At 66.5% G+C, this 43,895-nt stretch carries 41 protein-coding genes and 6 pseudogenes; 19 read left to right on the forward strand and 28 right to left on the reverse strand.

Annotated elements, in window-relative coordinates; translation table 11 throughout:
- Both PQI07_RS37280 and PQI07_RS37285 read right to left on the reverse strand, forming a co-directional pair.
- Positions 1-453 (reverse strand): MBL fold metallo-hydrolase (locus PQI07_RS37280; protein ID WP_446721025.1); only part of this gene is annotated, 453 nt, incomplete at its 3' end.
- A gap of 2 nt (positions 454-455) precedes the next feature.
- Positions 456-1,121, reverse strand: a complete 666-nt coding sequence (locus tag PQI07_RS37285) for a peroxiredoxin (RefSeq protein ID WP_043075144.1) — start codon at positions 1,119-1,121, stop codon at positions 456-458.
- Positions 1,122-1,271: 150 nt separating this feature from the next.
- Here PQI07_RS37285 and PQI07_RS37290 point away from each other — a divergent pair, with 150 nt between their 5' ends.
- Both PQI07_RS37290 and PQI07_RS37295 read left to right on the forward strand, forming a co-directional pair.
- Positions 1,272-2,945 carry a bifunctional protein tyrosine phosphatase family protein/NAD(P)/FAD-dependent oxidoreductase gene (locus PQI07_RS37290; RefSeq protein ID WP_007568984.1) on the forward strand — a complete coding sequence of 558 codons (1,674 nt, stop codon included), beginning with the start codon at positions 1,272-1,274 and terminating at the stop codon, positions 2,943-2,945.
- Positions 2,852-3,298 (forward strand): annotated as a pseudogene (locus tag PQI07_RS37295) (inorganic diphosphatase); the annotation flags it as partial. The gene PQI07_RS37290 and the pseudogene PQI07_RS37295, both read left to right, overlap by 94 nt.
- A gap of 89 nt (positions 3,299-3,387) precedes the next feature.
- On the opposite strand, the gene PQI07_RS37300 reads toward PQI07_RS37295, so the two are convergent.
- The gene (locus tag PQI07_RS37300) at positions 3,388-3,957 is read right to left on the reverse strand and encodes a recombinase family protein (protein ID WP_043075164.1); all 570 of its coding nucleotides are present in this window, start codon (positions 3,955-3,957) and stop codon (positions 3,388-3,390) included.
- A 143-nt stretch (positions 3,958-4,100) separates the two neighbouring features.
- Between PQI07_RS37300 and PQI07_RS37305 the strand changes: the two genes are divergently transcribed.
- A complete protein-coding gene (locus tag PQI07_RS37305; protein ID WP_053622085.1) occupies positions 4,101-7,058 on the forward strand; it encodes a Tn3 family transposase in 2,958 nt (985 codons plus the stop codon).
- 56 nt (positions 7,059-7,114) lie between these two features.
- Here the strand turns inward: PQI07_RS37305 and PQI07_RS37310 are convergent.
- The 5 genes and pseudogenes from PQI07_RS37310 to PQI07_RS37330 form a co-directional block, all read right to left on the reverse strand.
- Positions 7,115-7,465, reverse strand: a pseudogene (locus PQI07_RS37310) (GbsR/MarR family transcriptional regulator); the annotation flags it as partial.
- Between the two features lie 33 nt (positions 7,466-7,498).
- Positions 7,499-7,630 carry a DUF2474 domain-containing protein gene (locus PQI07_RS37315; protein ID WP_083461074.1) on the reverse strand — a complete coding sequence of 44 codons (132 nt, stop codon included), beginning with the start codon at positions 7,628-7,630 and terminating at the stop codon, positions 7,499-7,501.
- Complete coding sequence (gene cydB, locus PQI07_RS37320; RefSeq protein WP_043075350.1) at positions 7,630-8,637, reverse strand: cytochrome d ubiquinol oxidase subunit II; 1,008 nt, start codon at positions 8,635-8,637, stop codon at positions 7,630-7,632. Before cydB ends, PQI07_RS37315 begins: the two co-directional genes overlap by 1 nt.
- A 9-nt stretch (positions 8,638-8,646) precedes the next feature.
- The gene (locus PQI07_RS37325; RefSeq protein WP_043075351.1) at positions 8,647-10,083 is read right to left on the reverse strand and encodes a cytochrome ubiquinol oxidase subunit I; all 1,437 of its coding nucleotides are present in this window, start codon (positions 10,081-10,083) and stop codon (positions 8,647-8,649) included.
- 118 nt (positions 10,084-10,201) lie between these two features.
- Positions 10,202-11,065: pseudogene (locus tag PQI07_RS37330) on the reverse strand (IS3 family transposase); the annotation flags it as partial.
- Positions 11,066-11,140: 75 nt separating this feature from the next.
- On the opposite strand from PQI07_RS37330, the gene PQI07_RS37335 reads away from it, so the two are divergent.
- Positions 11,141-12,184 carry an IS110 family RNA-guided transposase gene (locus tag PQI07_RS37335; RefSeq protein ID WP_274926645.1) on the forward strand — a complete coding sequence of 348 codons (1,044 nt, stop codon included), beginning with the start codon at positions 11,141-11,143 and terminating at the stop codon, positions 12,182-12,184.
- Positions 12,185-12,450: 266 nt separating this feature from the next.
- On the opposite strand, the pseudogene PQI07_RS37340 reads toward PQI07_RS37335, so the two are convergent.
- Positions 12,451-12,729, reverse strand: a pseudogene (locus PQI07_RS37340) (transposase); the annotation flags it as partial.
- Between the two features lie 129 nt (positions 12,730-12,858).
- Here PQI07_RS37340 and PQI07_RS37345 point away from each other — a divergent pair.
- Both PQI07_RS37345 and PQI07_RS37350 read left to right on the forward strand, forming a co-directional pair.
- Complete coding sequence (locus PQI07_RS37345; protein WP_052516997.1) at positions 12,859-13,188, forward strand: hypothetical protein; 330 nt, start codon at positions 12,859-12,861, stop codon at positions 13,186-13,188.
- A 390-nt stretch (positions 13,189-13,578) separates the two neighbouring features.
- On the forward strand, positions 13,579-15,666 hold the full coding sequence (locus PQI07_RS37350) for a catalase (RefSeq protein WP_043075163.1): 2,088 nt from the start codon (positions 13,579-13,581) through the stop codon (positions 15,664-15,666).
- 635 nt (positions 15,667-16,301) lie between these two features.
- Here PQI07_RS37350 and PQI07_RS37355 read toward each other — a convergent pair.
- Positions 16,302-16,946, reverse strand: a complete 645-nt coding sequence (locus PQI07_RS37355; protein ID WP_043075162.1) for a ParA family protein — start codon at positions 16,944-16,946, stop codon at positions 16,302-16,304.
- Between the two features lie 686 nt (positions 16,947-17,632).
- Between PQI07_RS37355 and PQI07_RS37360 the strand changes: the two genes are divergently transcribed.
- The 3 genes from PQI07_RS37360 (at position 17,633) to PQI07_RS37370 (ending at position 20,271) form a co-directional block, all read left to right on the forward strand.
- Positions 17,633-18,439: a GntR family transcriptional regulator gene (locus tag PQI07_RS37360; protein WP_043075161.1), complete on the forward strand. Its 807-nt coding sequence runs from the start codon at positions 17,633-17,635 to the stop codon at positions 18,437-18,439.
- 457 nt (positions 18,440-18,896) lie between these two features.
- Positions 18,897-19,547 carry a SprT-like domain-containing protein gene (locus PQI07_RS37365; RefSeq protein WP_043075160.1) on the forward strand — a complete coding sequence of 217 codons (651 nt, stop codon included), beginning with the start codon at positions 18,897-18,899 and terminating at the stop codon, positions 19,545-19,547.
- Between the two features lie 250 nt (positions 19,548-19,797).
- A complete protein-coding gene (locus PQI07_RS37370; protein ID WP_043075159.1) occupies positions 19,798-20,271 on the forward strand; it encodes a hypothetical protein in 474 nt (157 codons plus the stop codon).
- A gap of 109 nt (positions 20,272-20,380) precedes the next feature.
- Here the strand turns inward: PQI07_RS37370 and PQI07_RS37375 are convergent, their stop codons facing one another.
- From PQI07_RS37375 to PQI07_RS37385, 3 genes are read right to left on the reverse strand one after another with little or no spacing between them, the layout of a single operon-like run.
- A complete protein-coding gene (locus tag PQI07_RS37375) occupies positions 20,381-21,184 on the reverse strand; it encodes a hypothetical protein (RefSeq protein WP_043075158.1) in 804 nt (267 codons plus the stop codon).
- Between the two features lie 20 nt (positions 21,185-21,204).
- Entirely contained in the window at positions 21,205-22,035 is an 831-nt protein-coding gene (locus PQI07_RS37380; RefSeq protein WP_043075157.1) for a nucleotide-binding protein, read from the reverse strand.
- 43 nt (positions 22,036-22,078) lie between these two features.
- On the reverse strand, positions 22,079-22,525 hold the full coding sequence (locus tag PQI07_RS37385) for a hypothetical protein (protein ID WP_043075156.1): 447 nt from the start codon (positions 22,523-22,525) through the stop codon (positions 22,079-22,081).
- Between the two features lie 282 nt (positions 22,526-22,807).
- Here PQI07_RS37385 and PQI07_RS37390 point away from each other — a divergent pair, with 282 nt between their 5' ends.
- The 4 genes from PQI07_RS37390 (at position 22,808) to PQI07_RS37405 (ending at position 28,367) form a co-directional block, all read left to right on the forward strand.
- The gene (locus PQI07_RS37390; protein ID WP_043075155.1) at positions 22,808-23,107 is read left to right on the forward strand and encodes a hypothetical protein; all 300 of its coding nucleotides are present in this window, start codon (positions 22,808-22,810) and stop codon (positions 23,105-23,107) included.
- Between the two features lie 21 nt (positions 23,108-23,128).
- Positions 23,129-26,986 carry a MobF family relaxase gene (gene mobF / locus PQI07_RS37395; RefSeq protein ID WP_274929376.1) on the forward strand — a complete coding sequence of 1,286 codons (3,858 nt, stop codon included), beginning with the start codon at positions 23,129-23,131 and terminating at the stop codon, positions 26,984-26,986.
- A gap of 125 nt (positions 26,987-27,111) precedes the next feature.
- The gene (locus tag PQI07_RS37400) at positions 27,112-27,360 is read left to right on the forward strand and encodes a hypothetical protein (RefSeq protein WP_274929377.1); all 249 of its coding nucleotides are present in this window, start codon (positions 27,112-27,114) and stop codon (positions 27,358-27,360) included.
- 428 nt (positions 27,361-27,788) lie between these two features.
- On the forward strand, positions 27,789-28,367 hold the full coding sequence (locus PQI07_RS37405) for a hypothetical protein (RefSeq protein WP_274929378.1): 579 nt from the start codon (positions 27,789-27,791) through the stop codon (positions 28,365-28,367).
- 107 nt (positions 28,368-28,474) lie between these two features.
- On the opposite strand, the gene PQI07_RS37410 is transcribed toward PQI07_RS37405, so the two are convergent.
- Positions 28,475-28,930, reverse strand: coding sequence for a hypothetical protein (locus PQI07_RS37410; protein WP_274929379.1), 456 nt, complete (start codon positions 28,928-28,930; stop codon positions 28,475-28,477).
- 273 nt (positions 28,931-29,203) lie between these two features.
- On the opposite strand from PQI07_RS37410, the gene PQI07_RS37415 reads away from it, so the two are divergent.
- Positions 29,204-29,710, forward strand: a complete 507-nt coding sequence (locus PQI07_RS37415; RefSeq protein WP_043075152.1) for a Ros/MucR family transcriptional regulator — start codon at positions 29,204-29,206, stop codon at positions 29,708-29,710.
- A 244-nt stretch (positions 29,711-29,954) separates the two neighbouring features.
- Here the strand turns inward: PQI07_RS37415 and PQI07_RS37420 are convergent, their stop codons facing one another.
- The 5 genes and pseudogenes from PQI07_RS37420 to PQI07_RS37440 all read right to left on the reverse strand — a co-directional run bounded on the left by PQI07_RS37420 (position 29,955) and on the right by PQI07_RS37440 (position 32,059).
- Positions 29,955-30,383 carry a type II toxin-antitoxin system VapC family toxin gene (locus tag PQI07_RS37420; RefSeq protein WP_043075151.1) on the reverse strand — a complete coding sequence of 143 codons (429 nt, stop codon included), beginning with the start codon at positions 30,381-30,383 and terminating at the stop codon, positions 29,955-29,957.
- Entirely contained in the window at positions 30,380-30,628 is a 249-nt protein-coding gene (locus tag PQI07_RS37425; RefSeq protein ID WP_274929380.1) for a FitA-like ribbon-helix-helix domain-containing protein, read from the reverse strand. The genes PQI07_RS37420 and PQI07_RS37425 overlap by 4 nt, the downstream gene beginning before the upstream one ends.
- 75 nt (positions 30,629-30,703) lie before the next feature.
- Positions 30,704-31,132 (reverse strand): hypothetical protein, encoded by a 429-nt coding sequence (locus PQI07_RS37430; RefSeq protein ID WP_043075150.1) that lies wholly within the window; start codon positions 31,130-31,132, stop codon positions 30,704-30,706.
- A gap of 4 nt (positions 31,133-31,136) precedes the next feature.
- Positions 31,137-31,369 (reverse strand): annotated as a pseudogene (locus tag PQI07_RS37435) (helix-turn-helix domain-containing protein); the annotation flags it as partial.
- Positions 31,370-31,453: 84 nt separating this feature from the next.
- The gene (locus PQI07_RS37440) at positions 31,454-32,059 is read right to left on the reverse strand and encodes a recombinase family protein (RefSeq protein ID WP_043075149.1); all 606 of its coding nucleotides are present in this window, start codon (positions 32,057-32,059) and stop codon (positions 31,454-31,456) included.
- A 295-nt stretch (positions 32,060-32,354) separates the two neighbouring features.
- On the opposite strand from PQI07_RS37440, the gene PQI07_RS37445 reads away from it, so the two are divergent.
- From PQI07_RS37445 to PQI07_RS37460, 4 genes are all read left to right on the forward strand, one after another.
- A complete protein-coding gene (locus PQI07_RS37445; RefSeq protein WP_274929381.1) occupies positions 32,355-32,567 on the forward strand; it encodes an AbrB/MazE/SpoVT family DNA-binding domain-containing protein in 213 nt (70 codons plus the stop codon).
- The gene (locus PQI07_RS37450) at positions 32,564-32,953 is read left to right on the forward strand and encodes a type II toxin-antitoxin system VapC family toxin (protein WP_007568961.1); all 390 of its coding nucleotides are present in this window, start codon (positions 32,564-32,566) and stop codon (positions 32,951-32,953) included. Before PQI07_RS37445 ends, PQI07_RS37450 begins: the two co-directional genes overlap by 4 nt.
- Positions 32,954-33,323: 370 nt before the next feature.
- Positions 33,324-33,620 (forward strand): hypothetical protein, encoded by a 297-nt coding sequence (locus tag PQI07_RS37455; protein WP_128755108.1) that lies wholly within the window; start codon positions 33,324-33,326, stop codon positions 33,618-33,620.
- A 266-nt stretch (positions 33,621-33,886) separates the two neighbouring features.
- A complete protein-coding gene (locus PQI07_RS37460; RefSeq protein ID WP_234742495.1) occupies positions 33,887-36,682 on the forward strand; it encodes an ABC transporter transmembrane domain-containing protein in 2,796 nt (931 codons plus the stop codon).
- 234 nt (positions 36,683-36,916) lie between these two features.
- On the opposite strand, the gene PQI07_RS37465 is transcribed toward PQI07_RS37460, so the two are convergent.
- Entirely contained in the window at positions 36,917-37,447 is a 531-nt protein-coding gene (locus PQI07_RS37465; protein WP_043075147.1) for a response regulator transcription factor, read from the reverse strand.
- A 220-nt stretch (positions 37,448-37,667) separates the two neighbouring features.
- On the reverse strand, positions 37,668-37,961 hold the full coding sequence (locus tag PQI07_RS37470; RefSeq protein WP_234742497.1) for a hypothetical protein: 294 nt from the start codon (positions 37,959-37,961) through the stop codon (positions 37,668-37,670).
- 491 nt (positions 37,962-38,452) lie between these two features.
- On the opposite strand from PQI07_RS37470, the gene PQI07_RS37475 reads away from it, so the two are divergent.
- Entirely contained in the window at positions 38,453-39,349 is an 897-nt protein-coding gene (locus PQI07_RS37475) for a LysR family transcriptional regulator (RefSeq protein WP_043075146.1), read from the forward strand.
- 3 nt (positions 39,350-39,352) lie between these two features.
- Here PQI07_RS37475 and PQI07_RS37480 read toward each other — a convergent pair whose 3' ends face one another.
- From PQI07_RS37480 to PQI07_RS37510, 7 genes and pseudogenes are all read right to left on the reverse strand, one after another.
- Positions 39,353-39,694: a hypothetical protein gene (locus PQI07_RS37480; protein ID WP_007568969.1), complete on the reverse strand. Its 342-nt coding sequence runs from the start codon at positions 39,692-39,694 to the stop codon at positions 39,353-39,355.
- Between the two features lie 15 nt (positions 39,695-39,709).
- Complete coding sequence (locus PQI07_RS37485) at positions 39,710-40,927, reverse strand: molybdopterin-dependent oxidoreductase (RefSeq protein ID WP_007568971.1); 1,218 nt, start codon at positions 40,925-40,927, stop codon at positions 39,710-39,712.
- 524 nt (positions 40,928-41,451) lie between these two features.
- Positions 41,452-42,222 carry a sulfite exporter TauE/SafE family protein gene (locus PQI07_RS37490; RefSeq protein ID WP_007568973.1) on the reverse strand — a complete coding sequence of 257 codons (771 nt, stop codon included), beginning with the start codon at positions 42,220-42,222 and terminating at the stop codon, positions 41,452-41,454.
- Entirely contained in the window at positions 42,219-42,668 is a 450-nt protein-coding gene (locus PQI07_RS37495) for a YeeE/YedE family protein (RefSeq protein WP_007568975.1), read from the reverse strand. Before PQI07_RS37495 ends, PQI07_RS37490 begins: the two co-directional genes overlap by 4 nt.
- Positions 42,665-43,084 carry a YeeE/YedE family protein gene (locus PQI07_RS37500; RefSeq protein WP_007568976.1) on the reverse strand — a complete coding sequence of 140 codons (420 nt, stop codon included), beginning with the start codon at positions 43,082-43,084 and terminating at the stop codon, positions 42,665-42,667. The genes PQI07_RS37495 and PQI07_RS37500 overlap by 4 nt, the downstream gene beginning before the upstream one ends.
- Positions 43,081-43,455 (reverse strand): ArsR/SmtB family transcription factor, encoded by a 375-nt coding sequence (locus tag PQI07_RS37505; protein WP_007568978.1) that lies wholly within the window; start codon positions 43,453-43,455, stop codon positions 43,081-43,083. Before PQI07_RS37505 ends, PQI07_RS37500 begins: the two co-directional genes overlap by 4 nt.
- A pseudogene (locus PQI07_RS37510) lies at positions 43,452-43,895 on the reverse strand (MBL fold metallo-hydrolase); the annotation flags it as partial. The pseudogene PQI07_RS37510 and the gene PQI07_RS37505, both read right to left, overlap by 4 nt.

Consider the following 43,895-nt stretch of genomic DNA (forward strand, 5'->3'; position numbering starts at 1 on the left):
CGTATGTCCCGGCGAATGCATCACGCGGGCGTCGAGTTCGCCGATCTGGAAGGTCTCTCCGTCGGCGAAAATCCTGTCCCACTGCGAGCCGTCCGTGGGGAAATCGGCGGGCAGATTGTAGATGCCCTTCCACAGCGCCTGGACGTCGACGACGTGCTCGCCCGTCGCCGTCGGGGCGTCGGTGGCCTCCTTCAGGTACCGTGCCGCCGAGAGGTGGTCGGCATGGGGGTGGGTGTCGACGATCCACTCGACCCGCAATCCCTCGCCATGGACATAGGCGAGGATCGCATCGGCCGATCGCGTCGAGGTGGTCCCCGCCTTCTCGTCGAAGTCCAGCACAGGATCGATGATGGCGCAGCGGCGCGTCACCGGGCACGACACGACGTACTGGACGCTGCCGCTGGTGGCCTCGTGGAAGCCCTGCACGACGGGTCTGGGATCGGGGCCGGCCATGGTCATGCGCTCCCCAGTCGGTAGTACCAGTCCGACGCCCCGGTCTCGGGCTGGGCCGTGATCTCGTCGAAGGTGAGGGGCGGTGCGACGATGACGGGGTCGCCCGGCATCCAGCCCTCGGGGGTCGAGACGTCGGCCGCGTCGGTCGCCTGGAGGGCCGCCACCAGGCGCAGGACCTCGTCGACGCTGCGGCCCACGGTCATCGGGTAGGACACCGTCGCCCGGACGACGCCCTGCGTATCGATCACGAAGGTCGTCCGCACCGTGGCGCTCGACGTCGCGTTCGCCGGGAGCATGCCGTAGGCCCTGGCGATGCCCATCGCCGGGTCCTCCACGATGGGGAACGGCACGCGCACGCCGAAGCGATGCTCGATGCTGTGCTTCCAAGCGAGGTGGGAGGACAGGCTGTCGACCGACAGGGCGAGCAGGTCGCACCCGAGCTCCCGGAAGCGGTCCGATGCCTTCGCGAAGGCCACGAACTCGCTGGTGCAGACCGGCGTGAAGTCGGCCGGATGCGAAAAGAACACCAGCCAGCGCCCTCGGTACATGTCGAGCGAGCGCTCGCCCATCGTCGTCCTCGCGCGGAAGGGAGGCGCCACGTCACACAGGACGGGCGGGCCCGCGGCATTGACCACGTCAGGTCGGACGATGTCGCTTTCTAAATTCATGAAATGACGTATCCACGGCACAGATCCATCGATGACATGACAGTGCAGGCCCTTGCGCGCCCTGTCAATATATGTTCGTCTTGTGACTTAGAAGTCGATATATATTAATATATATTGATCGGATCGATCACTGCCCGCCCGGAGGTATCCATGGACGCGAAACGGATCACGCAGGACCTCTCCGTCTCGGGGCAGCTTGCGCCGAGCGAGGTCGGTGCCATCGTCGAGGCCGGCTTCCGCTCGATCATCTGCAACCGTCCTGACGGCGAGGCCGCCGACCAGCCGGCCTATGAGGAGGTCGCCACTCAGGCTCGCAAGGCTGGGCTGGAAATGACCTACCTGCCTGCCGTGTCAGGCGGCATCACCGAGAACGATGTCGCCGCCTTCACCGAGGCGATGCGCACCTCGCCGAAGCCCGTGTTGGCCTACTGCCGGACCGGCACCCGTTCGGCGACGTTGTGGTCGCTCGCCGAAGGCCGGCGTGGTCGTCCGCTTCCGGACATCCTCGCGGCGACGAAGGCCGCTGGGTATGACATGGCCGGCTCCGCCCGGCGCATCGCGGCCGGGAGGCGCTCGCCGAGCGACGATGGCGGGACGAGCTATACCGTGGTCATCGTAGGGGCCGGGGCGGCCGGCATCGCTGTCGCCGCGAGCCTGAAGGTGCGCAAGCCCGACCTCACGGTCGCGATCATCGACCCGGCGGACGTGCACTACTACCAGCCTGGTTGGACCCTGGTCGGATGCGGCGTGTTCACGGCCGACGAGACCGCCCGCACGATGGGGTCGCTGATTCCCGAGGGAGTGCATTGGATCAAGGCCGGCGTGGCGGCCTTCGAGCCTGACCGTAAGGCGGTCGTCCTGGAGGACGGCCGCGTCGTCCGCTACGACCGGCTCGTCGCGGCCCCGGGCCTGAAGTTGAATTGGGATGGGATCAACGGGCTCGCGGGTACGCTTGGGCGGAATGGCGTCACGTCGAACTACCGCTACGACCTCGCGCCCTACACTTGGGAACTCGTGCAGGGCCTGCGGAAGGGGCGTGCCGTGTTCACGCAGCCGCCGATGCCGATCAAGTGCGCCGGTGCCCCCCAGAAGGCGATGTACCTCTCGGCCGACCATTGGCAGCGGGCCAGCCTGCTGGGCGACGTAACGATCGATTTCTTCACAGCCACGCCCACTCTGTTCGGGGTCAAGGAGTACGTGCCGCCCCTGATGGAATACATCGAACGCTACCGGGCCGGCCTGCACCTGAGGCACAACCTCACGCGAATTGATGGGCCCGGCCGTCGGGCCTGGTTCACCCGGACCGGCGTGGACGGCGCGACCTCCGAGGTCGAGACGGACTTCGATATGCTGCATGTCGTGCCGCCGCAGCAGGCCCCGGACTTCGTGCGGGCTTCGCCCTTGGCCGACGCCGCCGGGTGGATCGAGGTCGATCACGCCACCCTCCGTCACGCGCGCTTCCCTGATGTCTACGCCCTGGGGGACGCTTGCAGCGCCCCCAACGCCAAGACCGCCGCGGCCGCGCGCAAGCAGGCACCCATCGTGGCGCACAACCTCCTGCATGAGATGGGCTTCGTGAAGGAGCCCGAGGCCGTCTATGACGGCTACGGCTCATGTCCGTTGACGGTCGAGCGGGGCAAGATCCTGCTCGCCGAGTTCGGCTACGGCGGCAAGCTCCTCCCAAGCTTTCCGTCTTGGTTCATCGACGGCACGAAACCGAGTGCTATGGCTTGGTTCCTCAAGGAACGCATGCTTCCGCCCATCTACTGGAGCGGGATGCTCAAGGGCCGGGAATGGATGGCCAAGCCGAAAGCCGCCGCCTGATCCGCCACCGCACCACGAACATCGGAAGGAAGATGCCCATGAGACACCGGACGTTCACCGTGGCCCTGTCGCTGTTCGCCATGATGGCAGCTCCCACCCTGGCAGCTGGTGAGGTACCAGACGGCGACCCCTGCGAGGTGCTCGTGGCCAATACGCGCGCCATCGTGCCGGGCGCAGTGCTGCGCGCGCGGCCGGTCGGCGTCCTGCTGATGCAGGACGAGCACGGGACGGACGAGAAGATCGTCGCCGTGCCGGCCGCGCGCCTGACCCGCCGCTACGATGCCGTGCGCGACCACACCGACCTGCCGGAGATCACGCGCCAGCAGATCCAGCACTTCTTCGAGCACTACAAGAGGGCGTCGCGTTGATTGTTCGCTGAGTTACGGTCGAGACGAACGGGTCGTGAACGGTTGCCGCCTCGGAAGAGCTGCGAGGGTGGCGGCTACACCGCTCGTGTGATCCCGGCGAGGGCCATTTCGCGATAGACGGTGGCGCGGCCGAGCCCGACCTGGCGCCCCGCTTCCGTAGGCGATAGCCCGGCTTGGACGAGTTTCAGGGCGGCCACGACCTTGTCCGGATCGACCGGTTGCCGGCCCGGACGCTTGCCTTTGGCACGGGCCGCCGCGATCCCGTCCTTGGTGCGCTCGGCGATCAGCCGCCGCTCGAAGTGGGCGATCGCACCGAAGACGTGGAAGACCAGTTCGCCGGCGGCCGAGCCGGTGTCGATCTTCTCCTCCAGGCTCACGAGCGCAATGCCGCGTTCCTTGAGCAGGTTTACGCTCGACAACAGCTCGGCGAGAGAGCGCCCGAGTCGGTCGAGGCGAACCACCGCCAGGGTGTCGCCGCGACGCGCGTAGGCGAGGAGTTCGGTCAGGCCGGGCCGGTCCATGCTCTTGCCCGACCGCACGTCGGTGAAGACGCAGATGGCGCCCGCCCGCTCGAGCCGCAGCGTCTGCCCCGCGACGTCCTGGTCTCCGGTCGACACCCGTGCGTAACCCAGCACGTCGCCCATGATCTCGTCCCGCAAACGTCCGTTCTCGGGACGCCCGCCGAGCCGATCCGGCGCAGGCTTCGTTCCCGTCCACTTAATGCGTCCCGTTAAGCATCCGTGTCCACAATGATCCCCTGCCTTCTCTGGACGGTGGGAGGATCGGGATGGCACGTCGGAGCCTGCTGACGGATGCCGAGCGCGAGCGGCTGTTCGGCGTGCCGACGGGTCGCGACGAACTTGTCCGGCGCTACACCCTAGACCTAACCGACCTGGCGCTCGTCTCGGGGCATCGAGGCGACGCGAACCGGCTCGGCTTCGCGCTACAGCTCGCGCTCCTGCGCGACCCCGGCTTCGGTCTCTCTGTCGCTACCGGCGCTCCCGAGGCGCTCGTCGTCTTCCTCGCCGAGCAACTCGGGATCGAGCCGAGCGCCTTTGCCGCTTACGCAGCCCGAGTCGCGACCGCGACCGAGCACGCTCGCGAGCTCGAGCGCGCCCTGGGCCTGCGCCCGGCGACGCGGGTGGATCTGCCGCTGATGATCGAGTCCGCCGCGGCTGCGGCGTGGCCGACAGACAAGGGAGGGCCGATCGCTGAAGGAATCATCCACGCGTTGCGCGACGTCCGCATCGTCCTGCCGACACCCGACACGATCGAACGCGCCGGGCTGGCCGGACGCGCTCGTGCGAGGAAGCGCGCCGCCGACGCTTTGCTCGCCGGCCTCTCGCACGAGCAGATCACAAGGCTCGATGCAATGCTGGCCGTGGATCCTGCGACCGGCCGCACGCTGCTTGCCTGGACGAGGGACCTGCCGGTCGCGCCCAAGCCTGACCACGTTCGCGAACTTGTGGACCGGCTGGCGATGGTGCGCGCGGTCGGTCTCGACCCCACCCTCACCAACCGGATCCACCCCGACCGGCTGCGCGCACTCGTGCGGGAGGGACAACTGTCGTCGCCCCACGCGATCGAACGCTACACGCCGCACCGACGCCGCGCCATCCTGGTCGCGGCGCTGCTCGACCTGGAGAGGCGATTGACCGACGCCGTGCTCGGCATGGCCGATCGGCTGATCGGTGCCAGCTTCACACGGGGGAAGAATGCCCGCGAGCGCACCTACACGGCGACCTCGCGTGACGTTGGCCGGCTCATGCGCCTGCTCCACGGCACGATCGAAGCGGTCGAGGCCGCGGTGCGCGACGGCGGCGACGCGCTCAGCGCGATCGACGGGGCGGTCGGGCTGGACCGGCTTATCCACGCTAAGCCTGACGCGGCTGCGATCGCTGACCTCGCGGAGGAGGATCCGCTGGTGCGCGCCGCCGACCGGCATGGCACCCTCAGGAAGTTCGCGCCGCTCCTTCTAGAGGCGATCGACTTCAGGGCGAGCCGGAGCACGGACCCCACGATTGCTGCTCTCGCCACCCTGCGTCAGCTTAACCGCTCCGGAAAACGCGACGTGCCCCGCGACGCGCCGATGCCGTTCAAGAAGGATTGGCGCAGGCTCGTCGCCGGTGCTGACGGCAAGGTCGACCGCAGGCTCTACGAGACTGCGGTGTTCGCCCACCTGCGTAACAAGTGGCGCTCGGGCGACGTCTGGGTGGAGCGCTCGGGCGAGTATCGTCGCTTCGACAGCTATCTCCTTCCTGCGGCCGAAGCTGCGCCCATCGTCACCGATCTCGACTTGCCGGCGAGCGGCGACGCGTGGCTGTCGGAGCGGGGCCGTGAACTCGACTGGCGCCTCCAGCGCTTCGCAGGCCGCCTGACCCGAGGCCAAGTCGAGGGCGTGTCCATGAAGAACGGCCGGCTGTCTATCGCGCCGGTGCGTTCCGCGACCCCGCCGGACGCGGCGGCGCTGGCCGAGCGCATCGACGCACTGATGCCGCGCGTGCGCGTCACCGACCTTCTTCACGAGGTGGCGCGCGAGACCGGCTTCCTCTCCGCCTTCACCAATCTGCGCACGCACCGGCCGGTCGACAACGAGGCCGCACTCCTGGCCGTGATCCTCGCCGACGCCACCAATCTCGGCCTGTCTCGCATGGCCGAGGCGAGCCAGGGCGTGACCCGCGACCAGCTTCTCTGGACCCGCGAAGCCTATATCCGCGATGAGACATACCGGGCCGCGCTCGCGCGCATCATCGACGCGCACCACGCGCTGCCGATCGCCTGTGTGTGGGGGGATGGCACCACCTCGGCGTCCGACGGTCAGTTCTTCCGGTCGGGCAAGCGCGGCGACGCCGCCGGCGAGGTCAACGCCCGCTACGGTGTCGATCCAGGCTTTGCCTTCTACACCCACACCTCTGATCAGCACGATCCCTTCCATGCGACCGTGATCTCGGCCACCGAGCACGAGGCGCCCTTCGTCCTCGACGGGCTTCTCCATCACGGCAGCGGCCTGAGCATCGCCGAGCACTACACCGATACTGGCGGCAGCACCGACCACGTCCACGCCCTGTGCGCGCTGCTGGGTTTCCGCTTTTGCCCCCGCCTGCGCGACTTCCCCGACCGCCGGCTCGCCTCGATCGAGCCCGCCGCACGATACCCGGCGCTGAAGCCCATCATGGGAAAGAGGGTGCGCGTCGAACTCATTCGCGAGCACTGGGGGGACATCATCCGCCTCGTAGCCTCGCTGAAGGCCGGCGTCGTCGCGCCCTCCGCGATGCTGAAGAAGCTTGCCGCCTACGAACGGCAGAACCAGCTCGACCTCGCGCTCGCCGAGATGGGCCGCATCTGCCGTACGTTGTTCATGCTCGACTGGCTCGAGGCGCCCGCGCTGCGCCGACGCTGCCATGCGGGACTGAACAAGTCCGAGCAGCGCCACGTTCTGGCCGGTGCCATCTGCACCTACAAACAGGGACGCATCGCCGACCGCTCGCGCGAGGCGCAGGAGTATCGCGCTTCGGGGCTCAACCTCGTCATCGCCGCCATCGTATATTGGAACTCGACCTACATGGCCGACGCGGTGGCGCACTTGCGTACGACGGTCGAGCCCGCGCCCGACGACCTGCTGAGCCACACCTCGCCCGTCGGGTGGGAGCACATCGCGCTCTCCGGAGACTTCCTCTGGGACCACGTCGCCATGCCGAGGGGCCGGCGGCCGCTCAACCTGCCGCGCCAACGTCGCGTTGCATGACGTTCACGCAGCGTTCTTCCTTGGCGTAACTGGGCGAACAACCAACGCGACGTCCTCATCAGGATCTCGCGCAGGAGGGTCAGGGTCGGATCGATCTCACGCTTCTTGCGCTCCTCGACGAGCGTCCGGACGATCTGCCAGAGGTCCTCGGGGGTCGTGAAGTAGTCGCGGCGGTCGCCCGGCATGTGCTGCAACCGAACGAGGTTCCAGGCCTGCAACTCCTTCAGCCCCATGCTGACATTCGAGCGCGAGACGCCGAGGCGCTCGACGATCTCGTCGGCGTTGAGCGGACGGACGGAGACGAAGAGCACGGCGTAGATCTGCCCGACGGTGCGGCTGATGCCCCAGCGCGATCCCATCTCACCGAAGTGCAGGACGAAGGTTTGAACCAGCGGCGGCAGTTGCATGATGGCGTCCCAGCGAAATCTCGGCGTTCCGGATCACCCGGCCTTCAGCCAAGCCCGAAGAACGAAGGCGACGAGGCCGAGCGCCAGCACCGAGCTCGTCCAGATGATCACCAGCCAAGCGAGCCTCTGCCAGAGCGGCCCCGGTTCGGCGGGGAGGCGAGCCATCAGTGATAGCCCGCCGCATCGACCTTGCCGCGGAACACCCAGTAGGAATAGGCCGTGTAGATCAGGATGGTCGGGATCAGGACGGCCGCGCCGACGAGGACGAAGACCTGACTGGAGTGCGGCGCGGCCGCCTGCCAGATGCTGACGCGGCCGGGCACCACATCGGGGAAGATGCTGATCCCCAACCCGATGAACGACAGCAGGAACAACCCCAAGGCGATCAGGAAGGGCCAGCGGTCACTCCCGCCCTTGAGCGTGCGGAAGAATAGGTAGCCGGCCACCGCGACCAGCAGCGGCACCTGGGTGGTGAGCAACACGTTCGGCATGGCGAACCAGCGCTGCCAGTACTGACCCTCGAGGAACGGCGTGACCGCACTGACCGCCGCGATCGCCAGGACGGTGGCGGCGCCGAGCCAGAGCGACAGCGTGCGCGCGCGGTCATGCAGCGGGCCCTCGGTGCGCATCACCAGCCACGTCGCGCCGAGCAGCGCGTAGCCGCACAGAAGGCCGATCCCGACGAGGATGCTGAACGGCGAGAACCAGTCCCACCAGCCGCCCGCGTAGGCGCGCCCCTCCACCTTGATGCCCTGGAGCAGCGCCCCGAGGGCGATGCCCTGCGCCAGCGTCGCGACCACGGATCCGCCGGTGAACGCCACGTCCCAGAGCGCCCGATGGCGCGGGTCGCGCCAGCGGAACTCGAAGGCGACACCGCGGAAGACGAGCCCCAGCAGCATCGCGATGATCGGCGCGTAGAGCGCGGGCATGATGATGGCGTAGGCCAGCGGGAAAGCCGCGAATAGGCCGCCGCCGCCGAGCACCAGCCAGGTCTCGTTGCCGTCCCAGACCGGGGCGACCGAGTTCATCGCGGTGTCGCGCTCCGGTCCCGGCCGGAACGCCGGGAACAGGATGCCGATGCCGAGATCGAAGCCGTCCATGACGATGTAGGCAAACACCGCGAACGCGATGATGAACGCCCAGACGACGGTCAGATCGAAGCTGTAGGACATCGCGCTGCCTCACTCTGCCGGTTGGAGGGAGCGATCGGGGTCGACCGCGTGCGCTGGCGTGATGCCGGCCGTGCGGATCGGCGGTCCGACTTCCACCCCGTGCTCGCCCGGATGCGGCGGCTTTGCCATGAGACGCAGGATGTAGAGCACGCCCATCGAGAACACCGCGCCGTAGATGGCGATGAAGGCCAGAAGCGAAGCGCCCACCGCCGGGGCCGACAGCGGCGATGCGGAGTCCGTGGTGCGGAGCAGGCCATAGACGGTGAAGGGCTGGCGACCGACCTCGGTCGTGATCCAGCCGGCGACGACCGCCACGAAGCCGGCCGGCCCCATAGCAAGGGCGAAGCGGTGCAGCGGCCTCCACTCGCAGAGCCGGCCCTTGTAGCGGGCGACCAGGCTGATGAGGCCGAGCAGCAGCATCAGCATCCCGAGCCCGACCATGACGCGGAATGACCAGAACACCACCGGCACCGGCGGCCAGTTCTCGCGCGGCACGCTGTCGAGGCCCTTCATTGGCGCGTTCAGGTCGTGCTTGAGGATCAGCGACGACAGCTTCGGGACGGAGATCGCGTAGTCGACCCGCCCGGCCGCTTGGTTCGGCAGGCCGAACAGAACCAGGGGCGCGCCGTCCGGATGGCTCTCGTAATGGCCCTCCATCGCCATCACCTTGGCGGGCTGATGCTCCAGGGTGTTGAGGCCGTGTGCGTCCCCGGCCATGATCTGGATGGGTGCGACGATCGCCGCCATCCACATCGCCATCGAGAACATGGTCCGGATACCCTGGTTGTACGGGCTCAGCGTCGATCGGCGCTCACACAGCAGGTGCCAAGCGCCGACCGCGCCGACGACGAGGGATGTGGTCAGGTAGGCGGCCAGCACCATGTGGACGAGGCGGTAGGGGAAGGACGGGTTGAACACGATCGCCCACCAGTCCAACGGCACGAACTGGCCTTCGGCATTCGTGCCGTAGCCCTGAGGCGTCTGCATCCACGAGTTCACCGACAGGATCCAGAACGCCGAGAACAGGGTGCCGACGGCCACCATCAGGGTCGCGGCGAAGTGAAGGCGCGGTCCGACCTTGCGCATGCCGAACAGCATCACCCCGAGGAAGCCCGCCTCCAGGAAGAACGCCGACAGCACCTCGTAGGCCATCATCGGCCCGAGCACCGGACCGGTCTTGTCCGCGTAGACCGACCAGTTGGTGCCGAACTGGTAGGACATCACCAAGCCGGAGACGACGCCCATCGCGAAGGCGATGGCGAAGATTTTGATCCAGTACTTGAACAGGTCCATGAACACCGGCCGTCCGGTGACGAGCCACAGCCCCTCCAGCACGGCGAGGAAGCTCGCCAGCCCGATCGAGAACGCCGGGAACACGATGTGGAAGGCCACCGTGAACCCGAACTGCGCCCGGGCGAGGAGCAGGGCGTCGACGTTCGCAAACATAGGCAGCCTCCGATTGTCGATGAAGTCTGGTATTATCGTATTTTCAGAAATTATTGAAATAGCTAGGCGGGCGGTGGAGTTGACCTGACCGGTATTTTGGACCGGGCCAATTGAGAGGCTACTGCATGGTCGCACCCATGGGTAGCCGGAAGGCCAGATCCGGGTAGCTGACAGGCGCGGGTGGCCGATAGCCCAGCGACGAGTGCGGCCGGACGCGGTTGTAGGTAGTTTGCCAAAGACCGATCACGATCTGCGCCTCCTTCAGCGAGTAGAAGATCTCTTGTCTCAGGCACTCATCCCGAAGCTTGCCATTGAAGCTCTCGCAGTATCCGTTCTCCCACGGCGAGCCTGGCGCGATGTACTGGATCTGCGGCCCCGTCTTGGCGACCCACTTGCGCAGCGCCTTCGAGATCATCTCGGGGCCGTTATCGCAGCGGATGTGCTCCGGGATGCCGTGCAGGCACATGGCGTCGGCCAGCGCCTCGATCACACCTACGCTGTTGATGCGGCGCGCCACCTTCAGCGCCAGACATGTCCGGCTGTGCTCGTCGATCAGCGTCAGGATGCGCAGAGAGCGCCCATCGTGGGTCTGGGCCTGCACGAAGTCGAAGCTCCAGACGTGGTTGCGGTGGAGTGGCCGCAGGCGCACGCATGAGCCGTCGTTCAGCCAGAGATGGCTGCGCGGCCGGTGCTTTTGCGGGACCTTCAGCCCCTCGCGACGCCAGATGCGCTGAACCCGGTCCTTGCCCACCTGCCAGCCGTCTGCCTGCAGCAGCGCGGTCACGCGGCGGTAGCCGTAGCGCCCGTACTCGGACGCCAGGGCGATGATGGCCCGGGTCAGCGCATCCTCGTCGGCCAGCAGAGTCGGCACGTAGCGCTGCGTGCCGCGGTGCTGGCCGACGATCCGACAGGCATGGCGCTCCGAGAGACCATACTTCTCACGAATGCCGTCCACTGCCTGCCGACGTCGCTCCGGGGCTAGATGGGGTATTCGGGGTGCCTCGCGCGGCGGAAGCGGCGGCATGATGGCGCTTCGATCCAATCCCGGAGCCCCACCATGAGCGAGCAGCACCACGTCGGCCTCGATGTCTCCGTGAAGGAGACCGCAATCTGCATCGTCGATCCCCATGGTAAGGTCGTGCACCGGGCCACCGTCGAGAGCCATCCCGAGGTGATCGGCCGGCACCTGATCGACCTCGGCCACAGCTACGCGCGTGTCGGCCTGGAGGCGGGACCGCTCTCACCGTGGCTCTACGCCGGCCTGGTCGAAGCCGGACTGCCGGCGATCTGCGTCGAGACCCGCCACATGCATGCGGCCCTCTCGGCCCGCATCAACAAGACCGACCGCAACGACGCGATGGGCATAGCCCAGATGATGCGGGTCGGCCTGTTCAAGCCGGTCCACGTCAAAACGCCGGCCAGCCAGCAACGCCGCCTGCTCCTGACCTCGCGCAAGCTGCTTCAGCGCAAGGCTTACGACATCGAGAGCGACCTGCGCGGCCAACTGCGCAACTTCGGCCTCAAAGTCGGTGTCGTGGGGGCTGCCGGTTTCGAGCAGCGCGTACGCGACCTCGTGCTCGATCTGCCCTTCGTCGCGGCCGTGGTCCTGCCGCTGCTGGAGGCGCGCTCGGCGCTGCGGACCCAACTGGCCAAGCTGCACAAAATGCTGCTGGACCAGGTCCGCACCGACCCGGTCTGCCGGCGCTTGATGACCGCGCCCGGCGTCGGGCCGGTCGTGGCGTTGACCTACCGTACCTGCGTCGACAACCCAGCCCGCTTCGGACGATCGCAATGCGTCGGGGCGCATTATGGTCTGACGCCGCGGCTCTACCAGTCCGGCGAGACGAAGCGGGTCGGCCGAGTCTCGAAGTGCGGCGACACGATGATGCGCGCCGCACTGTATGAGGCCGCGCTCGTGCTGCTGACTGGCCCTCGGGTTCGATGGTCCTCGCTGAAGGTCTGGGGGCTGGCTGTGGCCAAGCGCAGAGGCATGCAGAAGGCCCTCGTGGCCGTCGCCCGCAAGCTGGCGATCGTGCTGCATCGGATGTGGCGCGACGAGAAGGATTTCCGCTGGTCGACCGAAGCCGCGACGGCGGCCTGAAGCTTACGGATCAGCATCACGTAACACCGAGCTCCTCCGGCGTGGAGGAGGTCCCTGTGGGGACGATGGGAGCGGGTGAGACCGAGGAAACTCGAGCGTCGGTTCTGCCGGGCGCGCGGCTTAGATGGATCCGCCCACTCCCTCTAACCCCATCATGAGGCGGCGCTCGCCGACCTCGGAGAGAAGCAAGAGCTCCACAGGGCCGATCACGCGTCGAACCAGGATGCGCACGAAAGGGCGTTGACCGATGAACCCCGAATAGAGAACAAGTTTCCCGCGGCGACGTCCGCCAGCACCTGCTTCTCCAAGGACAAGTCAGCCACGAGCCGGCGCAATCGCGCGTTCTCGCGCTCCAAGTCCTTCATCTTCCTGGCCTGGTCGACTTGGAGACCGCCGTACTCCTTGCGCCAGCGATAATAGCTCTGCTCGGAGATCTCCGCCTCCTTGCACGCTAGCGCCAAGCTCTTGCCTTGTGCCGTCTGCACCTCGATCTGGCGCAGCTTCAGCACGACCTGCTCCGCGCTCGTCTTCTGACCTCGCCGCATGTCCGACTCCTCCGGTCCTGGCTGATCCTCTCAATCAGCCCGGTCCAAAGCCAGCCGGTCAGGTCACCCCTTATCGAGAATGAATGGGTCACGCTCCCGCTCGAAGCGGCTCATCCATGGCTCCCCGATATGCTGCCGTCGGCCGATCCCCACGAACCCGGTCCTTTTGCCCTATCCGACCCGGATCGAACGTGCGCGATCCTCACCGAGGCAGGCTTCAAGAACGTAATTATCCACTCCTTCGAGGCTGGCATGCGGATCGGAACGGGCGCGACCGCACTTCAGGACGCTGCCGACTACCTGTTCCAGATCGGGCCGATCGCTCAACAATTGCGCGAGCAGCCTGACCCCACGCAGATCGAGATCCGGCGAGCCATCATGCGAGAACTGGCAAGCCGACATCGACCGGAAGGCGTGTTCCTGAACGCGGCTGTCTGGATCGTAACAGCGACCGCTTGAAAGGAGTGACGCTGTGCCGGCACGGCCCAGCTTTTCTAGCGGTTGCGAGGGGAGCCGATAGTTCGCATTGAGCCCTGCGCCTACGGCAGACCGAGCAGTCGTCGAAGGATCAAGGGCCTAACTCTCAGCAACCGAACGGCAGTGCGCGTGTTTTCTTCGGCATTGCGCAAGATCGCCTGAGTGTAGATGGACGTCAGGATCCTCAATCAGGATCATACAGATGCCGCTGGCTCAGGTTTTGACGACCAGAATATAGGAAAATAATCAGAAGGTATCGCCGTTTGTAGCTCGATTTCCCGTCTTTGTGAGCGGCCGTAGCCTGCAACCGCCTCACGGGCTGCAACCTGCCGGGATCACGATTGGTTGGTTCTCGATCCAATGGGGAATGCGATGACCGAACTAACCTCGCTCAACGCCGGCCATGGCGGCGAGACGCACCAGACCGCCGATGCCGACCATCCCGTGCTGACGACCAACCACGGCACGCCGATCTCCGATAACCAGAACCAGCTCAAAGCCGGGCCGCGAGGGCCGGTCCTGCTCGAGGACGAGGTCTATCGTGAGAAGATCAACCACTTCGACCACGAGCGCATCCCGGAGCGAATCGTCCACGCCCGCGGCTCCGCCGCGCACGGGTACTTCGAGTGCACCGAGAGCCTCGCGGACATCACCATCGCCGACCTGTTCCAGCGGAAAGGGCAGCGCACCGAAGTGTTCACCCGCTTCTCCACCGTAGCGGGCGGCGCCGGCTCGATCGACACGCCGCGCGACGTGCGCGGCTTCGCCGTCAAATTCTACACTCGTGAGGGCAACTGGGACCTCGTCGGCAACAACATCCCGGTTTTCTTCATCCAGGACGCGATCAAGTTCCCGGACCTGATCCACGCCGCCAAGATGGAAGCCGACCGTGGCTATCCGCAGGCGGCCACCGCCCACGACACGTTCTGGGACTTCATCAGCTTGATGCCGGAAGCGACCCACATGGCTATGTGGATCATGTCGGACCGGACGCTACCGCGCACCTTCGCCAACATGGAGGGCTTCGGCGTCCACACCTTCCGGTTCATCAACAAGGATGGGAAGAGCACCTTCGTCAAGTTTCACTGGAAGCCGAAGGCGGGCCTCGCCTCGACGATCTGGGACGAGACGGTGAAGGTTGCGGGTGCCGACCCGGACTTCCAGCGCCGCGACTTGTTCGAGCGCATTGGGCGCGGCGACTACCCGACTTGGGACCTCGGTGTGCAGCTGTTCGACGAAACCTTCGCCAACAGCCAGCCCTACGACGTCCTCGACGCGACCAAGATCATCCCGGAGGAGGTACTGCCGGTCAAGATCGTCGGGCGCATGGTGCTCGATCGCTACCCGGACAACTATTTCGCGGAGACCGAGCAGGCGGCCTTTGTGCCGAGCCACGTCGTGCCGGGCATCGGCTTTTCCAACGATCCGCTACTCCAGGGCCGGCTGTTCAGCTACACAGACACGCAGCTCTCGCGGCTCGGCTCGGTCAACTTCCATCAGCTTCCAATCAACGCCGCCAAGGGGCGTGCCGCAGCGGCCGGTTGCCCGTTCATGAACCAGCAGCGGGACGGCCACATGCAGATGGCGGTGCCGAAGGGACGCGCCAACTACGAGCCAAACAGCCTGTCCCGGGCCGGTGAGCCGGGCGGCGCCCGCGAGGACGCGGCCAAGGGCTACGTGACCTTCCCCTCGGAGGAGGAGGGGCACAAGCTGCGCGTCCGGCCGGAGAGCTTCGCCGACCACTACAGCCAGGCGCGGCTGTTCTTCCGGTCGATGGATCCGGCCGAACAGGCGCACATCGCATCCGCGTTCGTGTTCGAGCTGTCGAAGGTTAGCCTGGAGCACATCCGGGCGCAGATGCTCGCCAACCTGCGCAACGTCGACGAGGATCTGGCGATGCGCGTCGCCGACGGGCTGGCGATGGACCTGCCCCCTGCCTCGCCGACCGCGGCCCCAGTCCTGGACATGGCGCCGTCGCCAGCCCTACGCATCATCCGCGGTCCGCTGGAGCGGCACACGCTGGAAGGGCGAAACGTCGGCATCCTGATCGCCGACGGGACCGATGTTGGAGAGCTGAACGCCCTGAAGAAAGCGATTGAGGCGGCGGGCGGCCATGCGATGACGATCGCTCCGAAGGTCGGCAAGGTGCCGTTGTCGGATAGCTCGGCGATTGCCGCCGACGCGCAGCTGTTCGGTCAGCCTTCGGTGACTGTCGACGCTTGTGCGGTGATTCTGTCCGAGAAGGCCGTAGGCAAGCTCGTGAAGGAAGCGGCTGCGGTGCAGTGGGTCATGGACGCCTTCGGTCACCTGAAGGCGATCGGCCACAACGCGGCCGCCAAACCCCTGCTCGACAAAGCAGGTGTCGAGGCAGACGAGGGCGTGACCGATCTCGGCGGCTTCGTCGAGGCAGCCAAGAAACGCTACTGGGACCGCGAGCCGAACGTTCGTACGCTGGCTTAAATTCAGGACGAACTAATGGAAGTGTGAGGCGAAAGGGGGGGACCTTTCGCCTCACTAATTCCGCCGGAAAGCGCACCGATCAAAAACGGCCCTTTTTGTGCGGTTAGGCGCCCGTGACGGACGGGAGAGAGGGAGACCTTTTTCTGTAAGGGCCATTCCGAGTTTTTCAGTATGGCGCTTTGTTAGTATGGTAATTTGGCAGTGTGGCTTGCTGGTAGTATGGTGGTTTAACATTGCGGCCATCCTGTATCTTGCGGGTTGCCGGGTTGCCGTTATGACAGCTTGGCTGTTTGCGGGCAGACAGAGGGAATTAGACAATCCTACCCGCCGTACTTTTTCAGGATGATTTCTAACCCTTCGCGCATCAAGACCTGCTTCTCTTTGCGTGTTTCGAACGCGACGACCCTCAACCGTTCCCATATATCTTCAGGCACATGGCACCCAACGTAGTGCATGCCGTCACGGACTCGGGGTTTCCTGGGCACCGCCTGGGGCGCAGCCGAAGCGGCTAAAGCTGGGGATTGAACCGACGCGGCGGCCTCGGGCAGAGGCTCTACCTTAGCATCAAGGCGCCTGCTGAGACTGCGCCCAATATCACTTTCTTTAACTCGCCCCATGGATCAACCCGCGACTTATCAGTTGAGTGGTTTGTCAGTTTGCTGGTTTAGCAGTTGGGTGAGCCAGCCGTAAAGAGCGCGGATTTCGTCCGCGGCAACGCTCTTGGGGTCAACCTCAAGGGCGGTCTTGGACGCATCCTGGCTCTCCCCGTAGATGATCCTGGAGTGGATAACCTGAGGCGCAACCTCGATCCCACGCTGGGCGAGAACGGATCGGGTTTCTTCGGCGACCGTTTTCCGGCGGCTTGGGGCCTCGTCATTGAAGACAACGAACGTAGGCTTCTCCTGAGCCGACGCCTTATCGATCGAGCGCAGGACTGCTGCAATATCGCTCGTCTGGATGCGTGTTGGGACTAGCACGAGATCGGCGGCCCCGATTGCCATTCGGTCAGCCTCGCCGGTCGTGGGTGGAGTGTCGATTAGGACGAGGTCATAGGCTCCACGCATGGACTCCAAAAGCTTGCCAAGGCGCGCTGGTTGGCTGGAGATCACATCCGGCGGATCATCGCCGCGTTCGTCCGCCCATTCGGCGACGGTTGCCTGAGGGTCCAAGTCGACGATCGCGACGCGCTTACCGTCCTGGACCGCGGCTACTGCCAAGTGTGTGGTGAGGGTCGATTTTCCGCAACCTCCCTTACGCGCCGCCATCGCCACAATCTTCATCCCTGCCTCTTCCAAGTATGGCCACCAACCCGTTGATCAGGATGTCGGTAGGACGTCAAACAGATATCATACCAAACGCGTTTGTCAGTTTGGCGCTGGAGTGTCCACATGTCGTTGGGTTTTTGGCGCTATGAGTATCTCGCCGCCAAAATTCAAAGGCGCTGAAGCCCGGCAGCTTCACCCAGTGCCGCTCCACGAGGGCCTCGAAGATGCGGTCCAGGTTTGCTCACACCAGCAACTCGACCTCACGCTCGTAAGAGGGCTGGTTTTGCTGCGCGATGCGGATGACAAGCTCGGATCGGATCATGCTGGCATAGGACCGGCCCCTGCGGGCTGCAGCGAGATCGAGCGCTGACGGTTCCCTTGACGTTGACTTAACGGTGCCGCCCAGTCGACATGCAATGTCCGGCTGGCACGTGCTCTGTGCGAGTCGCCGGCAACATCAGGAGACCAAGCCGCCGCAAGTCGACCCCTGAAAAGCCAACGGCCCCCCAGTCGCCAAACTGGAGGGCCGTCGAAATCGAAGGGCCTGTGAGGCCGGAGAGCTCCCCTCACAAGCCATGAGACGCCCCCTGGCGTCAAGCGGGAACGCCAATTCCCGCGGCGATGAGGCTTTGCCTTGTGGACCGGACGCCCCTGCGGCGGCCCGGAACGACCTGTTGCGGCCCTTTCACAGGGCCGAAGACATGTTTGCCAACGAGTTGAGGCGCGCGATCGAGGCCGCCAGTCGAATCACCCTGCCGCAGGTGACAGCGCTGCTATGGCGGGCCTATGGGGACGGTCGGGTCACCGAGGCCGAGGCCGAGAGCCTATCCGGGCTGATCGAGGCGCGCACCCTGGCCGCCAGCGGATCGCGGACCAGACACAAGCCGAACCCAAGCGGAACCGCGGCCCCGGACGCCACATCGCCCCAGGAACGCCAAGGCAACCCGAGGAGATCGGTGGGCTCGCGCCCGCGCACAGATGCCTCGATGGAACGCCGCCGGCGCTGGGCCGCCTCGGGGCGGCTGCCACCGGGGTTAGCCGCCCGGTTCACGCTAGCCGAGCAGGCGGTCCTCGCCCTGGTGGCGGCCGAGACCGCACGCCGGAAGGACTGCCGTCTCGCTGTCGGCCACCTCGCGGCGATCGTCGGCGTAGCCGAGACCACGGTGCGCAACGCCATCCGCGAGGCTGCGAAGCTCGGTCTTGTGACCGTCGAGGAGCGGCGCGTCACCGGCTTCCGCAACGACACCAACATCGTGCGCATCGTGTCGGCCGAGTGGGCGGCGTGGCTGCGCCTGGCTCGAAAGGGGTTGGTGCTGAACACCCAGCGCGCCCCAGCACAGGGGGGAGGGTGCAAATCTGCGCAATGCACGTCTACTCAAGTTCTGATTCTGACAGAATCGGGGAAAACCGCAGGGTCGCAAAGCTGCCAGGAGGCAGCGGTCGACCTCGACCGAGCCGATCCTTCAAGAATCCGTATGAATGGTGGCAGGGTTCGAGCCATGCGCTGAGGGTCTGTCGCCGGACGGTTTGACGAACACGGGTCGCTACGACAGTGCCAAGGACCGATGCCGCTTTGCGGCTCGGTTCGGCATGCCGTCCGTGATTCTGGAGCGGACCGATGAAGCACGATCAGGCGCCGCCACCGCTGGCCGTCGCGATCCGGGATGCTGAACCACGCGCGCGGCATGGGGGCTCGAACCCTGTCACCAAAGACCTTGATCGAGGCGGGGCAATCGCACGCGCAACTCGCCACGCTTCAGGGCGAGCGCGACGCCTGGCGCGCCGAGGCCGAACGACGGGCCGGCCGCCGCATTCAATCCGCTCGAACGAGCCCGGTCGGTAGAGGCACCGGCTGCCGTCAGATCGTGAGGGAGCTATCAGTTAGAGGGACGTAGATCGAGTTTGTTTCGTCCGATCTTTCCACCGATAGGCATCGGTAGGCTGGAGCTTATTGTTTCGTACGACATGCCAGACCTACCGAGCGATCCGACCACCCGGACCTACTCCGGGCTGACCCAGGCCTACGGGTTGTTCAACGACCGGCTGTTCGCCTCTCGGCTCCCCACCTGCCTGATCACCATGCAGCGCAAGTCGAAGACCTACGGGTATTTCGCCGGCCGGCGCTTCACCACGCCCGACCACGCCGAGGTCACCGACGAGATCGCGCTCAATCCGCGCCACTTCGCCGAGCGCTCCACCGAGGCGACGCTCGCCACCCTGGTGCACGAGATGGTCCACCTGCAGCAGGAGCACTTCGGTACGCCGTCCCGGCCGGGGTATCACAACCGGGAATGGGCCGGGATGATGCGCGCGGTCGGGCTCATCCCGAGCGCCACCGGTGAGCCCGGCGGCAAGCCGACCGGGCAGCGGATGAACCAATGCGTCGAGCCAGGTGGCCGGTTCGCGCGCGCCTGCGCCGAACTGATCGAGGAGCGGGGCTTCGCCGTCCCCTACGTCGAACTGTCGGATGCGATCGAGCGCGCGGCGCGGGAGCGCAAGGCGGCGAGCAAGACTCGGTACACCTGCCCGGGCTGCGCGGCCAACGCCTGGGCCAAGCCAGGGACCCGGCTCGCCTGCGGCACCTGCAACCTGCCGATGGAGGTCCAGACGCGGTGACGCGACGGCAGCATCGTGAATGTTTCGTACGATCTTTCAGAGAACCGAAACAAAAAGGCCGCCCTCGCAGGCGGCCAGTCGAATCTCGAGAGGAAGCGCCCGGGGGAGGGCGCCTCGGGACGGTAGATCGCGCTCCATCGCCGTGGCAACGGACCATTCCGGGACAATTCGCCGCCAAACCCGCCCGAGCTCGCACCCCGGAAGACGATTTCGAGGACGACACAGAGTTCAACACGAGGAGGTATCAGGCATGTGGTTCGTGACGATGACCGCCCCAGACGAGATCACGACCCGCTCGGATCTCTCGAACGAGGCCTTGCTGAGCGCCGTCGAGGATACCGCCACCGACCACGCCATGATCGACGCCGACCTCGCGCTCGTCACCGGTGAGGAGAGCTTGCTCCGGCCGGGTCGTCCCTTCCTGGAGGTCGACTCTCTCGTCCCCGGGCGTCCGCCGGAGTTGGTGCGGGCTCCGGCGGCCTTGGTGTATCTCGGGCCAGACCTGGCGCTCCGGGATCTGGCTGAGCGCCCCGGAGGGATCGCCGCGGTGGAAGCGCACCTCGCCACAGGCCTGCGCTGGTGGTGGCCGGTGCTCATCGACGGCGTCGTGCATCTGCGCGACGCCGGGCGTCGCGAGGTCAAACGACACCCCGCGCTCGCCTACGCGGTCTTCACGGAAGACGATTTCGAGGACGATCTCGCCGACAGGGTTCCTCCCCTCTAGGGGCTTTCGCCCGTCGTCGATCCGCCCGTGGCCGCGGACTGTCGCGCGCTCATCGGGCGTCCGTTCAGGGGCGATTGTTCGGGGAGCGTCGCGAGCATCGTGCCCGCGCTCACTCCAGCAGCCAAGCCACGGGCCGCCAACCGATCAACCGACGCAGCACGCGGCGTGTGAAGAGGGCTCCGAGCCCAGCGGCGAGCATGAGCCAGGCCGGGCCCCAGGCGATCAGCCAATCGCGCAGCGTCAGGGCGATCGTCTCCGGCAGCCCGCCGACCGGGGCGACCGTCCCCTCGGTCCACAGCGGGAGCTCGCAGTACCGCCGGTTCGAGGTGGTATCCAGCTTGAGCTGCGACGGGGCGCAGAACCGGCTTATCTGAGCCCGCAGATCCGGGTTGGCCGCGACCAGGGCGAGCCACGCCGGGGCGTCGGGGCGCTGGGACAGGCCGGCCCATCGGGCGTCGAGGCCCAGCGTATCCCGGCGACCGAGCCAGTAGCCCGCGCCGCCGGCCGCGAGGCCGCAGCCCAGGACGATCGCCGCCGCCCAAAGACCGACCTCGCGCGCGCCGGTGCGCTCCATCCTCCTGAAATGCTCGCTCGCGCTCGCCGCGACCGCCTCGCCGGTGCGCTCGGCGAGCGCGGCGTGGGCGGCCTCGACCCGGGCGCTGGCGGCCGCGGCCACGGGGCCGACCGCCCGTGCCGCGGCCCGCTCGACGCGCTCGGGCACGGCGTCGAGCGCCGCCGGGATGGTCCGGGCGGCCTGCTCCAGCAACCCGCCGACCGCCAGATAGACGACGGTGGGATCGTCCGGGGTCAGGCCGATATCCATCATCCGCCGCCACGCCAGGTCCCGGGTCGCCGGATCGAGCCCGAGGGCCTGGGCCGCCCGGTCGAAGTTGAGCTTGGCGTCGGGATGCATCGCGGCGCGGCCTTCGGCCCTCAGAGGCCGAGGATCGGGCGCAGGTGCTCGAACGCCACCGCGGACTCGCGCAGGTAGCGCGCCACGTGCGAGCGCTCGGCGATGGTCAGGCGCGGCGCATCGGCCGCCACGGCGAAGGGCAGCGCGTCGGCGTCGATCTTGGCGAAGGTGCCGGCCGGCAACGGCGGCAGGCTGATCTCGACGCCCCCGAACTCGTCGAGCAGGCGGCGGCGGATCTTGCCGCCGCGGTGCTCGCCGTTGCCATCGACGTAGCCGTGCCAGAACGGGAAGTCGGCCTCGGCCTTGCCCCAGCGGGTGTTGCGGATCGCGACGTGGTCGACCCGATCGCCGGCGAGATCGATCCAGCGGGCGACCGACTGGGTCGAGGCGACCTCGGACGAAATCAAGTGCAGGACCACGGGGCGGTAGCCCTGGCCCGTGAAGGCGGCGAGCAGGTCGTCGAGGCCCTCGCCCATGTCGGAGATCCGGGCGAGGTCGGCGAGGCTGCCGCCGGCGAGGTCGTGGACGATGAGCGGCTCGCCCGAGGCGACGCAGTTGAGCAGGGTGGCGCGCTGGTCGTCGGCGCGGATGTTGTAGTACCCGACGCCGACAGTCGGATCCTGCTCGTTCAGGAGTTCGCCGTCCGCGCCCCGGGTGCCCAGAACCCGCAGGAGCGAGCCGACGCCGCCGTCGGCATCGTAGGCGGCCACCCGGGTACCGCCCTTGCGCAGGTGCTCGACCAGGGTGCGAGCGGTGACGCTCTTGCCGACCCCGCCCTTCTCCGAGGTGACCAGGACGACGCGCTTCTGCCGCGAAGCGGCCGGTGTGCGCGTCTGCTGTGCCCGTACCATGGTGTCGTGTCCTGATCCGTCGCTCGTGGCCCGCTCGCGGGCTCTACAGGTCCTTGGTGCTCAGCCGGTGCCCGACCGTGGCCGCGGCCGACGCATCGCCCCGCGTCGGTCGCGGGGCGCGCCCACCGCTCACTGGCTGCGCCGGCTCCGGTTGGCGTTCCGAGAGGATTGGCGCGGTTCCGGCAGGGGGCTTCGCCGTGGCCTTGCCGCGGCGTCGCATCGGCTTGTGCCCGGCGGCCTCGCGCGTGGCCTTCTGGGTGTACTGGCGCAGGGTCGCGAGGCTGAGCTTGACCCCCATCCTGGCGAGGAGCTCGCGGATCTCGGCGTCGGTCCGGCGCTTGGCCTTGAGCGCCCGGATCTCCGGGAGCACGGCCCGGATCGCGTCGTACCCGGAGGGCGTGCGGTTCGGGGTGAGCGCGACCTGCTCGCGCAGGAAGGCACGCAGTTCATCGTGGGGATCGGGTTCGCCAACCTCGGCCATCGCCGTCATGCCTCGCGCCTATCACCGGGCCTCAGAGCCCCGCCCGGAGAGGACAGCCGCGTCCGAGCGGACATGCGAGCCGCTCCGATCCATCGTCCTCAAGCCCTGGCATGATACCACGGCCGAGCTTGCGTTCACGATGGACTCGGGCCCGCCTGTGGATAACCCGACCCTTCCAAGAAGAAACCGAGAGAAACCGAGACACATCACGCACCGATGGTGCTGGGCAGGGGCTCCGCTTGCGGCTAAGCTACTGTTTCGTCGCGTTACCTCGCTGCCTGGAACCCGCGCATGGCCCGCCGTCCCGTCCGCATCGCCCTGGACGAGGCCCTGTGGGCTGCGGTGGAGGCGGCGGCCCGGGCGCGCAGGATCGCGCCGCACGCGTTCGTCGAGGAGGCGCTCACCGCCGCGCTCGGGCCGTCCGAGACGGTAGCGCGCCTGACCGAGCTCGCCGAGGCGGCGGCTGTCAGCACCCGCGAGGCTCGAGCGAGCGCGGCCGCGATGGAGGACCAGATCCGAGTGATCTCGGACTTCATCGTCGATCTGTACCGGGCGGAGGCGCGGGCGAGCGACCGAGCAGGTCCTGGCTAGTCCAGGGCGAGGGCCCGGGCGATGATGACCTGCACGCGGATCACCAGCGTCGAGTACTACGAGTCGATGGCGCGCCAGATCCGGCGCGAGGCCGGGCTGAGCACACCGGATGCCCCGCTCGACGACACCGCCGCGGCGTACGCGCACAAGGCGGCGGCCGGGATCGCCGCCGAGGGCAGCGCCGCGTTCGAGACGGCGTACGCGGCGGCGTTCGACCGGGCGCTGGCGACCCTGCGCCGAGGCCACACCGAGGGGCGCGACGAGGTCGCGTACTACACCGACAACGGCGCGGGCGAGGCCAATGGGGTTTGGTGGACGCGTGGCCCTGGGACCGGTTCCGATCCCGATCCGGGCGCGCGCATCGACCCGTTCCGCCTGTGCCCGGACGGGGCCGAGGTCGACGGGCGGGTGCTGCGCGACCTCGCGGCCGGGCGCGACCCGGGGAGCTTGGAGCCGCTGGTGCGGGCGTCCGGCAACGGCCGGCGCAGCGTCGGCTACGACCTGCAGTTCGCCGCGCCCAAGAGCGTGAGCGTGCTGGCCGCGTTCGCAGGTCCGGGGGAGCGCGCGCGGATCCTGGCGGCGCACGATCGGGCGGTGCGCCGGGCGCTGGACTACGCGCGCACGGCCGGGCTGATCGTGACCCGGACCGGGGCGCAGGGCCGGGACCGAGCTCCTGCTGCCGGAGTGAGCGCGGCGGTGTACCGGCACTTCACCTCCCGGGCGCAGGACCCGCAGCTGCACAGCCACGCGGTGCTGCTCAACCTGTGCGTCCGGGCCGACGGTTCGACCGGGGGGCTCGATAACCGCGCGATCCTCCGGAACGCCGGCGGGATCGCGGCGCTGTACCGAAGCGAGCTGGCCAGCGGCCTGCGGGCAGAACTCGGCTACGAGGCGGTGCGGGTCGGGCGCAACTTCGAGATCGGCGGGGTGGCCGAGCCGGTGCTGGAGCTGTTCTCCAAGCGGCGGGCGGCGATCGAGCGGGCGGCGCGGGAGCGGGGGTTCGATACCGCGGCCGATCGGGTCGCGGCCCAGGCCGCCGCCCACGGCACCCGAGCGCGGAAAGATCGGGAAACGCCCCTGACGACCCTAGAGGCGGATTGGCGGCGCCAGCTCGAACAGGCCGGCTGGGGACGGGAGGCCGTGTTCGAGGGCGTGCGGGTGGCGGCGGACGGTATCCGTGCGGCGCGGACGGGCTCGGCGGCCGAGCGGGTAGAGCGGCTGGCCGAGGCGGGCTTGGCCGAGGCGCTGGCGATGCAGGCGGTGATCGAGCGGCGCGAGCTCGTCCGGCGCATCGCCGAGGCGACCCAGTGCGAGGCGGATGCCGACGCGGTCCTGGAACAGGTGGAGCGGCTGCACCGGGACGAGGCGGTGGTCGAGGTCGGGCGCTCCGCCGCGGGCGAGCCGGTATACGCGACGCCCGAGATGATCGCGACCGAGCGCGGGATGCTGCGCCGCGCCTACACCCGGAGGGACGAGCGCGCGTTCGTGCCGGAGGCGGTGGTGGCGCGGGTGCTGGCGGAGCGGCCGAGCCTGCGCCCGGAACAGGCGGCGGCGGTGCGTCACGCGCTCAACCGCGACGGGATCAGCGTGGTCGAGGGCAGCGCCGGCTCGGGCAAGTCGTACGCCATGGCCAGCGTCGCCGAGGCAGTGCGCGCTGACGGCGGTGAGGTCTGGGTGATCGCACCGAGCTGGAAGGCGGTGGACGTGATCCGGACGGATACGGCCACCGCCGAGGCGATGGCGCGGGCGGTGACCGGGTTCCTCAACCGGGTCCGGGACGGGGAGATCACATTGGGCCCGAAGGCGACGGTGATCGCCGACGAGGCCGGGATGATCGGCACGCGCGACCTCGCCGCCCTGGTCGAGGCGACGGCGGCGGCCGGGGCGAAGCTGGTGTTGAGCGGCGACACGCGCCAGCTCGCGCCGGTGGCGGCGGGTGCACCGATGCGGCTGCTGGTCCGGGCGCTCGGCGCGGCCCGGATGGACCAGATCCAGCGCCAGCGCGGGCGCACCGAGACGGAGGGGGCGTGGATGCGGGCGGCGAGCGTCGACTTCGCCGCCGGCCGGACCGCGAGCGCGTTGGAGGCGTACGACCGGGGCGGGGCGATCACCTGGGGGGAGGACCGCGAGGCCGCGGTCGCCGCGCTGGTCGACGCCTACGCCGGGAGCCGCCGCGACCCGGAGGGGGCGGGGCGGACGCGGGCGGTGCTGACAGGCTGGAATAAGGACGTCCGTGAGTTGAACACCCGGATCCGCGACCGGCTCAATCGCGACGGGCTTCTGCCGGACGGGAACGACGTCGAGATCGCCGCGATCCCGCGCGGGGGCAGCCGGGCCGAGCCGCTGGCGCTGACGGTGGGTGACGAGGTCATCTTCGGCGAGAGCGTCGAGGTCGGTGGCCGGGTGATCCGCAACGCCGACCTCGCCCGGGTCGAGGCGATCACCGGTGATGCGACCGACCCGGTGCTGACGCTGCGGCTGGCCAAGGATGGGGGGCGGCTCAGCGCCCGGGCGAGCGCGCTGGTCGGGTTCCGCGAGCGGGGCGAGCCACGGGTGCCGCGGCTGCAGCACAGCTACGCCATGACCGTGCACGCGGCCCAGGGCGTGACGGTGGACGAGGCGTACGTCGCCGACCTGCGCGGAACCGGGGCGGAGGCGATCTACGTGGCGATGACCCGCCACCGGCGCACGGCCCGGCTGTTCGTCGATGGGGGCCGGATCCGGGAGCGGTTGGAGGCGACGGCCGCCGGCATCCGGTCGGAGGAGCGCGGCCTCCCGGGGCATGGGGGCGTCGCGCATCCGGAACCTGCCCCGGTCGGTCACACCGAGATCCGCCAAGCCTTCCTCGCGGATTGCGCGGGGGGCGGGGGCAAGACCAACGTCGCCGACTTCGCCGGCCCCGACCTGCTGGGCTGGTGCGGTGCGCCGGTCCAGCCGCGCGACATCCCGGTACGGCCGGGCGGCAGGATCGGCCTGGGCCGCGAAGAAAACTGGAGGGAGGCCCTGGGCGGGGTCGATGCGCTCCCGCCGGACGAGCCCTCGCCGGCCGCGGGAGCTTTGCGGCGGCGGATGGACGAGCGCCTACGCGCGCCCGCGGCCTACCCGGTGCCACGATCGGAACCGTCCGATCGAATGGTCCCGCTGAGGGCCGATGACCGGGGGCGGCGGAGTCGGATCGGCCGGCTCGCCGGGATCCTGTGGCAGGGCCTGCGGCGTCGGGCGCGGACCCGTGCGGTCGCGGTCCAAGAGCTGCTTCCGGAGGTGCTGCGGTGGCTGTCCGCCGACATCCTGCTCGATCCGCGCGGTCGCGCGCTGCTCGCTCGCCGGGATCCGAGCGGGCGCATCGTCGGGCTCGCGCCGACCGACGAGCGCCGGGACGGGACCGGAACGCCGTCGCCCGCGGGTCCGAACGGCCTGACCCAGCTGGGGGATCGACGCGCGCCGAAGCGGATCTACGTGGCCCGGACCGAGCGGGCGGCCCTGGGCCTGTACCGGCAGGACGGGCAACCGGATCACAGTTTGATCTGCGCCCTGGCGGATGGCCCGGAGACCGACACCGCCTTCGCGGAGGTCGTCGGCCGGCATCCAGGGGCGGTGGTACAGGTGGCGCTCGGTACCGACGAGGACGAGCGGACGGCCGAGGCGTTCGAAGTACGCGTGGTCGCGGCCCTGGGCGTGGTCCGTGCGCCGCGAGCGCAGGTGACGGTACGCCGTACCGTGCCCTTGGATCCCGCCGCGATGGAGCAACCTGCCATATCCGCCGACGCGATCTCGGCGGAACTGGGTCGCACCCGACACCGCGCAGAGCAAGTGGGACGAGATCGTGGGCGGGAACGGATCGTTCCGGCACGACCGATCTCTCGATCCCGCGGGCGTTAGACCTGATCCGCATCCAAACCGTGGGCTACCTCTCGAGGCGCGCAGCAGATGCCTCGCATTGAAGTCCGATGGCCGTCGCCTTGTCGTCGCGGTGCGCCTACTTGGCCGCCATGGCAAAGCGGCCCATGACCCTCGACCTGCTCGCCACGCTCGACATCGTCGACGATGACGTCTCGGCGGTCGTGGACGCTTATCTGGCCGATCCCACATCCCGAATGGTGGCGTTCGGAGAGGGCTACCGCATCGACCCCGCGGCCGCCGTGGCTTCTCATCCTTTCGCCCGCACCTTGATGGATCAGCCATGGGCCGGCGACGCGCTTCGACGTGCGGCTGTGCGGGCCGCTATCCTCCTCGCTGAGCCGGAACGGACGTGAGCGTCGGCGCGGCCATGCCGCGACCGCGGGGTTCTATCCGCGGGTAGCGCAGTCCGGGACCGCTCGTCCCGGGCAACCGACATCCAGCAGTTGGTAGCGGCCGGAGGGTACCACGGGTATGCGCACATGTATCCATCGCTTATCAACAGCAAAAATATTGTATATATTACAAATATCCGTCTTAATACCAGAATATTACTTCATGTATCGATGGACTATGCAATATAAAAATATTTTTATTTGCAATACATCGCGATAAACTGTATACAATGAGTTGACAACAGGTTATAAACATGCTACGGTGCCCGCACCCGTATGGGAGCGGTGCTACGCAGCACCTACTGCCGAGTATTCTGTCCGGCATTCGAGCATTTGATTCGACGACCTCTGAAGTGACATCTTTCGTCTCCCGCAAAACGGAGACGGACATGACCAAATCTACTCATGACAAGATGGCCCCGGCAGAGGAGAAGACCTTCGCCGAACTGGTTCGAAAGAAGGGCGATAAGCTCCCGCTCACCGAGCATGAGCAATCTCAGTACTTGGAGCTGAGAGAGAAAAACAATTCCGGCATCGGTCCGGAGCAGCAAGAGAGGTTGGAGAGAGCGGCTAGACTTACAGCTGGAACCCCGCTCTCGACGCTCTCCCGTGAAAAGTTGCTCCGGTGCCTTCTGACGGCGGCTCAAATCGATCTGTATGACTTGGTGCGGGGCCTTCTTCACAACGGACAGCCCGTCACGCCCGAACAGAGTCGCGAATACGATGCCGTATGTCTCCTCGTCGCGCGATGTTGGGGCGGTGGCGGTGGTAACCCGCCGGACGACGATGGCGAACCAGGCTTTGAGCGCAGTATCGCCGATGACGGTGAAGAGGCAAGCCAGCCTTCCCCCGTCATTCCAGCTGTACAGCCGTCCCCGGTGCTGCCGGATCTGACGCCGAAGGCAACCCAGAAGCGCAAGGGTAAGCCTCGGACCTCGTCCCGCGACGGGGGATGGGGCAGGGATTAGCGGTGTCTCTCCTCCCCGCTTCGCGATGAGCGGGGAGGCCTCGTTTAAGCGGTCCAACCCTGTTCGAGGTCGAACCTCTCGCTATAGACCCGTGAGGACCGGCATCTTCATGGGACGACATACGCGAACAGGTCGAGTTGGCCTGAGGCCGTGCGGCCACGCGAACTCGTGCGCATCGCACGTCGTGCCGGTGGGGCTGGCAGGGCGGCCCCTGGTCTACCATAGAGCACCGCGCCGACGATCCGGCAGCCGTCGCCGTGATGGAACACGTTAGCGGTATATGGGCCGGCTCGTAGGATTTCCTGCACCAGAACCTCGTCCAAGTTCAGACCGGACAGGGCCTTGAGCAGACAAGCGAGGCCTGCAACCTCTATGTCGAACGACCGGAACTCCGCAGCTCGCTGCCGCCAGGCTTGGCGCACGGCACCGACGCTGGTCTGTGGGAAGGCGTTGGGCGCCGGCAGTGTCGCCTCGTCGGCGACGAAGGCCGCGATGGCATATCGCTCGGCGATGTGTCCGGATGCGCGCAGCGAGGCGGCGAGTTGGCGTCGATCGACCGTCATATCGCTCCGGCGAGCCAAACCCCGATTACCCGCGGCTATTCAATTCGAAAGACCACCATGTACGGTGGCGCTCGACGTCCATCCCTACGGGCGTCGAGTTACCGAGGGCCAGAACATCGAAGCCACAGTCATCGACCTCGGGTCCGTCCTCGACCGTCGTGCGGTGTATCGATCGGAACGGCGTCTCTCCCAAATCACCGGCGAACGCCACACATATTGCTTTATCACATTCGCCGTCACACGGTACGTATCTTGTAAGATCAGGTGAATGGTATGAAGAAAAACGCGGCGAGGACCGCTGGCGGCGCAGCCGACTACGTCGATCTGACGACAGGCATCGTCTCAGCCTACGTGTCGAATAACCACCTGCAGACTAGCGAGATCGTTTCGCTGATCGCGAGCACGTATGCCGCTCTCACGGCGCTCAGTCAGGGCGACACCATCGAGGACCCGACCGCGACGAAGCCGACGCCATCTCAGATCCGGAAATCGATCACCCCCGATGCCCTGATCAGCTTCATCGACGGCAAGCCGTACAAGACGCTGAAGCGGCATCTCACGAGCAAGGGAACGACGATCGAGCAGTACCGGGCGCGCTACGGCCTGCCGCAGGACTACCCTGTGGTGGCCGCGAGCTACTCCGAGCAGCGCGCCAAGCTCGCCGTATCCCACGGACTCGGCAACTCGCGCCGGACGACGACGAAGATCGCCGAGCCGCCGGACGCCGCCACCGAGAAGCCCAAGCGCGCGGGGCGGCCGCGCAAGCCGAAGGAGGCGTGACCGGTCCTCGATAGAACTGCCACACGAGGAAGCTCGGCGACGATTCATGAAATCCCCCATCGGACTGGCAGCTCCAATCGTCGAGCCGATATCTCGTGCCGTCGTGGACGCGGTCGGTTCCGAGAAAGCTGGGATGCGACGTAAGCCGGCGACGCGGCCTCGGGGTAGACAAGGAGGTTCCGGATCGGAGGAATGACCGTCTCTCGCGAGATGAGAACCGTCCGGTTCCAGGAGGCCTTCAGCATCATCGCGCCGGTGCTTTCCAGGGATCGATGACGACGAAACCGCACCCGGTGAAATCCCGAACGTTGCGGGTCGCGAGCCGTGCCCCACGCGAGGAGACGATCGCCGCGATCTGGCCGTCGATCTGTGAGATCGGCTGGCCGGTCTCACGGCGCTGAATGGCAATCGCCGGATAGGCCATCGCCGCAGCGCTGTCGAACCCGAGGATCCGGCCGGCAAATTCATGCTCGAAGATCGGATGGGCGGCGGCGATCAGATCGTTGCGGCGACGTCCCTCGGGGAGGAGCGCGAGGCCGTAGAAGATTTCTGCCTGGGTCAACGTGGTGGTGAACAGGCTAGCGACCGACTGCGCCGCGAGCCATTCGAGGACGCGGGCTTCCGGCTGGGCACGCATCAACTCGGAGATGACGTTGGTGTCGAGGACGATCATTCCCCGAACGTAATCGGCTCACGAGCTGGTTCGCGAGGCAGATCTAGCAGATCGACGCCCCCAAGCGCGGCAAACCGGTCGTGGATCGACTGCCCTAGACTGTGGGGTTGGGGTAGTTCGGTAGAGAGGGCGGAACGGAGGATGTCGCGAGCTTCATCCTCCATCGAGCGTCCATGCATGGCCGCGCGCAGACGCAACCGTGCCTTGATCGTCTCATCGATGTTGCGGATCGTCATCACGGCCATGGGCGATGCCTAAGTCATTGACTGCAAGTTAGTGATCGCGGGGGCGCCTGCAAGCGGCTGGCCTGGTGATGAGGCTCAAGGGTAGGGGCCTCGAAATAGGTCACCCAGCGCTTTGCGCCGAAACAGCGTGAACCAGCGCCGCCGGCGATGCTCGGGCCGGTCGTGGATCATATGGCAGCGCTGGCAGAAGGCGGCGAGGTTGGCGCCTGCGTTGTTGCTGGTGTCGTGATCGCGATGGGCGGCGGCCAGTACGACCCGGGTCGTCCGGACTCGAGCAAGCACGTCGTCTACTCCGAGGGACAGGCGGGTGATCCTGCCTCGCCCGTCGCGCCACGCTCCGGCCTCACTGTCCCACCAGCGGCCGTCGCCGAGGTGATAGACGACCCTCCCGTGGGGCCGCTTGCAGGCCTCGCATCGGCCTTTGGCTCGGCCGAAGCGGATCGCGACCGACAGTTGCGGCCAGTCGATCGGATAGAAGAAGCGATGCTCGGGGCGGATCGGCATGGGCTCACCCCCGACCGGCATTGGCGGTGCTGCGGGCGCGGAGGAAGTAGCTGTAGAAAGCGTATTGGCTGACGCCGAGGCGCTTGGCGATGGCGGCGACCGAGATGCCGCCGCCGTCCAGCATCGCCCGGCCGACTGCGATGTCGGCCTCGGTCAGCTTCCTGGACGTTCACTCTTGCGACCCTGGGCGAGGGCGGCCTTGAGACCCTCCATGGTGCGCTCACGGTTGAGGTCGAGGGTGGAAACGCGGGCATATCCGACCAGCATGCCGTAATAGTGAACCAGCCGCGTTTATCTGTCAGTGCCACGTGCGGCGACCACTCAGGCCGTCATGACAGCAAGCGTGGCGGCCGTGGCGGGCTGGCGCTCCAGGGTGCGGTAGACGGTCGGCCGGGAGATCGAGAACAGCTCGGCCAGGTCGCTGATCGCGTAGTCGCCGGTGTCATACATCCGACGAAGCTCCTTCTGCTGGCGATCCGAGAGCTTGGGCTTCTTGCCGCGCAGCTTCCCCTTGGCGCGGGCCACCGCCATACCCTCGCGCGTGCGCAGCCGGATCAGGTCCGCCTCGAACTCGGCAAACGTCGCCAGGATGTTGAAGAACAGCTTACCCATCGGATCGAGCGGATCGTGCACGCTGGCGCCGAGCTGGAGCTTCACGCCCCGCGCCGCGAGCGCGTCGCCGATCGCGCGCGCGTCCGGTACCGAACGGGCGAGCCGGTCGAGCTTGGGCACCACCAGAGTGTCGCCGCTCCGGACCGCAGCCAGCGCCTGGTCGAGACCCGGGCGGGCCCGGTTCGTCCCGGTGAAGCCCTTGTCGGTGTAGATGCGATCGGCTGCCACCCCGAGCTGGACCAGTGCGTGACGCTGGGCAGCGAGGTCCTGCTTGTCGGTCGAGCAGCGGGCGTAGCCGATCAGCACCTGTGTCATGAGTGGGACTGTAACGTATAGGGTCCCATCACCGCAATTTTTATCGTACCATTCGATTGAGACGTGGCTCGCGCAGGCATATCGAGCCTTTGCGAGTGGATCACCCGAGCGTCCGCTGACCGATCCCCTTGCGGACACAAAGGGGGAACCACGATGCAGCTCAGGGGAGCCAGCTTCTTGCGTAACTGACATTCAAAGTTCGTCCTGGCATGGATCGAGGCTTATGGCGTATGCTTATGCCCATGGCACACGATGGAGACGTCCCATGAAAGCGAGGGTGATGCCTGACGGGCGCGTGAGCTTGCCGGCCGATTTACGCAAGCGGCATGGTCTTGCTCGTGGCGGTGAGGTCATCGTCGAGGATATGGGCGACGCCATCGTGCTCCGGACCCTCGATCAGGTCGTCGCCCGGGCGCAGGCCTTGAGCCGTAGACTGGTCGGTGACACGGCAGGCGCGACCGTGGCGGATTTCCTCGCGGATCGCGCTCGTGAGGCTGAAGCCGAATGACGGGCGTCGTCCTCGACGCGTCCGCACTACTCGCGCTCTTGCTAGGGGAGCCGGGAGCGGATCGGGTGAAAGCCGCGCTCGACGGCTCGGTCATGACGACCGTCAATCTGGCCGAAGTCGTCAGCCACTACGCCAAGCTCGGCGCGGCGCGCGCGGAGATCGACGCGTTGTTACGCCCCTTGCCGATCCGGTGGGTCACCGTCGATGCCGCGCTGTCGTACGAGGCCGGCATGCTGCGCCCTCTCACTGTCGAGGGTGGTCTGTCACTCGGGGACCGATATTGTCTGGCCCTTGCCAAGCAGGAAGATCGGCCTGCCCTTACCGCCGAACGGCGTTGGACGACGATCGCCGAGGCCGCCGATGTTGTCGTCGAGATGATCCGCTGAGAGCCTTTTTAAATCGACAAAACGAATATGGGCCCCCGAATGTCATCGGTGAGTCGGTCAGACCCGTGCGAGGATGATGTTTGTTCAAGAATAGAAACGCTTACGAGTTTTCCTGAAAGAAATGACATTGTTTCAAATTCCGCCCGACCCGCTCCTTGTTTGTCGAGATGCGGACATGGTTCCGGCACACGGTTTGGCTCGAGCATATATTCCGGGATGCGGCCCTGTCGTACGCTCGGCAAGGATCTCTCGCGAGTGGAATTTGTTCGTGCTTTGCCCGGCATTGGCTGGCGTGCGGTGTCCCCGGAGCGTAAAGGCTGGCGTCTTGATTTCCGGGAGCACGCACTTGTAGATCTCAGGCCGATTAACGATGCCCTCCACCAATCCCGCCCATCACCTCGCGCGCCTTACGGATGCTGCCGCGACACTCAGCACGCCTGCGGAGGTCGCGGCATGGAGTACCGCGGTATCGGCCGAAATTGAACGCCTCCAAGCCAAGGGGATGCGGCTTCGCGAAGCTGCGCTCCGTTCGTCGAACCAACGCAGGATCGCCAAGGCCGATGGCTTCTGCACTGCCGTGGAACCCGAGTTGAACCGTGCCGCTGTCGCCGTGCGCGCGGTCAATACAATGTTCTTCGTCGATCCGCCGAGCACAGCGAGACATTAGCCGCAGGGTCTTATACAGAGTGCATCCCGGCGAAGCCTCCTTATGCTCGACAGCAAGGCCACGGCGGTTCTTACAGCTAAGACTTGACAGTTCAGTAATCGTGCCATGCTTCAGAGCGCCCCGCACGGCGACTTTCACGGGCGACATCGACGAGGAAGCGCCTCCCAGAAGACCGATCGTTTTTACAGAACGGAAACATCGAGAGGTTCCGTTGGATCGAACTTTCAAGCTCGACGATGGTGGAGAACGCCAGAGTGGAGCCCCCCTTGATCCAAGACGCGTTTTTGCCCCCGGTCACCGAACAGGATCGTCCGCATTGCCGCGGCGGTGCTACGGTGGCACAGGAGAAGACGAATGCTCGTCCGCCGGGTGGTGAGTGGTCCCCCGACCGAGACAGGGACGCCCCGACACCAGGCCTGGAGCCGCGGCTGTTCCCGTACATCTGGCGCCACTCGAAGCGCGACCAACTTGCCATCTGCATGGTCGTCCTGGCCTCGGTGCCGTTCTACTTCGCCTCCCTCGACCTGCCCAAGCGCATCGTCAACGACGCGATCATCGGCAAGGCGTTCGCCCACGGCGAGGCGACCGCGCCGTTCCTGAATTTCGAGATCGCGTGGCCTGCCTTCCTCGGTGGCGGTTGGACCGAGATTTTCAATGGCTTCCACGCCGACCGCCAGGGACTGTTGCTCTGGTTGTCCGGGCTGTTCCTCATCCTCGTCCTGATCAACGGTGCCTTCAAGTTCCGGATCAACCTGCAGAAGGGGGTTTTGGGTGAGCGGATGCTGCGCCGCCTACGCTTCCAGCTGTTCTCGCTGATGTTGCGCTTTACCCCTGAAACCCAGCGCGAGGTGAAATCCTCTGAGACCGCGACCATCATCCGCGACGAGGTCGAGCCGATCGGCTCCTTCATCGGCGACGCGATCGTGGTGCCCGCCCAACTCGGCACGCACGCCGCGACTGCGCTGGCCTTCATTCTGATGCAGAACGTGTGGCTCGGACTGGCCGCCGGCGCGATAGCCGGCGTGCAGATAGCCGTCATTCCTCGGCTCAGGCACGCGATCCTACGCCTCAGTCGTCAGCGTCAGATCGAGTCTCGCAACCTCGCCGGCCGTGTCGCGGAGGTGCTGGACGGGCTCGATGCCGTGACGGTCAATGACAGCGTCCGCTGGGAGAGAGCCGAGATCAGCGGCCGGCTCCATGGGCTCTATGACCTGCGCCTGCAGATCTATCGGCGCAAGTTTGCGATCAAGTACCTCAACAACCTACTCGCACAGGTGACACCGTTCCTGTTCTATGCCGTCGGCGGCCTGCTCGCCCTTAAGGGCGAGCTCAGCATCGGCCAGCTGGTCGCGGTTTTGGCAGCTTACCGCGATTTGCCTCCTCCCCTGAAGGGACTGATCGACTGGGACCAGCAGCGCCTGGACGTTGAGGTGAAGTACGAGGCGATCGCCGCACATTTTGGTGCACAGCGCCTGCGGCTGGCCGATGCGACTCGATCGGATCTGCCGCAGGACCAAACCCGCGCCGTGACGTCGGATGGGCTCGTCCTGCGTGACCCGAAGGAGGGTCGGTCGGTGACGATCGCGGACCTGCACATCGCCCTGCCGGCGCAAGTCGGGCTTCACTCGCCCGGGACCGGCCTCGCGCACCAGTTCGCACGCGCACTTGCCGGGCTGCAATCACCTGTGGCCGGGGCGGTCTCCATCGGCGCCCTCAACCTTGTAACGGCCGGGCGTGCCGCACGAGCGCGGCGCATCGGTTACGCCGGCCGCGATCCGGTCCTGTTCCCCGGCACCATCCGTGACAACCTCGTCTATGGACTGCGCACAGCCCCACAGTCGGACCTGGAGGACACTCGGCCCCTGTTCGAGGCGCATCGCGCGGGCAACTCCCCAGACCCAGTGGACACGCAATGGGTCGACCTTGCCGCGCTCGGTGCGTCTGACACCCGCGCGCTCGACCTGCGGATGCTGGATCTGCTTTCCCGACTCGGCATGGATGAGGATCTCTACCGGTTCGGCCTGACCGCGACCTCGCGCTGCGAGGGTACGCCTTTGGGCGAGCGCATGATCGCGGCGCGCCGGCACCTGCACCGCCGGCTCGTCGCCACCGGCAAGACTGATCTCGTCCTGCCGTTCGACCTGGAGGAATACAACCAGCGCGCGACAGTTGCGGAGAACCTCCTGTTCGGCGTGCCTACAGATCCAGCCCTCGTTGGCCAACGCCTCGCGTCGGAGCCGCGCTTCCGCGCTGTGCTGGCGGAACATGGCCTGCTCAGAGACCTCGACCGTCTTGGCGTAGCGGTCGCTCGCACGCTCGTCGAGATCTCCCGGGGCCTTCCGCCGGGACATGCCCTGTTCCGTTGCCTCCCAGTGATCGACCAAGAGGCTCTACCCGAGATCGAGCGACGTCTCGCCGTGCTCGGAGATCGCGCGCTTCCCGATAGGCCCGGCGACGACGTCTTCCTCACCCTCGCACTGTCCTATATCGAGCCGTCCCACCGGCTCGGGCTGCTGGACAGACCGTTGTGCCGGCGGATCGTGGGTGCACGCGGACCGCTCCAGACGCGGCTGCATTCGGGAGGCAAGCCCGATATCGCGCCGTTCGATCCGGGCCGCATCAATATGCGCAGCTCGATGCTGGACAATCTCCTGTTCGGACGCATCGACACGACGCAGATGAACGCCGAAGTCGACATCCAAGAGCACGTCCGAGCCGCCGTGCGGCACTTCGGGCTTGAAGGCGACGTGCGGGTCCGCGGGCTCGACTACGGCGTCGGAAACCGTGGCCGGCTCCTCACGGTGCGGCAGCAAGCGTCGATCGAGCTTGCCCGTGCCGTCCTGCGCCAGCCAGATCTCCTCGTTCTGGACGGCACGCTGCGGCACCTTGAGGACTGTGCAGGCGTGATCGAGGCGCTCACGTCGGGCCCGCTCGCGCCTGAGAGTCTTCTGGTCGTGACGGACACAGCCGAGGAAGCGGCTCTATTGCCGGTCCAGGTCACGGTAGAACGATCCGGTGCTGTGCACGTCGCGCAAGCATCCTCTCCTGTGGTACTGGCCTGACGCGTATGGCTGGAAGAGCAGGCCTTCGCGTCGCTTGGCGTGGCCAGGACAAGCAGGGTGGGCCATCGTGCGACGTCGTCGGCGATGACATCCGAACTGCCGAGGCGGAGGGATATTGCAGCCGCCCCTCCTTTGTCCAGACTTCGCCATCGGTACCAGCCCCATCGGTATCCAGCCGAAGAGCCGGCGAACCTTACAGATCAAAGGCCCGGTCACGTTTTGAAGTATCGACGGCTAGGCACGCACGAGCAGTTTTCGTAGCGTACGGGTGCCGATGCCCAGCACACGCGCTGTGGCGCAGATGTCATCGGCCATGACGCGCAAGATTTCCTGAGCGTGGCGTCGGGTGATAGCTTCCAGCGAGCTGTCCGGCGCACCGCTGAGCCTACATCCGTCCGGTAGTTTGCGCAGGATCGCATCGATCTCGGCGGTTGCCGCTGGCCGAGCCAGGAAATCGGTCGCGCCCATGCGTAAGGCGGTAACTGCACCTTGGAAGGTGGCATAGAACGATAGGACGACGATGCGGGCAGCGGGATCTGCTGTGACGAGCCTCGGGATCAGGCTGACTCCGCTGCCGTCCGACAGCTTGTAATCGATGATGGCGAAGTGTGGCTGTTCAGCCGCGATGATCGCGGATGCCTCACCGAGAGATGAGGCCACCCAGACGTGGTAGTCCAGTTCGGCCAACTCCCGCCCTCGTTGCTCTCGGCTGACCGGATCCGCGTCAGCGAGCAGGAGGCATCCAGGCCGCTCATGCGCCGCCATCGGGCATGGAGATGTTCGTCCCACCCAATCCACCAAACCTTTATCCCGACGCACCCAGTTCAATCCTCCAGCTTGAGCCCCGCCAGCGGCTACGTCTTGCAAGCGACATTGCCCGTTCAGAAGGTGATGGATTGAAGGCAGATTGACCTAGGTATTTGTCGTTCCGGGCCGTGAGTGCGCGCGTCAGATGCGACTATAAATCGAACTTACTATTATCTATCTAAGAACATTTTGGCGACATCTTAAAATATCCGGAGTTGACCTGAACAGCGACCACCCGATGACAGGTTAGGCTTTGCCGCGCTTCCCAATCCTCGATCGTCAGATTGAGTGAATCCGGCCAGCTCTCCGCGGGTACATCCAGCACCAGAAGACGGTCCGTGACCGTGTAGAGGTCATGACGCAACTCCTCCAGTTGCGCATATGTCGGCTTGGGTATCGCCGAGATCGCGCAGCCCTTCGTCAATCGTGCCGCCCATTCGGCAGCTTGATCGTTCGCCTGGATCCTAGTCATGATCAGGGCCTGTCCTGTGTAGCTTCGCAATCATACCGCCCCGGAAGAAAAGCGGCATGCTGCGGGCGCCCCGAGCGCAATGCCAGGAAAGAAGCGCCGGTCGCGGGCGTCCAGACGATGCGCACGTGGGTGTTGATCAGGTTGGTGCGAACCAGAGCTTCGAGTTAAGCCCGGTCGAACATCCGCTCTTCTACCCCCGGAACTAGGTCGCCGCGGCAGCAACCGCTACCCACAGCGTCAGTCCAGGCGGATAGCCGTTGACCTGAGCAATCAAACTGGGACTGCGGTTTGTCATAGGAGCCTCGTGGTTCGGACCAAGGATCTCACCTGAAAATGGTTCGATCCAACGCATTTTTACGCTGACTCTGATCTGAAAATTCGATTAGATCTAAGCTGCTCGGTTCAGCGATGTGGACCTTCGGTTCCGCCAGGCCGAACGTCTCAGTGCTCAAGTCGAGGACCCGAGCCAGGATCCCACCCAAGGTGGCTACATGACCCTCGACCAACTCCGGATTTTCGTGGCGGTCGCCGAACGCGAGCACGTCACGCGTGCCGCTGAAGCGCTCAATCTGGTTCAATCCGCCGTCAGCTCGGCTGTCAGCGCCATCGAGGGGCGGCACGCCGTCAAGCTCTTCCACCGGGTTGGGCGCGGCATCGAGCTCACCGAAACAGGTCGCCTTTTCCTCGGGGAGGCGCGGGCCGTGCTCGCCCGCGCAGCGCGTGCCGAGCTGGTGCTGGCTGAACTCAGCGGACTTCGACGGGGCACGCTGAGCATCCAGGCCAGCCAGACGATCGCGAGTGACTGGCTGCCCCGCTACCTGGTCGCCTTTCGCCGTGCCTATCCGGAGATTACCCTCAATCTGACGGTCGGCAACACCACTCAGGCCGCGGCCGCTGTGCGCGAGGGTGGGGCCGAACTGGGCTTCGTCGAAGGCGCGCTCGACGATCCGGCGCTGACCAGCACGACGGTGGCCGAGGATCAGCTCATGCTCCTCGTCGCCCCTGACCACCCCTGGGCAAGGCGCAGTGAGCTGTCGCTGGACGAGCTTGCGGAGGGCAGCTGGGTGTTGCGCGAGCCGGGCTCTGGCACGCGCTCGGCCTTCGAGGAGACACTGGCCCAGCGCGGTTTCAACCCGACACGTCTGACGGTGATGCTTGAACTGCCCTCGAACGAGGCGGTGCGGTCCGCGGTCGAGGCGGGCGGTGGCGCGACCGTGCTCTCGGCCTGTGTGGCTGCGGCAAGCCTCAAGGCCGAGACGCTCTGTCATGTACCGTTCGACCTGCCGAAGCGGGCGTACCGGATGCTGCGTCACAAGGAGCGCTACCGCAGCCGGGCCGCCGACGCGCTCCTCGACCTGATCAAGGCCGCTCCTGCGAGAACGGCCTGACTGCTAAGGCTGTGGTTTCATGCTGGCGAGGTAATCGACGATAGCGGGCACGTCCGTATCGTCGATCGGTGCTTTGTAGGTGTGGATCATCTTGTTAACCGTCTCACTCCATTCAGTCCTGGAGCGCTTGGGTTGAGTCAGCACCATCGCGGCCGAGTGGCAGGCCAGACAGTTGTTGTTGATTGCCTCTGCCTCGTGGCCGCCCGGGAAGGTCCGGTCGCTCTGCGGCAGCTGGACCGAGACAGACTTGAACCGCATCGCCTCGCCAGCCAGGGCGGCTCCTCCGACGAGCGAGACGGCGAACAGCGCGGCGAGCGCGAGGCGGGGCAGGATCATCGGGGACATGCTCTGCTCCTCGCCTCAGGATGCCACGACGGGCGTGGTTTCGGCCACGCTGCGCATGAAGCCATTCGGATTCCAGGTCGGCTCCAGTGGCTGGGCCACGCCCTTCGTATTGGTGCAGCGGACCTTCAGTTCGTGCCGGCCAGCGATTAGGGCAGGAAGGCTCGCCTCGAAGCGACGGAAGCTGTAGCTGCCCTCGTCTTTGCCGAGAGCAGCGGCAAGCCAGCTCTGCCCGCCATCAGAGGAGACCTCGACGGTCCTCACCCCACAATCGCCCCCAAAAGCGATGCCCCGCAGATTGAGCGGAGCCTCGGCCTTCACCAAGGCGTCAGCCTTGACGTTGGTCAGCAGGGAACGCGGCACCATCCGGTTGATCGGCACGGTGGCGTAGCCGGTCTCTCCGGGCCGAACATTCGCGCCAGGAGTGGCGGGGATACGGTAGGCGGTCTTCGTCCAGAACTGCTCGTCAGCATGATCGAGCACCTCGATGTCGGACAGCATCTTGACCCAGTAGGTCGAGTACCAGCCTGGCACGACGAGCCGGAGCGGGAAGCCGTTGAGCAGTGGCAGCTGCTCGCCGTTCATCGCGTAGGCAATCATCACCTCGCCATCGCGGGCGTGATCGAGATCCAGAGACTTCTTAAAGTCGGGCGCGTCGGCGACCACAGGCTCGTCGAGGCCATTGAAACGCACCTGCACGGCGCCAGCCTTCACGCCGGCCCGGTCGAGCACGTCCTTGAGCCGCACGCCGGTCCAGAGCGCGTTACCCATGGCGCCGTTAGCCCATTGCGCGCCGGAGACACGCGGCTCGAACAGACCGCGCGAGTTGCCCGAGCATTGGTTGACCGCGGCGATCTCGAACTGCGGCAGGCGGGCGATCTCGTCGAGCGAGAGGGAGAGTTCCTTCTCGACATGGCCGTGGATCTTGAGGCGGAAGCTCGGGGCATCGACTTCGGTGGGGATCGAGGCCCAGTGCCAACGCACGTAGAAGCGGTCGTTGGGGGTGAATACACCCTGGTCGAACACCTCGAACGGCGTCTCCAACAAGGGTGGGCGGGTGCGCTGCAGGATCATCGACCCCTTACCGGGAAACCCCGTGGTGAGGTCGCGCGCGTCGGGGCCGCCGGGCAGCGGTAGCCTGACTGAGCCAGTGGCCCAGGCAGGCGCGGCGGCACCGAGGCTGCCGAAGCCGAGACCGGCGAGGACTACACGACGTGACAGGGCGTGGTGGTTCAAGGGTGTTCTCCGCCTTGCGGGCGCGGCGCACTGAGCACCCGCACCACGATGTGCAAGGGATATCTTCTCTACAGCGTGTCTTCCAATAGAATATTCTTATATTTTTAATCGATTTTATAGATCATTATTCTCGTCGATCGAGGAGCATCTACGGGCTGGTACTGGGCACAGTGTGCTTCCCTTCAACGCTCCGCTGGTCGCTACATGCCACGACGCAGCCAGTATCGGTAACCTCTTAAGAGGTGCTTTGGCACTCGCTGCCAACTCTGTAACTAGGATTGCCAGCATAGTTAATCTGCTATTATTCGCAGTTATGGCGAACATCTATCGATATCTGACTTAAAAATCCGCATCATATAAACGTAGAGTCAGTAAAAGCTAGGAGATCGGAAGTCTTACCTTCGAGATACCGGCCAGATCTTCGCGGAGGTCTATGGTTGAAACCACGGAGGCTGCGTGCCGCTCGGCACCGCGTTCGGGTGGGCGTCAGCTAGGCAAGGCAAAGCCGCTCATGCTTAGCTGGGCTAGAGTCCCCACGCGCTGGCGTTCCGGTAGAGCATGTACCCCGCTACCGCGAAGATGACCCCGGCAAAGATCCGATTCAGGAGCCTCTTTTGGTTGGCCAGCCGGCAGGCCAGCCGCATGCCGATGAAGCCTCCGATGAGGCCCCCCGCGATGAACTCCGCGGCCACGACCCAGTCCACCAGGCCCGACAGCGCGTAGGACGCCGCCGTGGCCAATCCGAAGGCCCCCACGGCGAGGAGCGACGAGCCGACCGCGTTGATCATCGGCATGCCGGTGGCGAACAGGAGCCCCGGCACGATCAGGAAGCCGCCGCCGATGCCGAAAAACCCCGACAGCATCCCGACGGCCAGGGCCGAGGCCACGACCTTCGGCACCGACACCGGCGCATGCTCGTCGGCAGGGCCACCGTCACTTGCCGGACGCAGCATCAGGCCGCCGACCACGACCATCAGCACGGCGAACAGGAACAGCAACCTCTCTCCGTCGAACGCCTTGCCAAGGGTCGATCCGACGAGGGCCCCGAGCACCCCGACAAGCGCAAAACCCGCCGCGCAGCCCCATCGGACGTTGCCGGCCTTGGCATGGCCACCGAGGGTCATGAAGGCGTTCGCCGACACCGCCAGCGCCCCGGTCCCGATGGCCAGGTGAGGTTGGGACATCCCGACGACGTAGAGCAGAAGGGGCGTCGCCAGGATCGACCCGCCGCCGCCGATCAGCCCGAGCGTAAAGCCGACGCCACCCCCAGACAGCAGGGCGGGAAGCGCGCTCACCGTCGGACCTCGCCGGTTCGTGGCGTCATGCCCGGCGTGAGACGAAACAGAACCATGCCCGCGAGCATCGCGACGACGAACACGCCGATCGAAGGCAGGCCGAGGGTAAGCGCCGCCAGTGCCGGACCGGGACACAGGCCCACTAGGCCCCATCCGATCCCGAACAGCGTTGCGCCGCCGACCAGCCGGGCGTCGACGGTGCGTGTCGTCGGGATGTCGAACCGCGGGGCCGTCGCCGGTTTCCCCATCCAGGCCGCCATCACGTAGCCGAGGGCGGAGACGCCGACCGCACCGCCGAGGACGAAGGCGAGGCTCGGGTCCCATGGCCCCGCCACGTCGAGGAACCCGAGAACCTTGGCCGGGTCCATCATGCCTGAGATGGCGAGACCGAGGCCGAAGAGGAGGCCGGCTAAGAGGGCGACCGCCAGACGAAGGGCGCCGGTCATGTGCCGATCCCATGACGGACAATGAACACCGTCACTGCGGCCACGACCATGAAGACGGCCACCGCCGTAATCGAGCGCGGCGATAGCCGGGCTATTCCGCACACCCCGTGCCCGCTTGTGCAGCCCGACCCGAGGCGGGTGCCGTAGCCGACGAGGAGGCCGGCCGCGATCAACATCGGCCAGGACGCCTCCATCCGGACTTCGGGCCAATGCCCGGCCTGCATCCGATAAAGGATCGGGCCGAGAAGCAGGCCGACGAGGAAGGCACCGCGCCAAAGGGTGTCGCGTCTGGATGGTCCAAGCAGACCGCCAGCGATGCCGCTGATGCCTGCGATCCTCCCATTGCCCAGGAGCAGGACGACGGCGGACGCGCCGATGAGGAGGCCACCCACGAGCGGCGACAGGAAGGCGCTCACGCCCGACTTCCGACCAGCCCGAACATCGCGGCCTGCTGAGGGCGGGGGCGTCCGGCAGGTGCCGCCCGCATCGCGGGCAGGCTGTCCGGCGCGGCCGAGTAGATCCGGCGAAGCTCGTTCAGCACCGCCACGACCCTCGGTTCCGTGACGCGATAGAAGACGGACTTGTGCTCCCGCCTGGTCGAGACGAACCCGGCCTCTCGGAACTCGCCGAGTTGTTGCGACAGGGTCGGCTGCCGAATGCCGAGTTCGCGCTCGATGTCGGTGACCGAGCGTTCGCCCTCCAGCAGGAGGAAGGCGATGCGCAGCCGGTTGGGGTTCGCCAGGACCTTGAGCGCGTCGCCGATCCGAAGCGTGAGCTCCTCCGTCAAGGGGCGGTCCTCCCGAAGGCGTCGAGGGGGATCTTGAGGTAGCGCTTGCCGTTCGCCTCCGGCTCGGGGAGCCGACCGCCGCGAATGTTCACCTGCAGGGCGTGCAGGATCAGCTTCGGCATCGGGAGGGTCGCGTCGCGGGCCTTCCGGACGGCCACGAACTCGTCCTCCGTGCCCGCGGCGACCATGTGCGTGTTGGTCGCCCGCTGCTCCGCGACCGTACTCTCCCAACGTGGCTCCCGGCCACCTTGGCCGTAGTCGTGGCCGGTGAAGACACGGGTCCCGTCCGGAAGCGCGAGGATGCGTTGGATCGAGCGCCAGAGCCTCGCGGCGTCGCCGCCGGGGAAGTCGCAGCGCGCCGTCCCGGAGTCCGGCATGAACAGCGTGTCGTGGACGAAGGCGGCGTCTCCGACCACGACCGTGATGGAGGCGAGCGTATG

The sequence above is a fragment of the Methylobacterium sp. 092160098-2 genome (assembly GCF_028920805.1).
GTDB lineage: Bacteria > Pseudomonadota > Alphaproteobacteria > Rhizobiales > Beijerinckiaceae > Methylobacterium > Methylobacterium fujisawaense.

Bases quoted from the DNA above. Each gene is read 5' to 3' on its own strand.
- PQI07_RS37315 (WP_083461074.1), bottom strand. From the start codon at position 7,630: ATGGCTCGCCTCCCCGCCGAACCGGGGCCGCTCTGGCAGAGGCTCGCT.
- PQI07_RS37365 (WP_043075160.1), top strand. From the start codon at position 18,897: ATGCCAGACCTACCGAGCGATCCGACCACCCGGACCTACTCCGGGCTG.
- PQI07_RS37335 (WP_274926645.1), top strand. From the start codon at position 11,141: ATGAGCGAGCAGCACCACGTCGGCCTCGATGTCTCCGTGAAGGAGACC.
- PQI07_RS37440 (WP_043075149.1), bottom strand. From the start codon at position 32,059: ATGACACAGGTGCTGATCGGCTACGCCCGCTGCTCGACCGACAAGCAG.
- PQI07_RS37380 (WP_043075157.1), bottom strand. From the start codon at position 22,035: ATGGTACGGGCACAGCAGACGCGCACACCGGCCGCTTCGCGGCAGAAG.
- PQI07_RS37390 (WP_043075155.1), top strand. From the start codon at position 22,808: ATGGCCCGCCGTCCCGTCCGCATCGCCCTGGACGAGGCCCTGTGGGCT.
- PQI07_RS37405 (WP_274929378.1), top strand. From the start codon at position 27,789: ATGACCAAATCTACTCATGACAAGATGGCCCCGGCAGAGGAGAAGACC.
- PQI07_RS37455 (WP_128755108.1), top strand. From the start codon at position 33,324: ATGCCCTCCACCAATCCCGCCCATCACCTCGCGCGCCTTACGGATGCT.
- PQI07_RS37345 (WP_052516997.1), top strand. From the start codon at position 12,859: ATGCTGCCGTCGGCCGATCCCCACGAACCCGGTCCTTTTGCCCTATCC.
- PQI07_RS37305 (WP_053622085.1), top strand. From the start codon at position 4,101: ATGGCACGTCGGAGCCTGCTGACGGATGCCGAGCGCGAGCGGCTGTTC.
- PQI07_RS37400 (WP_274929377.1), top strand. From the start codon at position 27,112: ATGACCCTCGACCTGCTCGCCACGCTCGACATCGTCGACGATGACGTC.
- PQI07_RS37465 (WP_043075147.1), bottom strand. From the start codon at position 37,447: ATGGCGGCGCATGAGCGGCCTGGATGCCTCCTGCTCGCTGACGCGGAT.
- PQI07_RS37385 (WP_043075156.1), bottom strand. From the start codon at position 22,525: ATGACGGCGATGGCCGAGGTTGGCGAACCCGATCCCCACGATGAACTG.
- PQI07_RS37495 (WP_007568975.1), bottom strand. From the start codon at position 42,668: ATGACCGGCGCCCTTCGTCTGGCGGTCGCCCTCTTAGCCGGCCTCCTC.
- PQI07_RS37290 (WP_007568984.1), top strand. From the start codon at position 1,272: ATGGACGCGAAACGGATCACGCAGGACCTCTCCGTCTCGGGGCAGCTT.
- PQI07_RS37430 (WP_043075150.1), bottom strand. From the start codon at position 31,132: ATGCCGATCCGCCCCGAGCATCGCTTCTTCTATCCGATCGACTGGCCG.
- PQI07_RS37370 (WP_043075159.1), top strand. From the start codon at position 19,798: ATGTGGTTCGTGACGATGACCGCCCCAGACGAGATCACGACCCGCTCG.
- PQI07_RS37375 (WP_043075158.1), bottom strand. From the start codon at position 21,184: ATGCATCCCGACGCCAAGCTCAACTTCGACCGGGCGGCCCAGGCCCTC.
- PQI07_RS37425 (WP_274929380.1), bottom strand. From the start codon at position 30,628: ATGGCCGTGATGACGATCCGCAACATCGATGAGACGATCAAGGCACGG.
- PQI07_RS37415 (WP_043075152.1), top strand. From the start codon at position 29,204: ATGAAGAAAAACGCGGCGAGGACCGCTGGCGGCGCAGCCGACTACGTC.
- PQI07_RS37480 (WP_007568969.1), bottom strand. From the start codon at position 39,694: ATGTCCCCGATGATCCTGCCCCGCCTCGCGCTCGCCGCGCTGTTCGCC.
- PQI07_RS37410 (WP_274929379.1), bottom strand. From the start codon at position 28,930: ATGACGGTCGATCGACGCCAACTCGCCGCCTCGCTGCGCGCATCCGGA.
- PQI07_RS37470 (WP_234742497.1), bottom strand. From the start codon at position 37,961: ATGACTAGGATCCAGGCGAACGATCAAGCTGCCGAATGGGCGGCACGA.
- PQI07_RS37285 (WP_043075144.1), bottom strand. From the start codon at position 1,121: ATGAATTTAGAAAGCGACATCGTCCGACCTGACGTGGTCAATGCCGCG.
- PQI07_RS37450 (WP_007568961.1), top strand. From the start codon at position 32,564: ATGACGGGCGTCGTCCTCGACGCGTCCGCACTACTCGCGCTCTTGCTA.
- PQI07_RS37350 (WP_043075163.1), top strand. From the start codon at position 13,579: ATGACCGAACTAACCTCGCTCAACGCCGGCCATGGCGGCGAGACGCAC.
- PQI07_RS37475 (WP_043075146.1), top strand. From the start codon at position 38,453: ATGACCCTCGACCAACTCCGGATTTTCGTGGCGGTCGCCGAACGCGAG.
- PQI07_RS37355 (WP_043075162.1), bottom strand. From the start codon at position 16,946: ATGAAGATTGTGGCGATGGCGGCGCGTAAGGGAGGTTGCGGAAAATCG.
- mobF (WP_274929376.1), top strand. From the start codon at position 23,129: ATGATGACCTGCACGCGGATCACCAGCGTCGAGTACTACGAGTCGATG.
- PQI07_RS37300 (WP_043075164.1), bottom strand. From the start codon at position 3,957: ATGGGCGACGTGCTGGGTTACGCACGGGTGTCGACCGGAGACCAGGAC.
- PQI07_RS37420 (WP_043075151.1), bottom strand. From the start codon at position 30,383: ATGATCGTCCTCGACACCAACGTCATCTCCGAGTTGATGCGTGCCCAG.
- PQI07_RS37325 (WP_043075351.1), bottom strand. From the start codon at position 10,083: ATGTTTGCGAACGTCGACGCCCTGCTCCTCGCCCGGGCGCAGTTCGGG.
- cydB (WP_043075350.1), bottom strand. From the start codon at position 8,637: ATGTCCTACAGCTTCGATCTGACCGTCGTCTGGGCGTTCATCATCGCG.
- PQI07_RS37360 (WP_043075161.1), top strand. From the start codon at position 17,633: ATGTTTGCCAACGAGTTGAGGCGCGCGATCGAGGCCGCCAGTCGAATC.